We start from the raw sequence: 57,671 nt of genomic DNA, 5'->3' as shown, positions 1-57,671 counted from the left end.
TTGAGGCGGTGTCAGCAGTTTCTGGAACAGCTTCTTCGCGGGCATATCCTTCGTTACCTGACAGCTTTTCTGCTTCCATTCCGGCACCTGTCACAGTCTCTTCCCAAGATTTTTCTTCGCGCAAGAAAGATTCTTCCTGCTGCTTCATTTGTTCTGTTTCTTCTGACCGCATCTCGGCAGCTTTTGGAGCCATTTCGTCTCCAGCGTTTACTTTTTTGTCTGACAGCTCCTCTGCTGAGTGCTTTGCCATTGTTTCATTCGTACTTTTTAGGACGCCAGAAGGCTGTTCTTCGAATCGGTCATATGAAAAGAGAGGCTCCTTCTTCTGTTGCTGCGGCGGCCGGTCCGGCATTGGATAGCTGCGTTCGCGTTCGATTTCTTCTGAAAGCAGCGTGACCTTCTCTTCTACAGGTTCCGGCTTTTTTTGCACACCTTTTTTTTCCGCAGATTGTTTCGGCACGTCCTTTTTCACAGATGGTTTTTGATTAAATCCATATACAGGCGAAGGTATATTTGTCGGTTTAAAAGGTTTCTTGGCCGGCTCTGATTTTTCATATGTATGATGCTCTTTTTCATTATTTGTGCGGTCTCTGTGCTGAGCAGCGCTCGAACGAGGCTCCGCTTGCGGTTCCTCCGATGGCGGGCGGCGCCTTCTCAAATCATTTTTTTGGTATCCGTCAGGCACAACCGGAAAACGGAACTTGCCTTTAGGATATTCGTAATATATTTTAGGATCTTCCATTCGTTTTAATTGTCCTTCGGAGTGATGCGATTCTGGCTGTTTCGGAATTTGAGCAGGTTTTGTCTCCCGTTCAGCGTCCTCTTCACTCTCTCCTAAAAACAAATCAAAAAATTTATGAAGCCAACTCATAATTCATCTCTAACTCCCTTATAGTTTTCTGGGACGATTTTTAGTATACCACTGCTTGTCGGCCCAGAAAAGATTAAGCTTTCAGCAAAACAAAGCCGCTAAACAAGGGCTTAGCGGCTTTTTTTACATGATTCGATTTTTTCGGCGCGTTTATGGGAGTCTAAAACTGAAATGCGTCTCCAGCCTCATGGTCTCCTTCTAATACAAGGATTCCTTTTTCAGCCGGAGCGTCAGGCAATGCAAGCTCTTTTGCGGAGCAGATCATTCCGCTCGACGGTACGCCCCGAAGCTCAGCATCCTTAATGATGAGTCCGCTCGGCATCACAGCGCCGACTTTGGCAACGACAACTTTTTGACCTTGATCAACATTAGGCGCGCCGCAAACGATCTGAAGCGTTTCATCTCCTACGTTGACTTTACATACGCTTAATTTATCCGCATTCGGATGTTTTTCTTTTGATTCAACATATCCGACAACAAACTTTGGCGATAAATCAACGACTAATGTTTCTTCAATGCCGTTTCTGTTTAGCATTTCATTCACATCTTGAACGAATGTTTCTGAAAGGGCAACAGGGCCGTTTTCATCAATGGTTAAGTATGAAGACGCGTTAAAGATGTTAAAACCCGTCGTTTCATTTGTTTCGCTATTGAAAATTTTGACGACGTCGCCATGTTTTTCATAGCCTACTTGCTCGCGCGTTACGTCTTTTAGAGAGATCAGAAGTGTATCTCCCACACCTTCTTTATTATAAAAAGCGTTCATAAGTAAAAAATCCTTTCTAATCCTTTTTCGGACGGCTTTTTGCCAAGATAAACACCGGCTCCAGCTTTCCTTCATTGTACAGGAAAGAAAGCGCCGTAATCGGAACGGTGCCGCCTGCAAAGAAGCTCATCGACATTTGTCCTAAAATATCATACCCTGATTCATTCCGAATGTCAGCAAGTATCAGAACGTCCTGATGCGGAACAGAGATCGCGAGCTCACCTTTAGCATTTTGTTTATACTCATTTAAAATCGCTTCGTTCAGAATCCGGCTGGCGTCGTAACCGTCGTTTGCTCTGAAGAAGTAAAAGAGATTCCCGGCAACTGTATCCTCTTTGACAACCGCCGGCAGAGAGCGGAGGTTAAACGCAGCCGTTTCTCTGATCCGCTCCCTTGTCCAGTTTTCTTTCTCCAGCATGCGCTGATCAATTAAACGATAGGTTTTGCCCAGATCAAGCGCATAGTAAATTCTTGTTTCTGCGGTATGATCGTCATAAATAAGCGGAATCTCTTCGCTGGACTTGTCCGGAAAAGAGGTTGAGCGGATGACCGGATAAATGCGGCTTTCCTTCCCGGTTATTTCCTGCGACTTCCCTTCCATAGCTGTCATGGCTTCTGATACATAGTAAACGATCTCGTCAATGGCTTCGTCTTTTTTCAGTTCCCATTTTGCAATAATCGGCGGCAGGTCGAGCGTAATTCCTTTTTTAGTTGTTTCATCCTCAACACGGAGGGTGTCTTTTTCTCTGTCAAATAAAAAGGAGCGATTCTCGTGCTGAAGGCGCTGTTTCAATATGTCTGACAGCTTCCTTGAGGTCATTTTCAAACCGGATTTCCTCCTTTACGCTTTTGCGAGAGAGTCAGTTAAAAACTGTTCAATTTCTTCTTTTGTTTTGCGGTCTTTGCTCACAAAACGATTCACTTCTTTTCCTTCATTAAACACAACAAAGCTTGGAATGCCGTAAATCTCCCACTCTGCGCATGTATCAATAAATTTGTCGCGGTCTACATAGTAGTAAGTGAATTCAGGAAAGTCTGCTTCCAATTCCGGAAGAAAAGGCTCTACAAAACGGCAGTCCGGGCACCAGTCAGCAGAAAACATAAATACTGCCCAATCATCCTTTACCGCTTTTTCCAGCTCTTGCGTTGTTTCGATTTTTTTCATCAAATATCCCTCCAGTTGTTTATGTTCTTACATGTTAGTTTATCGATACTCGTCCATTTGGATCATACCAAACTGCTTGCGGCAAAACCACTTATATGCAACGAATGAATATGTAAGATAAGCTTTCCCATTATCATTATCATATTTTATTTGCATTATCAAGCACGTTTCGTTTAACATCTTTTACATGAGGGTAAAATTGACAAATGGTCATACATAAGGAGGGATCCAGTTTGGAGTTTATCGTCTATTTAGCCGGAGAAATCCACAGCAATTGGCGGGAGGAAATAAAGGAGAAAACGAAGTCACTGAAGCTGCCGATTACGTTTGTCGGCCCGATGGAGCACCACGACCGTTCAGACAATATCGGAGAAGAAATCATGGGCGCTCAGCCAAACGCAGTCTATAAGGACGACAAGGCTTCTGATATCAATAACTTCAGAACTGCCGTCTTGATGAATAAAGCCGACTTTGTAATCGCCTTGTTTGGCGAAAAGTATAAACAATGGAACACAGCAATGGATGCTTCCTATGCCATCGCAAAAGGCAAACCCCTGATCATCATTCGTCCTGAATCGCTCCACCACCCATTGAAAGAGCTTTCAAACAAAGCGAATATGACTGTTGAAACGGTGAACCAAGCCATTAAAGCACTTTCCTATGTATTTGAAATAAAATAAGAAAAAAGCTTGTCGACATGGCTTACAGCTTTGCTCAACAAGCTTTTTCTCCAGGTTTTACATATTTTCTTTAATTGCTTCAACTGTCTGCTTGTCACAGGCAGTTACGAGCTTTATCAGCATTTCTTTAGCCGCAGCGTAATCATCAATATGGATAATAGACGCATTTGTATGAATGTAGCGGGAGCAGATCCCGATAACTGCTGACGGAACGCCGCTGTTTGAAATATGCACTCTGCCTGCATCTGTTCCGCCGCCGGAAACAAAGTATTGATATGGAATCTGATGCGTTTCAGCCATATCCAGAATAAATTCTCTCATTCCGCGGTGCATAACGGTTGTTCTGTCAAGAATGCGGAGCAAAAAGCCCTTTCCAAGCTGCCCAAACTGCTGTTTATTGCCGCTCATGTCGTTTGCCGGACTGGCGTCAAGCGCGAAGAACAAATCCGGTTTGATCATATGAGACGCTGTCTGCGCGCCTCTTAAGCCGACTTCTTCCTGAACGGTTGCGCCAGCGTAAAGCGTATTCGGCAGTTCTTTTCCTTGCAATTCCTTCAGCAATTCAATGCTCAATCCGCAGCCATACCGGTTATCCCACGCTTTTGATAATATTTTCTTTTCATTCGCCATAATGGTAAACGGGCATACAGGGACAATTTGCTGGCCCGGTTTAATGCCGATTTTGATGGCGTCTTCCTTATCATCCGCTCCGATATCAATCATCATGTTTTTGATATCCATCGGACGGTTTCGCTGAGCATCTGTTAACAGATGCGGCGGTATGCTTGAAATAACCCCCGGAACCGGGCCGTTATCTGTTTGAATTTCCACTCTTTGCGCCAGCAGCACCTGACTCCACCAGCCCCCGAGCGTTTGGAACCTGAGTAATCCGTTATCTGTAATGGATGTCACCATAAATCCGACTTCATCCATATGTCCAGCCACCATGATTTTCGGCGCGTCCTCTCCGCCTTTTCTGACTCCGAAAACACTTCCCAGTCTGTCCTGAACGATATCATCGGCATATTTGGCAAGCTCCTGCTTCATAAACGCGCGGACCTGATGCTCATTGCCCGGCGCTCCGGGAAGCTGCGTCAGTGTTTGGAAAAGCGCTTTCGTTTCTTGATTCATGTTTTCCCCTCATTTCTATGTAGTTCTTTTATTTTATTAGAAAAAATTCTGTTTTCCAAGCACGCTGATTGAATCTGCTCAATGAGCCGCGTATCGCTTAACAGGATTTGGCGGTTTCTGTATAATGAAAGTACGATCAATCAGGAGGTGCTTTATTTTGAAATTGCGTCATCTTCTTTTAGGAGCAGGACTTGGAATTTGTACGGCTGTTGTTGTGAAGCAATATGTGATGAAGCCTTATATTTCTTCAGAAAGAGCGCTTCGTATCGTAAAATCCGCTTTTAAACAGCGGGGGCCGATTGATGGATCATGGATCTACACCCAGCCGGAGCCCTACAATGTGAATGGAGAAACCGTGCAGGTGTACAAGACCGGTGTTACACGGTCAGCTTTCGGAGAACTAGAGCAATATGAAGTGATGGTGGATGCGAAAACGGGGAGAATTGTAGATGTCATCGATACAATCGCGTCTTAACACCGGACAAGCGTAAAATAAGAGCCGCTGCCCATGCAGCGGCTCTTTTTTATATTATATCGCGCGAATTGGTTTGTATACCGGATACCACATCGCGTCCTGCACAGCCTGAATGATGTCCTCAGGCTCTTCAGTGGCCACGCCTTCCTTAATGGCGGTTTTAGCGACTTCAACTGCAACCGTTGCCGATACAGTCCGTAAATCCTCCACCTTCGGAAGCATCGGCGCGCCAGGCATGCCGACATTGACCATACTTGCGATCGCACGGGCACACGCTTCAAACATGCCATCGGTGATTAATTTTGATTTGGTGACAATTGTTCCAAGCCCAAGCCCTGGGAAGACTAGTGCGTTGTTGGCCTGTCCGATATGATATGTCACGCCGTTATATTCCACTGGCGGGAACGGGCTTCCTGTCGTGATAAGCGCACGGCCTTCCGTCCATTCAATTACATCTTGCGGTTTTGCTTCGGAAAGAGTCGTCGGATTCGACATCGGCAAAATCGCCGGACGTTTTACGTGTGACGCCATTTCTTTTACAATTTCTTCAGTAAAGGCACCGGAAACCGTAGATGTTCCGATCAGGATCGTCGGTTTCGCCTGCCGGACCACTTCAAGAAGATCAATGCCCCCGCCTTCTCCGTTACGCTGATAATCCTTCACTTCATCAGCCGAACGGGCATAAGGTTTTTGGAAGTCGAGAAGCTGATCCATATCACCAGTTAACAGCCCGTTTCGATCTATGCACCAGAATCGCTGGTATGATTCTTCCTCACTCAGCCCTTCGCGCACCAATGCTTCCCGCAGCTGTTCAGCAATTCCGATTCCGGCTGTCCCCGCTCCGAATATCACGACCCTGTGATCCCTCAGCGGCACTTTAGACGCTTTTGCACAGGATAAGACTGCCGCCAGTGAAACAGCGCCTGTACCTTGGATATCATCATTAAACGTACATACTTTATCTTTATAGCGTTTCAAGATGCTGCGCGCATTTTTCGCTCCGAAGTCCTCCCAGTGGAGCAATGCATTCGGGAATGTCTCTCTCGCAAGTGAGACATATTCATCAATAAATTGGTCATAGCGTTCACCGCGCACTCTGGAATGCTGGTTGCCGACATAAAGCGGGTCGTTCAAGAGGCTCTCTTGATTTGTGCCAGCATCCAAAACGACAGCCAGCACTCTGCTCGGATCAATTCCCGCAGCGGCCGTGTATACCGCAAGCTTGCCAATTGATATCGCGATACCGCCGACTCCCCAGTCTCCGATTCCTAAAATTCCTTCAGCATCGGTTGCGACAATTAAATCGATGGCATCACTTTTGTCTTTAAACTGTTTAAATGCCTCTCTCATGCCTTCCGGGTCATCGATGGACAGATAGAGCCCTCTCGGCTTCCTGTATTCATGGCTGTATCTCTGAATGGCCGTACCTACTGTCGGCGTGTATACAATCGGGAGCATTTCCCCTAAGTGGTCATTTAACAAACGGTAAAACAGCGTTTCATTTCGATCGTGCAGCGCTGTCAAATAAACGTTTTTACTTAAATCATCAGGCTGTGAGGAAAACTGTTCGTACGCTCTTTTTGCCTGTTCATCAATGGTCAATACCTTCGGCGGCAAAAAGCCATTCAATCCGAGCTCTTTTCTTTCCTCTTTTGTAAAAGCCACTCCTTTGTTCAAAAAAGGAACAGAGAGTACTTCAAGGCCTCTTAATGTTGTCTGAATGTCTCCTTCGTTCGTTACTTCAAATTGTTTCACCCTGCCTCTTCCTTTCTGAGCATAATTAGTACTAGGTTTGCTTTATTAGCCGGAAATCATGCAGGGTAAACATGAAAATATGCTATTGTTTCTTTCGTTTGAGTGATACTGTCATTCTTTCGTCCCCATCCCATTTCAGTGCGCGATATTCGGCATCATGATAAAAAATAAACCATGCGTCTTTTTCCGCTGCATACGCCTGCCACTTTTGCTTTTGCGGTATAGAGGTCATCGGATAATCATCATAAGCCAGCACCCATAATGGATTGCGGTGGGCGTGTGTCGGCATCAAATCCGCCATATGTACCGCGGTTTCACCCGCATCCTCACATACAAGAACACAGTGGCCGTCACTGTGGCCCCCGGTATGATGCATTGTAACCCCCTCTGTTATCGTGCAAGTGTCTTCAAAGGTCTTCACTTGGCCGGCAACCGCCTCCCAGTTTTCTTTCCAGTAGGTATTTTTCGATCTGATGTTCGGATGGCGCATTTCATTCCATTCGACAGATGAAGTATAAATAACGGCATTTGGAAAAACTGGCACCAGTTTATCTCCTTCGTATTCCGTCAATCCGCACGCATGGTCAAAGTGAAGGTGTGTCATGGCGATCACGTGGATATCTTCAACTGTTAACCCGAGCGCTGCTAATGATGTTTTCACATTGGATTCTTGGGTCACACCGTAGTTTCTTTTTTGTTTCTCAGTCAGCTTTCCGGACCCGATACCGGCATCGACAATCACGTTTTGACCGCCCTTTTGAATAAGAATCGGATCTGTCCTTAATTCAATCTGGTTTTTTTCATTGACTGGATATTTTTTTGACCATAACGGCTTTGGAACAACGCCGAACATGGCTCCTCCGTCCATATGAGTCACCCCTCCGTCAAGCCAAGTTAACGTCGTGTTTCCAATTTTCATCGTTTCCATTTTCATCCCCCCTGTCATCATCGTAGCAAACAGCGCATAAAAAAAACAGACTCCTGTGTCAGAGTCTGTTTTACGCTCTCCATTCAACTTCAGCCCGGTAGATTGGCTGGCCGAGTGCTGAGAATTTTTCTTCATATTCTGTCATGATGTTATCTTCCATATCGCTGTTATGCAAATCAAGACTGACATATGTCAGCAGCAGACCGTATTCCGAGAAGCTTTTCAGCGAGTACTCAAACAGGCCGCGGTTGTCTGTTTTAAAATGAATTGCTCCGCCTTTCCCCATCACTTCTTCATATTTCTTGAGAAAATGGGAATACGTCAGACGGCGTTTTTCGTGGCGGTTTTTCGGCCAAGGATCAGAAAAGTTCAAGTACACCCGTTTGACTTCACCCGGCTCAAACACGTCTGTCAGCGTGTCCGCGTCTATATTCAAAAGCTTTACATTCGGCACTTCGCTATCCTTTACTTTCTGAACAGCTGTCACAATTACGCTTTTAAATAACTCAATACCAATATAATTAATGTCAGGATTTTGTTTGGCCATCCCGGAAATAAATTGCCCTTTTCCTGTACCGACCTCGATATGGATCGGATTGCTGTTGCCAAACACTGTACTCCATTTTCCTTTATAATCTGCAGGATTGCTGATGGCAATATCTGCGTTTTCAGCCAAAAAGTCATCAGCCCAAGGCTTGTGGCGCATTCTCATATGATTGACACCTCTATCTATTATTTCGACTAACAACATACCATGAATTAAAAAGACCCGCAAGCTTGTTTTTGAAGGTGTGCCTTTTTAGAGCAGATCACATAAAAAAAGAGGGTCCCATCTGTCGGAACACTCGTGTCTCATGCATAAAACCATACTGTTTTGAACAATTTAACCCGTAAGATACTGAAGGGATGTGTACCGTTTTATGGGTTTAAATTACGAGAATCAAGTTGATCTATTGAAGGACATTTTGACTGACCATCAATTAGACTGCTGCGGAACCGTCGCAGAGTACGAACAGCTTGAACGTGTGATTAAATCGCTGATGGCAAACACCGAGCTCGATTCACACTTTAAAAACGTGCTGGAAGATGTGTACCGATACAGCCAATCAGGAATATCATCCAAATCCATCGACTCACACATACAAGAGCATCAGAGCAGCTTGTCTCAATGGGTAGAGGAAATGGATTCGTATTCCTGATTATTGAACAATCCGCTTCATCAGCATATGCAGTTCTTCCATTGCATCATGGAATTCTTTATCGTTTCCTTTGGATTTATGCCAGGCAATGAAAGTGATTGTTTCAGATAGCACATACCATGCCATTCTTAACCGAAGGCCGTCCGTTAACTCAATACCGTACATGCCCAGCCAGCTCTCCCAAGCTGGCTTTTCGACATAGTGGTACAGCAATGGCCCCAGATCCATCGCCGGATCAGCGATCATGGCGCCGTCCCAGTCAATTAAATACAGCTGGTTGTCTTCAGACAATAACCAGTTATTATGATTGACATCACAATGGCAAACGACTTTCTCACCGAAATGCACCTCATGCAGATGATCTTCTAAATACGTAATCCCTTCTTCAATCAGCGGCGAAGATTGCTGCACAGCAAATACAGCCTGTTTAAGCTGAGACAGCAGAGTCCCTGGATTCAGCGGTTCCTTTCCAAGTCTCTTCAGCATGTCCAGCAAGGCTTTTGATGTGTGTATTTTACGAAGCAATTCAGCAACGGGCCGTCCGCTCATGTCTTTCGGCTTCAGCTCTCTGCCGGTCATCCAGTGCTGGGCCGTTATGACGTCCCCATTCTCCATCCGTTTTGTCCAAACCAGCTTAGGAACAATGCCTTCGGCGGATAAAACAGCTAAAAAAGGTGAGCTATTACGTTTTAAAAAAAGCTGCTGCCCGTTATGTTTCGCATAATATGCATCTCCTGTAGCTCCTCCGGCGGGGAAGATCTCCCAATCGCTACCTAGTAATTGTCCCAACCAGTTCATATCAATGTTCAACCCATCATTTCTTAAAATATTTTAGAATAAAGGCCTATTCGTCTTCAGTCTATCCAGCGAATGCCTTTTTCGTACGAATCGTATGAAAAATAAAAAAGACAGCTATTGAGAGTCTCATATGCTAATCAATAGCCGTCTTTTAAATTTTAGCGCTATAGCACAAACTTCGTCAAGCAAAACTCGTAAGATCTCGTGCTAAATATAAGATAACCGTTCCAATGCCGTTTACAGCAACCGCTTTCTTGATTTCTCCAGGCTCAGCACGAAACCCGTCAGTATCACATAGAAGACGGTAAGCCTTATCTTTCGGCAGCTGCCATGTAACAGAATCGGGGCTGGCATGATGGATGACAATGATTTCTTCCCATTCATCGATTGCGCCGAGGTTAAACAGCCGGTATACAATAAGGTGCTCTTTGAGAGCCAGACATTCAAGGCAGCGCTGAATATCGGCTGATGACGTAAGCCGGAATGCCGGATGCGCTTTTCTGAGTGAAATCAGCCCGCGGACATAGTCAACATCCTGCTTGAATGTTTCACGCCGCGACCAGTCCAGCTGGTTGATGCTGTCACTGGATTGATAGCTGTTTTCCACCCCCTGTTTCGTCCGGAAAAATTCCTGTCCGCTGTGAATAAACGGCACTCCCTGGGCCAGCAGAATGATTGCAGACGCCAGCTTTTGCCTGCTTCTTTTTCGGCTCTCACTTTCTTGAGGAAGCGCGAGGCTCATTTTATCCCAAAATGTGTGGTTGTCATGCGACTCGACATAATTGATGGACTGGCTCGGCGCAGGCACAAGCGGGGCTGTCTCTTTCCATCCGGAAGATCCGGCAATCCCGTGCATGACTGTTTCCGTTTTTTCGCCGTTCCCAAGGGCAAAACCCGCCGCCGCGATATGAAAGGTATTCCCTTTAACAGCGTCACGAAACGAATCATTAAAAAAACCGATGCCCGGCATTTTCGATGCATTCGCCAATGTCGCTTTCTGTTCAGGCGGCAGCGGTGTTGCCAAATCCCAGCCTTCCCCAAAGAGAAGGATTCCGGGCTTTACCTCAGATGCTTTTTCTTTCATATGAAGAACCGTTTCAATATCTAAAATGCCGAGCAGATCAAAGCGGAAGCCGTCGACATCGTATTCCTTCAGCCAATACATGATGCAATCCGTAATGAATTTCCTTGCCATCCGCCTTTCTGAGGCGATGTCATTCCCTACGCCGGTGCCATTTGAAGGCATCCCGAATTGATCATGCCGGAAGAAATAACCGGGCACCGTTTTTTCAAAGGGCGAGTGCTCTCTTTGATATACATGGTTATAAACAACATCCAGAATGACACGCAGGCCATGCTGTTGCAGGGTGTGAATCATTTGTTTTACTTCTGTGTTTCTTGTCTGAGGGTCGTGAGGATTGGAGGCATAGCTTCCCTCCGGGGCGAAAAAATGAAGCGGATTATAGCCCCAATTGTAGGCGGTAAGCGGGTTTTCTTCATCAACTCCGGCATAATCGTTTAGCGGCAAAAGTTCTATATGTGTAACGCCCAGCTCTTTTAAATAAGAAAGTCCTGTAGAACTGCCATTTTTCGTTTTCGTGTCCGTTTCAGCAAGCGCCGCATATTTCCCCTTGTTCTTCATACCGCTGTTTTCATGAATGGAGAAATCTCGGATGTGCATCTCATAAATAATGGCATCAACGGGGGCTGAAAATGGTGTAAGCGAAGGAGCCGAATTTGCTTGATCAGGGCGCAGCACAACACCCTTCTCTCCGTTGACCGTCACAGCTTTTGCATACGGATCAACCGTTTCTGTCCATTCTAAATTGTTGCAAATCCGGTACACATACTCATAACCGTGCAGATCTCCAGCCACTGTAACGGCGTATACTCCATTTTCCATTCTTGTCATTTGGAACGTGTCCCCGCTTTTTTCGGGATGTGACAGCTTGACGGCAGCTGACGTCGCAGCAGGCGCCCATACCTTAAATTCAGTATAATCCGAAGCGTACACAGCTCCGAGCTCTCCGTCATAATAAAATGCAGCATCAAACGCATCCGTCCTGACAACCGCCCCGATTTGGAGATCCGTTTTTCCGCCGCCGGATGCTTTGACATGATGCGTTTTTCCGAAAGTCACCGGCTGTTCAGCTACACATACATACTTGTATTTCCCTTCTATTTGCCATTTCTGACTGACTGTCAGAGGAATTTCCGCTGTATCTGTCTCAAGCTGAAAAGGCGGCGTAAAGGTATCTTTTTGATCAGCAGGAATCAGAACCGTAATAATATTCATTTCATCGGCATACGCTTCAAAGCTGCGTTGGATACTGACCATCAGAATCTCTCTCCTCCAAAAACGTTTATGTTTTGATCCGTAAGGGTGAGGGACTCGATGCCAGACGGAATGGGGTTGTACCCATAATTTCTCCGTCAGCATGGAACGGAATTTTGTCCTTCGTGTAAAACGTAATGTCTTTCGCTTTAAACATCGTCACGCCGTCCATTTTGGTGTGTTTTCCAAATGTCATCAAGCATAAAAACCAATACTTTTTCAAAAACGGCAGATTCTCAACAATGATGATATCAAATGCCTGTTCGCGCGGATTCGCAAGCGGGGCCGCCTTCATGCCGCCTCCGTAAAACGGATGATTGGAGACGACCGCAAACCAGACATGATGAAATTCCTGTGTCTCTCCTTCAATTGTACAGGCCAACGAAAACGGCTTAAAGGTAGCCGACGCGTACAAATGGGAAAGCGGATAGACAAGAAAACGGAGGCGCAGAAAATGGATCGCCCGTTTTAATGGAAATTCCATCGCCTTCTTATTGACATATGCGTCAAAGCCGAGTCCGATATGATTCAAAAAATAAAGAACCTGCGATTTATCCTGAAGCAAATTAATGCTTCCTAAATGAAACGTTCGCGTTAACGGACGCTTCAGCTGTCTGATTTCCTGAATCAGATCTATTTTCTTAATGGAGAATCCTCTGGAAAAATCATTGTACGCGCCAGCCGGCACAAAACTCAGTTCGATATCGTCAACATCTTTCAGCCCGTTGACGACTTCGTGCATCGTTCCGTCTCCGCCGATAACGATCAGGCGTTTCAGCTTATGTTCCTGAATCGTTGAAATCTGCCGGGCGAGAACCTCGGCGTGTCCCGGATGTTCAGTTAAAAATGAGCGGTGCTCAATCTTTCGTTTCAGTAATTCCTTTTGTATCGACTTCCAAACACGCAGGCCTTTTCGATGCCCTGCTGCCGGATTAATAATAAAAAACCATTGGCTCATCTTTCTCACCTGCTTATGTTATGAGAAAACCGCTCAAATCGTTCTGCTTTACTCCAGCCACTCTTGTCTGCGATAGGAGTCTGACAGGCAATAAGACAACAAAGCCTTTGCAGCCTTTAATTGATGATGTTTTATCGGAGCAGTGTTTTTCTTCTGCCTCTCCATCCAATCCGCCAAGCCCCGTTTGTCCACTATTTCCAGACCGTACGGCGGCTCGGGGTAATCGATGTATGACGTTCTGCTCAGGAGTAATTTCGAGACTGGAATATCAGCGCCTTTTTCCTTTACGATCTTCGACACAACAGATCCCGTCCGAAACAGACTCAACGCCGGATTTAATACCGATTCAGTCTGAGAGCCTGTTTTCTTCTCCCAAAAACGATGTTTAGATCCTATGTACACACTGTCTTCCTCTGCCTCTATAAAAGAAACGCAAAAAATGTCAAGAGGTGAAATGATCACTATGCTTAATTCTACTGCCGCCTGCTGAATTTTAAGCACAGGCTTATACATCATAAAATAAGAATCAGGAAGCTGCTGGGCCAGAAAACGCAAAATGCGGTCCTGCTTCACCTGGTTTGACAGATTTGACATCTCGGAAAGAGTAGAGCTTGCCCATTTGAGCTGAAATTCATATAAATGTCTTTTATAAAAGGAAGCAAGCGCCATCCTGCTCTTCGGCAGCCTTACGTTCAGATCGTCTTCTTCCTCAAACCATTGGTGTCTCTCTTCTTGTATATCGGCTTCTATCTCTTCTTTTCTTCTTTTCAATGAAAATTTTTTTCGTTTCTGCACCGGTTCCGGCTGTTCAGCACTGGCTTGTCTTTCTTCATGCTGGCGCTCCGCTGCTTCTAATAGTGAAAGCCAGCGCTCTTTTTTCAGCCGTATAAACTGATTCATATAATGGTACGGATCAAGTTCATATCTCGATATATAATCATGTATTTTGATGATTTGTGCCATTTTGTTTCTCCACTCCGCATGAATTAAGTTAAATGAAATTTGTATTTTTCCTCATATTTTGGTGATTGATTTAAGTGTGTCTGAAAAAGTGAAAATCGTTCAATAGCCGTTGAAACCTCACCGCTTTTAAACGGGACATGCGCTGGAAATCCCTTTTGGCCTGTCCATTTTCTTGCCAGCGTCATATGGGGATGATACGCTCTCTTTTCCACTTTAAAGCCTGCTTGAAGAACAGCTTGTTTTGTATACTCCCGCAGTGTTTCGAGCGCCGTATTCTTCTTCGGCTCCAAATGTAACACGCGCGGCTGCCTAAGGTCTCCGAACACATCTATTTTGTCAAACTCAATTGTAAACGGATTGACATCTGCAGCTATCTCGGCAAGCGAGCCTTCAAGCTGCTTGATTTGCGCTTCATCCGCCGCACCGAGAAAAATTAACGTGATATGGTAGTCAAGCGGGTGCACCCATTTCTGAAACGCGAGCGCCGGCTCGCTTTTCGCAGCCTGGTAAATCGGATTTGCAATTTCCGGCGGAATGGGCACGCCGATGAAATAATGAGGCCGGATATCTGACATCCGTCTGACACTCCCTTCTTTAACTACTATTATTTTATCAATAAAGAGGCTGCGCGAATAGAGGAACCGCATATGAAAACACTCTCGCGCAAACGTTTATTATGTTAGGATATTATATGACACTTGTTTTATTCAGAAAGGAATGACAATGTTGAAAATCGTTGAAAACACTTCTGATCTTATAGGAGATACACCGCTTGTGAAATTGAATCGGCTTCAGCCGGAAAACGCAGCACAAGTCTATTTAAAACTTGAATTTTTCAATCCAAGCGGCAGTGTGAAAGACAGAGCCGCTTACAATATGATCATAGAAGCAGAACAAAACGGCTTACTCAAGCCTGGCTCAGTTATCATTGAGCCGACCAGCGGAAATACCGGAATCGGACTCGCCATGAATGCGGCGGCCCGCGGCTATAAAGCGATTTTAGTCATGCCGGATACAATGACGAAGGAGCGGATCAACCTCCTCAAAGCCTATGGTGCAGAGGTTGTGTTAACTCCCGGATCGGAAAGAATGCCCGGCAGCATTAAAAAAGCAAAAGAGCTAGCCGAACAAATTCCGAACAGCTTCATTCCGATGCAGTTTGATAATACCGCAAATCCTGACGCGCATCGAAAAACAACTGCTCTTGAAATTGCCCGGGCAATAAAAGAAATCGGAAAACCGCTAGGCGCTTTTGTAGCTTCTTCCGGTACTGGCGGGACCATTACAGGCACCGGTGAAGCGCTAAAAGAACTTTTCCCGGATATTTTGGTTCATGTTGTTGAGCCTGCAGGGTCTCCGGTATTATCAGGCGGAAAACCGGGTGCGCATAAGCTGGTTGGAACAAGCCCAGGCTTCATACCTCCAGTTTTAAATCAAGATGTATATGATGAAATTATCAAAATCACTGATGAGGATGCTTATACGACTACCAGACGCCTTGCTGCGGAGGAAGGAATTCTCGTCGGGCCTTCTTCAGGCGCTGCCTGCTTCGCGGCGATTGAAGCAGCCAAACGTCTCTCTCCTGATCAAGTCGTTGTCTGTATGACAGCTGATACCGGAGAACGCTATTTATCAACTGATTTATGGTCATTTGTGTAAAAAAAGGACTGGCTTCAGAAGAAGCCGGTCCTTTTATTTTGCAAGTTCGTAGATGGCCTGCGCATATAAAGCAGTCGCTCTGAGGAGATCATCAATTTCAATATACTCGTCCTTTTGGTGCGCACTGTCGGGACGTCCGGGGAACAGCGGACCGAATGCGACGCCGGCCTTCAAAGATCTTGCGTACGTTCCCCCGCCGATTGAAATTAAATCAGCTTTTTTGCCCAATTGGCCTTCATATACCTTTTGCAGTGTTTTGACTAGCGGATGGTCTGCTGATACATGATGCGGCTTGCTGTCTTTAAATTCTCCAAGCTCAAATTCAGCGGCGCTTTCAAACGCATCGCGGATCATTTTGCTTTCCGCCGTTACCGGATAGCGGATATTGATTCCGAGCTCGCCTCCTTGCCCTTCTGTATAGCGCAGTGTTCCGACATTTAATGTCAGCTCTCCGCTAATCTCATCCTCACAGTCAATATTCAGTTTCTTTCCTCTCGTATCATCTGAGAATTTGTCTGTCACGATTTGAACAAAACGCTGTCCGGCTTCATCCAGCCCAGTCTTGCGCAAAAATTCTGCCAGTTTGATGCCGGCATTCACTCCATTGTTCGGTTCCATCGCATGGCAGGAAAGTCCGTGCATGCGCAAGATCAGCTGCCCATTCTCAATCTCAGCTTCACCTTTTTGATCCGTTGCGCGGAGCATGTCTTTAAATGAGGCAAGAACCTCTTCTATATTTGATCCTTTGATAACGGCTTCCGCAGCGTCTGGCACCATGTTTAAGCGGAGGCCTGATGTAAACGAGGCAAGAACTGTTTCTGAAGCGGCTTCGTTTGCGCGGTGCGGGATGAGCAGTGAAGCATCAATAATCCCTTTTTCCGCGTTAATAATCGGGAAATCAGCATCTGGCGCAAAACCGAGAGTCGGCATTTCTTCGTGCTTGAAATAATGCTCCACACATCTCCAATCACTTTCTTCATCTGTTCCGATAATGATTCTGACACGCTTAGAAAGCGGCAGATTCATGTCTTTGACGATTTTCAGCGCGTAGAACGCCGCCATCGTCGGACCTTTGTCGTCAATGGCGCCCCTTGCATAAATCCGTCCGTTTCGGATGTCAGCTGAAAACGGATCACTTGTCCAGCCGTCTCCGGGCGGTACAACATCAACATGGCAAAGAACGCCGACAATGTCTTCACCCTCGCCCCATTCGATATGACCGGCGAACCCGTCAAGATTTTTCACGGAAAATCCTTCTTTTTCTCCAAGCTCAAGCAAAGAGGTCAAGCTGGCATTTACCCCTTCTCCGAATGGTTTGCCGGGCCCGGCTGTTGTTTCGTCCATTACACTGTTGATTCTCAAGAATTCCTGCGTATCGCGAATCAAATCATCTTTTTTTCTGATCACTTCGACTTCCCAGTTCATAATGATCCCCTTTCTGCAATAAATCACTTGCAAAAACTAAATAAAACGAATAATATTAATGGTGTTTTGTTAAAACGTTCGTAATTGGAGGTTACTATGTTTCATCTAAAAGAGCAGCAAACATCGATTAAACAAGAAATCATAGCTGGATTGACGACCTTTTTCACAATGGTCTATATTGTAGTGGTGAATCCGGTCATTTTAGCGAATGCCGGAGTTCCTTTTGACCAGGTCTTTACCGCAACGATTATCGCCTCCATTGTTGGAACGCTGTGGATGGCCCTGGCTGCAAATTATCCGATTGCCATTGCGCCCGGCATGGGCTTAAACGCTTACTTAGCCTATCACGTTGTAGGCGCAAGCGGCGGCGGCATCACGTACGCAACAGCTTTCAGCGCAGTATTCACAGCAGGGGTTCTCTTCATTATTCTATCGTTAACGCCTTTAAGAAAACAACTGATAGAAGCGATTCCAAACAATTTAAAATACGGGATCACCACAGGGATCGGGCTTTTTATTGCGTTTATCGGTTTACGGCAGGCGGGAATTATTACGGCTGATAAGTCAAATCTGGTCACACTCGGCAACCTTCATTCGCCAGCGGTTATCTTAACGCTGATCGGCTTATTGATCAGTGTGATCCTGATGGTGCTGAATGTAAGCGGAGCGTTATTTATCGGAATGGCAGCTACCGCTTTGATCGCGTTTTTTACCGGCCAGCTGCATTTCCCTAAAGGCTTTATGTCTTTTCCGCATTTGCCTGAGGGATTGATTATTTCAAATCCGTTCTCCGCTTTTGGCGATGTGATCCATCACGGCCTGTACGCTGTCGTCTTTTCATTTCTGCTGGTAACGATTTTTGATACGACCGGTACGATGATCGGTGTGGCCGAGCAAGCCGGATTGATGAAAAACAACAAGCTCCCGAACGCGCGAAAAGCACTGCTTGCTGATTCAACGGCGACCACAGTCGGTGCTGTTTTCGGAACAAGTCCGACAACCGCGTTTGTCGAGTCTTCAGCTGGCGTAGCAGCCGGGGGAAGAACAGGTCTTACGTCTTTAACTGTCGCGGTATTGTTTGCAGCTTCGATGTTTTTCAGTCCGCTTGTCAGCGCCTTATCCGGCATATCCGCCATCACTTCTCCGGCTTTGATTATTGTCGGCAGCCTGATGATGGGCTCGGTGTCGAATATTAACTGGAAGGAGATGGACGAGGCATTTCCGGCATTTCTCGTTGTTCTGACCATGCCTCTTACATCAAGCATTTCCACAGGAATTGCGCTTGGCTTTATTTCGTATCCGATTGTGAAAGCAGCACGGGGAAAATGGAGAGACATTCATCCTCTCGTCCTCGTATTTGCCGTTCTGTTTTTCATCCAGCTATTTATTCTATAACATACAGAAAACCCAAACGGCATCCGTTTGGGTTTTTATTTCACCAAAAAAGAGATAGCAGCCGCCAAAAAGCAGCAGGCAACACAAGCATAGTGCAGCGTGCTCACACAGCTTTTTCTGGCCCGGTAGTATTCATCACTTTCCTTATCAGCCCCAATTAAGATCGGCGCATCCATCACTTTATCAAAAATAAGCGAAAGCACATAACGACAAACACCTGTATAAACCAGCAGCGCAATCACCTTAAGAACGATCGGGGAAATGACTGTTAAAACCGTAAAAGCCGACAAAAGCATATACAGATGCCTCGCATACTCCCCATTCCTCAGCATGACTTTAAAAAACAATTCCTTATAAATTGTATACATTGTCCGTTCCTTAAATATCCTTTTTGAATTCCGGAATAATAGTGGTTTTCTCCTCATCCTGTCCTTTACTCTCGGCATTCTCACATCTTGGCTCGTCATCATTACAAGACCTGCAAGAGTGAGCCTGATTTTTTTCTCCTCAAGCACCTCTGCCTCAAAAGCCGAAAATGAAGCCGTCTTTTTCAAACTGCGTATGAAAGCAAAAATAAAAAACAAAACACCGGCAAGCGAGAGCAAGTGCCACTCGGTAAAGGTAATCATGAGAAAAGAACATGCCAAAAGTACAGCCTTGAGAAAAAAGTCTGCAATCTGTCTCCAAATAGATCTTGGTTTTCTGACCCTGTCCTGCTTCAAGGATAAAAAGAGCGTATGAAGACCGAATGCATAGATCAATAGAGCAGCGCTTTCTGGAATCGTGACGCGAACAGAATCAATGATAAAGGGAAGAAAAAGAAAAAAGAGCAACAGCCACTTGGCGAACGTGAACAATATAGAATACACCAATGCGTATTGTTTCATCTGGCGAATGATCGCTTTCTTTTGCAGCAAAAACACCTGGTCCGCTTCCAGTAAAAAAGTATGGATGGAGCCTGTGCAAACAATCAGTATACCGACAGCGTATAACCATCTCCATTCGACTCTCTCAGACCACTCGTAAAGAAGACCGCTTCCGTTTGACCACTCCACATACTGATAAATCACAAAAGCAAGCGCCGGCAGGACAATGTAGAGCGCAACCGTCCAATCAATGACAGCATGCAGCACCTTAAACTGATATCGGTAAAAATCCATCCACCTTCGAAAAAAGAGAGACCGCCCGTTCATGCCTTTTCTCCTTGAATCGCCGTATAAAAACAGTCAAGCAATGACTGCCCGTCTAACCCTGTCTGCTCTTGAATATCTTTTAACGTTCCCTGAAGAAACAAAGAACCTTTATCAATCATGTAAAACCGGTCGCAGATTTTTTCCGCTGTATCAAGTACGTGTGTGCACATGAGAATGCCGGCTCCTCTATCTTTCTCAGCCTTCAGCATGTCCACAAAGCGTTTTGTCGATATCGGGTCAAGGCCGATAAACGGTTCATCAATCACATACATATCAGGCTTAGAAAGAAAGGCCTGAATCAGCATCAGCTTTTGCTGCATACCCTTCGAAAACGTCACCGGCAGCTCATGCATGACATGATCAAGCGAAAATGTTTCAAGAAGACTTTGGGCCCGATATTCGAATTCACTCTGACCAATGCCGTGCAAAGTGCTGATCAGGTCGAGATGCTCCCACAGCGTTAATTCCTCATAAAAGGACGGGTGCTCCGGAATATAAGCAAACGAGCAATCATTCCAAGCGATAGTCCCTTTAAAGTCTTGCGAGAGGCCGAGTATCGCCTTGATGGCTGTACTTTTTCCAGCGCCATTCGCTCCAATCAACCCGACAAGCTCCCCTTCTCTGACTTCCAATAAAACATTGGTGAGCACTTTTTTTCGGTTTGTATACCCTGCTTGCTCTATTGATGCTTCCAACAACATTCTCAATCTCACTCACCCCCTTAATCACATACGAAACGGAATAAAAAAAGTTTCTTTATCCATAATAATATTGTGCTGAAATACATAGTAATCCAACAAGGATGGCGGCCAAACTCAAATTGGAAAAAATTTATCATACTTATTCCTAGATTCACTGCGGCGAAATCGTGTATAATGAAGGCGAATTATTTAAATATTACAGATGTCTGCCTTAGTTGCTATTTCGTACGCAGTTGATAGTCGTGAGTTGTGGTTAGTCAAGTCCATCCGATCTTATGATAGGGAGTGGTTTTTTGAAACCTTCAACAAACCGTATGCTAACTCGAATCAAATCAGTTTACATGTTTATTCAAGAGAAAGGCCTTGTGACAACACAGGAACTGGTTGACGAATTCGGCATTACACCTAGAACGATTCAAAGAGACTTAAATGTGTTAGCATATAATGATCTTGTTCATAGTCCAAGCCGTGGCAAATGGGAGACAACGAGAAAGAAAGTAAAGATTACCTCATAACATTAAAAATTACATAGGGCCGCCCTGTGAGCGGCCTGATAGATACAGGGCGAGGAAACGTTCTTAGCCTTGTTTTTGTGTGCTTATATATAATAAAAAAATCCCGCAGTGTGATGCGGGATTTTTTTCATGCTTGCGGCTCGTTCAGCCTTTCAAGTTCTTCTTCTGTAAGCTCACGGTATTCTCCCGGCTCCAGAGCAGGATCCAAGGATACGCGTCCCATTGAGAGCCGCTTCAGATAAATGACTTCATTGCCGACAGCATTTGCCATCTGTTTGACTTGATGATATTTCCCTTCTGTTATCGTCAGGTATATCACGGTATGCCCTTTATCGTTTGCCTTTATTTCTGCTTGTGCCGGCTTTGTTTTGTAGCCGCCTTCAATAAATACCCCAGTCTCTAAGCTGGTGATTTCTTCTGGCGAAATTTGCGACTTTAAGTGGACTTCATACGTTTTCGGAACATGCTTTTTCGGCGATAGCAGCCGGTGAGCGAGCTGACCGTCATTTGTCAGCAGCAGAAATCCTTCTGTATCCTTATCAAGCCGGCCGGCAGGAAACGGCTCGAATCTAAGTTCATCCGGCGTCAGCAAATCAACCACTGTCTTTTGCCGGCTGTCCTCAGTCGCTGACAGCACGCCCTGCGGTTTATTCATCATGATATAAATAAACTCGCGGTAATCAATCGGCTCGCCATAAACGGTCACCTCCTGCGCATCAGGGTCCACGTGCGCCTTGACATCTTTTGCCGGCTTTCCGTCGACCATGACGGCTCCCGCTTTCACAATCGATTTGACCTCTTTTCTCGAACCATACCCGCTGTTGGCAAGCAGCTTATCTAGTCTCATGCCAATCTCTCCTTCCTATAAAAGAAAGCCCGCATCAAGCGAGCCCTCTGTTTCAACATATTCTGTTAATCAGCGGCATGTCTGCCTTTCTTTAAGAACCCCGGTAAACGGCGGCCGAATATTTTCTGTAAAAACCCTAAACGATAAGCACAATACAGGTAGACAGCTCCGCCGACCACAGCAGCAATCAGCACGACGATCGCAGCATGCATCTGGCCATCCTCATAGGAGATGAAAAAGCTTAGCACCCACTGGACGATTTTAACGGCTATCGCCATCACAGCTGACAAGAGCAGCATCAGAACGCTCCGTTTCACTAATATTTTATACGAATAGCCGGCATGCCGTTTGATCATGATAAATCCGTATATAAGTGAAGCGGTATACCCGAGTGCCGTAGCTAAAATAGCGCCGTCAGCCTGCATCAGCTTAATCAGCGGGACATTCAGCACAAGTTTGATCACGACACCGATCACAAGACTGGCAACCGCAAATTTTTGCTTATTGATGCCCTGCAATATGGCGGCGTTGACAGTAAACAAAGAGAACAAGATCGCAACTGGCGAATACCAAAACAGGATGTCTTTCCCCAATTCAGGATGAAGGCTCTCTGATCCGTAAAAGAACGTATACACAGGGCCTGCTAATACCGATATACCGACAACAGCCGGAATAATTAAAAACAGGATCGTCTGCATCGACTGGTTGATCTGCTGATTTAACAGCTTGTAGTTTCTGCTTGTAAACGATTCTGTGATCGTCGGGATTAAGGTCAGTCCGAATGCCGTCGCAAGAGAAACCGGGATCATCACGAGCTTCTGCACGTAAAGTGTCAGAATGGCCATCATGTCCTGACTGATAGCTTGATGCCCCGCTTCAATCATGGCTTTGTTAAACGTATTTGTATCAATATAGTTATACAAAGGGATAGCTAGTCCGACAAACACGTAGGGAGCGGCATAGCTGAAGAGCTCGAAAAACATTTTCTTGTAGCTTAAATCTGCTGTCGGCCCCGTATTAGGCATCATCGCCAGCAGATTGCCTTTTCGTTTGTTCCAATAAATATACAATACGATCAGCCCGCCGAAGGCACCGATCAGCGCTGCAAAGGTTGCATAACCGACAGCGATCACTAGGCCGCCGTTTAAGACTTTCAAAATCAAGAAGGTCGCACTCAATAAAAAGATGATGCGGACAATCTGCTCAACAACTTGAGAGACAGCCGTCGGCCCCATCATTTGATGACCTTGGAAAAATCCGCGCACAAGACTCATAATCGGCACGACTAAAAGCGCTAAGCTGACCATGCGGATGACATATACGACATGATCAATCGTCAAACCGTTATTATCTTTGCCCCCAAGCGATATTTCCGCAAAAAACGGAGCAGATAAATATAGTATGAAAAAGGCAATCATTCCCGTTACAAGCATAACCGACATGCCCGCCTTCAGCATTTTTCTGCTTGTTTCATAATCCCCTTTGGAATTATATTTGGAAACAAATTTAGAAACGGCGGCTGGAAAGCCCATTGTGGCAATGTTCAAAAATAAAGTGTATTGATTGTATCCGTATTGAAATAACGCACCGCCTGTCGCTCCGACCATGATGCTGAAAGGAATTAAATAAACCATTCCCAGTATCCGTGAAATATATGTACCGAGCGTTAACACAAACGTGCCTCTTAACAGTTTGCTTGACATGTTTCTTCATCACCATTTTCTACGAAGATTCAACTTTTCTATTTTAACACAACTGGGCATATAGACGGTAATAAATACAAAAGCAATCTCAGGAACAATGCAAGTTTGCGGCAAAATACGTTTAAGCAGAACCTGTCTTTCGCTATAATAGTACTGCGGACAGCGTTCCGCACACGAAATGTAAAAAGAAAGTTGATGATAAAGATGAAGCAGTATGACGTAATTGTAATCGGCGGAGGCCCTTCAGGTCTGATGGCTGCCATTGCAGCCGGGGAACAGGGTGCTGATGTTTTGTTAATAGATAAAGGAAATAAGTTAGGCCGTAAACTTGCCATATCCGGAGGCGGCCGCTGCAATGTGACAAACCGCCTTCCTGTCGAAGAAATTATTAAGCACATCCCCGGCAACGGCCGTTTTTTATACAGTGCGTTTTCTGAATTTAATAACGAAGATATTATCAAGTTTTTTGAAAATCTCGGGATCAAATTGAAGGAAGAGGATCACGGCCGGATGTTTCCGGTGACAGACAAAGCGCAAAGTGTTGTCGACGCGCTGTTAAATAGGCTGAAACAGCTGCGTGTGACGATCAGAACGAACGAAAAAATCAAATCTGTTACATATGAAGATGGACATACAGCAGGCATTGTGACGAATAATGGCGAAGTGATTCATAGTCAGGCAGTCATTATCGCGGTTGGCGGAAAAAGCGTTCCCCATACCGGCAGCACGGGTGATGGCTATGAATGGGCCGAAGCCGCAGGCCACACTATAACAGAGCTATTCCCGACAGAGGTGCCCGTCACATCTGCCGAGCCGTTTATTAAGAAAAAAACACTGCAGGGTTTATCGCTCAGAGGTGTCGCCGTCAGTGTATTAAACAAAAAAGGCAAAGCCATTATCACACATAAGATGGACATGCTTTTTACTCATTTCGGCCTCTCAGGCCCCGCCATACTCAGGTGCAGCCAGTTTATCGTGAAAGAGCTGAAAAAACAGCCAGAAGTGCCCGTCAGAATTGATTTGTTTCCGGATATCAATGAAGAAACGCTATTCCAAAAGATGTACAAGGAGCTGAAAGATGCGCCGAAAAAAGCGTTAAAAAATGTGCTGAAGCCTTGGATGCAGGAGCGCTACCTTCTTTTCCTGCTCGAAAAAAACGGCATTTCACCGAACGTATCATTTTCTGAGCTGCCGAAGGAGCCTTTCAGACAATTTGTTAAAGACTGCAAGCAATTTACCGTTCTCGCAAACGGCACGCTGTCTCTAGACAAAGCGTTTGTCACAGGAGGCGGTGTATCGGTGAAGGAGATTGACCCGAAAAAGATGGCGTCTAAAAAAATGGACGGCCTGTATTTTTGCGGCGAAATCTTAGATATTCACGGTTATACAGGCGGATACAATATCACATCTGCGCTCGTCACAGGCAGACTCGCCGGACTGAATGCCGGACGCTTTTCCCGTACGTAAACATTAGACTTAACAAACTCTTACAGCATGCCGGGCATTTGAAAATTCCCCGCAAAAATGTTAGGCTGAGATTTGTTTTGTTTCACCTGATTGCGGGGTAATTTACAGGAAGGAATGATCTGCCATCGTACGACCATACTAAGCCTGCGAGGAAGATATAGGCGTACACAAAAAAGTCAGAGGGTGAGAATGTTTGAAGAATATATCTAGTGTATTTTGGATTGTGATTGTCATCACAGCCGCAGCCGTTTTGTGGGGCGTTATTTCTCCTGCCAGCCTGCAAAACGTATCTCAATCGGCACAATCGTTTATAACAGATTCATTTGGTTGGTATTATCTATTAGTTGTCTCTTTGTTTGTCGGGTTCTGTCTCTTTTTAATCGTCAGCCCGATCGGAAAAATTAAACTGGGAAAACCGGATGAAAAACCGGAATTCGGGTTATTATCTTGGTTTGCCATGCTGTTCAGTGCAGGCATGGGGATCGGCTTAGTATTCTATGGTGCGGCTGAACCGATCAGCCATTACGCAATTAGCTCTCCATCAGGTGAAACAGAAACCCCCCAAGCCTTCAGAGATGCACTCCGGTACACGTTTTTCCACTGGGGACTGCACGCTTGGGCCATATATGCCGTCGTGGCATTATGTATCGCATATTTTCAATTCCGCAAAGACGCGCCTGGATTAATCAGCAGCACACTGACTCCGATTCTCGGCGATAAAGTAAACGGCCCGATCGGTAAACTGATTGATTGTATTGCTGTTTTCGCTACAGTTGTCGGCGTTGCAACGAGTCTGGGGATCGGCGCAACTCAAATTAACGGCGGATTGAATTACCTATTCGGAATTCCGAATCATTTTATCGTTCAATTGATTTTAATTGTCATTGTAACAGTGCTCTTTTTACTATCGGCTTGGAGCGGACTCGGAAAAGGCATTAAATATTTAAGCAACACCAATATGGTGCTAGCCGGATTGCTGATGCTGTTTATGCTGGTTGTCGGACCTACCGTTTTGATCATGAACTCATTTACAGATTCAATTGGGCAGTATATTCAAAACATTGTTCAAATGAGCTTCAGACTGGCACCGAACGATCCAGGCAAACGTGAATGGATCAACGGCTGGACGATTTTCTATTGGGCATGGTGGATTTCCTGGTCTCCATTTGTCGGCATTTTCATCGCCCGTGTGTCCCGAGGCCGGACAATCCGTGAATTTTTGATCGGCGTCCTGGTGACACCGTGTATTTTGGCTTTCCTATGGTTCTCCATTTTCGGTGTTTCCGCAATGGACCTTCAGCAAAAAGGGATCTTTAATGTGGCGAAGCTGTCTTCCGAAACGATGCTGTTCGGAACACTGGATCACTATCCGCTGACGATGATCACGTCTATCCTGGCATTGATCCTGATCGCCGTGTTCTTTATTACATCAGCTGATTCAGCGACATTTGTCCTTGGTATGCAGACGACATACGGTTCATTAAACCCGGCTAACTCAGTCAAACTCAGCTGGGGTATCATTCAGTCTGCTATGGCAGCTGCGCTCTTGTATTCCGGCGGACTTGCCGCTTTGCAAAACACAGCGATTCTGGCGGCACTGCCATTTTCAATTGTTATCCTGCTCATGATTGCTGCTCTTTATAAAGCATTGGCAAGAGAACGAAGAGAAATCAGAGCAGCAGAGAAATTCCAGAAACCGAGAAGCCCAAGAGTGAAAAAGGCTTAACCATAAAAAAGATCTTTCCGCAGTCCGCGGGAAGATCTTTTTTTATTTTCGATATAGAATGAGTGCGGAAAAACAGTAGAGCTGCTCGCCTTCAGGGTCACACGCCGCTGAAACCGTATATTTGATATCAACCAGCTGCTCTTCCGATATTCCTTTTAAAAATGAATTGATCTCCGTTTGCAAATCTTTTTCATGCTCTTCATCAAACACTGCCACCTTCAGCATTTATCCGCTCTCCTTTCTCTATCAATCTATTCCGTTTGGAATCAATATATGATAGAGAAATGTTTACCTCGTCTCCGGATAAAAAGCTTCTGGTGTAGGATGTTTCTTTGCCGGTTCATGGTCCTGCTGCTCCAGCTTCACCAGGACGGCATAAGCGATCCTCATGTGGCAGTAGCTGATGAGACTGACGCTGAAAAAAGGGACAATTCCCGGCAGATAAGCCAGCAGGAAAAAGAGCGCGACCGTCAGCGCAAGCATGACGAGGGTATATTGTAAGTACGCCACACTCAGCAAGAGGGAAAACTTAAAATACAGGCGCTTTTTCCAATCAAAGTGGACGAGCAGCGGAAACACATAAAAAAGCATTGATACAAACAGAAAGCCAAATATCATAATAGCAAAGCGCAGGATATGCAATAAGAAGTGGCTCGGGTAAATAAAGGCCAAATCGATATAAATGATCAAACCGATTAACACCAGTACAGCACCGATCAGATTGGAACGGAGAAATTCAGCTTTGTATTCCCGCCAAAAGGTCGGCAGCACCGGAACGTGATCCTGACCCTGAATCCATTTTCGCATAACAGCGAATAAAGCGGCAGTCGCGGGCATGACACCGAACACTCCGAGACCGATGATCGTAAAAAGCAGCCAAAGCAAATTGGTATACGCAAACCTCATGATCCACTCGCAAAAACGCAGCACCCGTGCCATTGATCCGTCATGTTCCACGAAAGCCCCTCCTCTTCGCTTTTATACATTTTGCATATGAAAAAGCTGTTTAATATCAATTGGTTTTTTTTCAACAACGGAGCGCCATATTCCCTCACCGACCGCGATAGAATAGGCTCCGGCTTCGGCTCCGGCCAAAATGTCATACTGGCGCAGCGGATCTTTGCCTATAAATAGATCAGCAAGCAAAAGCGGATCACCTCCGCCGTGTCCTCCCTCGTTTTTGACGACTTGAATGGTCTGCTTCGATTCAAAAAGCGGATAATACTCAATCGTCTGCTCGGGAAAAGCAAACGGAATTCTGGAAGGCTCATGGAATTCATTTGATTCAATGCGTCCTTTTGTGCCGTTTATCGTAAGGCGGTAGCCTTCGTACGGAGCGGAAAATGTGATCGAGTAGCTTAAAAGCGCACCGCCGTCATATTTGACAGCCGCCACATACGTATCCTCAATGTCGATCTCCTCGTCAAAAATGCATGCGTCAGGGCGATATGCGGTATATAAGCTTGACTGGTCTGCATCCGCCTTAAGATGATCATCCTTTACTGAAGCTTTAGAGGCACGGGGGTGCCATCTCGCATAGTAATGGCATTTCTCTTTGACCCGGCATGTGCCGCAAAAACGCCCGTCTTCTTCCGGCAGCGGATTCCACTCACTGTCCGGCCCGTAGTAATTCAACTCGCCGTAAGCAAATACCTCCGCCGGGTTTTGGCCGAGCCACCAATTCACCAGATCGAAATGATGTGTGGATTTATGGACAGAAAGGCCGCCGGAAAATTGCCTGGATCGGTTCCAGCGTTTAAAATAGCTGGCGCCGTGATAGGTATCAATATACCAATTCAAATCAACAGACGTGACCCTTCCTATTTTTCCTTCTAAAATCATTTCTTTGATTTTCCGATGATACGGACTGTAGCGGTAATTAAACGCGACAGTAACCTTCCCTTTGCTTTTCGCTTCTGCCTCAAGCACCCGCTTTGCATCCTGCACCGTCGTCACCATCGGTTTTTCCGTTATGACATCCGTATCCCACTGAAGGCTTCTCAATATATAGGTGATATGGGTGTCATCCCTTCCCGTCACAATCACAATGTCTGGCTTCGAAACGCTCATCATATGGTCAAAATCTTCTTCTTTATACTCCGGTACTTGTGCAAGCTCCGGAAATGCCTCTTTGCAGACGGCGAATCGTTTCGGATCGGCATCCAGCAATCCCGTAATTTCATAAATGGATGAAAACTGTTTGAGCAGCGGTTTGATAAACATGCTGAGGGCTCTGCTGCTTAATCCGCAAATGACGATGCTTTTCAATGGTCCCCACCCCTATCGGACTTCTGTTAATTGGGAAATCAGCTGCAGCGCTTCCTCTGTTTTTTCGGAGTATACAGGGATAAACGCCGCCATATTTCGATTCAGCCGAAAAGAATAGCCGTTCAGCTGTTTTTCCCCTTTCTCAATCAGAACGGCATAGACTGTTTTTTCTCCCGTTTTTTGATTTACGGCTGTATAGGGCGATGAATGTTTCAGTGACAATCCGTCTAACGGCTGAAAATTTTCCGGATTATCGTATGCTGCAAACAAGTCTTCAGGCACGATAAAGACGTCACCCTCGTGAGCCGTAATTTCAGTCAGCAGCTTTTCCGGCAAAGCGGGAAAGATTTCTGCCCTGCCTGCCTTCTTTTCAGCGGCCTCTTTTATGTTATCCTGTACGCCTGTCTGCATATCTGAAAACAGGATGACATGAATGCCGTCCGGTCTGCTTGAGCACGAAGCCAAAAACAGCAACGAGACGATCACACATACAGCCGCACATAGAGATCTTTTCATTTTTCGTCTGACCCGAGAAGCGCTTCCAATTCTGTCATCGCCAAAATAAACGCTCCCGCCCCGTGAAGGTCGTTTGTGCTCCGTTCGCGGCTGACATAATAATCATAAAATCCTGCCGACGTTCCGACACATATGTCTTTGACGAGAAACGCACCGTCTTTTGTTGTTTCAGTTTTATGCTGAATCAGCCCTTGATACGCTTTTAACAAAGACGTTTTATAGGATCTGTCGAGATATCCTTTATTAATTCCTTTAGCGATGGCATACATATACAGGCACGATCCCGAGCTTTCCAGCCAGTTGTCAGATCTGTCGCCCTTGTCAACGATCTGATACCATAATCCTGTTTCCTTGTCTTGGCAGCGGCAGATGCTTTCGAGCATGTCCTGCAGTGTTTTTTTCCAGACATGACGGGTTGGGTGCTTCTCAGGCAGCTCTTCAATCATGTCTGCGAGTGACATGACGTACCAGCCGATCGAACGCGCCCAAAACTCCGGAGAGCAGCCTGTCTCTTGACTGGCCCAAGGCATTTTTTTCGCTTCATCCCACGCATGATAGAAGAGCCCGGTCTTTGGATCCTTCGTATGCTTTCTCATCAGGCCTTCCTGAAGCACAACCATGTCAAACAGCTCCGGCTCGTGCTTCAAATTGGCATATTTCAGTGCAAACGGCCCGCCCATATATAAACCGTCAAGCCACATTTGATATGGATAGCCGTCCTTATGCCAGAACCCCTGCTCAGATGTTCGGTTCAGCGTTCCGTATAAGCCCCGCAGCCTTGTTGCCGCTTTTACATAGCGTTCATCCTTCGTCTTGTCGTATAAAGGAAATAGAATAAGGCCCGCCTGGATCGCGTCTAGTTCGTCTCTTTTAAATAATAGATTGCCATAATCATCAATTAGGAGATCCGCATAAGCTTTCGCATAATCAAAGTACCGTTTCTGTCCGGTTGCTTCCCAAAGACGCAAAACCCCGCATAAGAAAACGCCCTGATGATAGTGCCAGCGGTTTGCAGGCGGCAGCTCTTCAACTGTATACGTGTTCATAATCGTTTCTGCCAATGCCTCCGCATACGTAAGAGGCGACTTTACAGCAATTGATTGATCCATTGATACCATCCCTTTCTTAATAGATTCCTTCCTCGCCAAATTTCTTCGCCAAACGATTCGCAAGCATGACCAAAATCAGCCCGACCGCCGCTTTAAATACGCCGACCGCTGTACTGTAGCTGAATTGGCCCTGTTTCAGCCCTGCAGTATAAACGTACGTATCAAAAATTTCCGCGACTTCCCTGTTTGTGGCGTTTAACAGCAAATATACATGCTCAAAGCCAAGCTCCAGCGTGTCCCCGATTTTTAAAATCAGCAAAACGACGATGACGCTTTTGATAGCCGGCAGCGTAATATGCCACATTTGCCGCAGCCGTCCCGCTCCGTCCATTTTCGCCGCTTCATAAAGCTGAGGATCAACCGCCGTCATTGCGGCCAGGTAGATGATCGTTGACCAGCCCGCTTCTCTCCAGATGACCTGCAAAATATACAGCGGACGGAACCATTCTTCATTCAGCAGAAAATTGATTTTTTCGCCGCCAAAAAACGTAATCAGTTCATTAATCAGGCCCCCGTCTACTGTCAAAAGCACAAATGACAGCGATACAACAATGACCCAGGACATAAAGTGCGGAATATAAATCAGTGTCTGAACTAATTTTTTAAAGAGTGCGATCCGCACTTCGTTTAGAAGAAGCGCTAATAAAATCGGTACCGGAAAAAAAATGGCCAGATTCAAGGCAAAGAGCACGAGCGTATTTTTTAACAGGACAAAAAATGTAGGCTCTGTAAACAGCCTGATAAAATGCTTCAGCCCGACCCACTCGCTGCCCCAAATGCCGAGAAACGGCTGATAATCCTGAAACGCAATCACGATTCCCCACATTGGAACATATTTAAAAAGCAAAAAATAAATACATCCCGGCAAAATCATAAAGTACAAAAACTTTTGCTGCAGCAGCTTATTTAGTAAGCGCTTTCTTTTTTCTTTTTTAAAAATGACTGCGTCTACAGCCGGCGCTTGCGCTTCTGCTGTTTTCATCTTTTTCAAAGCCTCCTTTCACGGGTTCTTGTTTTCACTGTAGCGCAGCGTGCAAAAGTCCGTCTACAATCATATGATCACATTCTGCCTGAGCCCTTTGTCATCAAGGGTTCCGTCTCTCTATCTGAAAAAAAGACACCAATATTAGAAAATGATTATTGACAATATCTATCAATCTTTGGATTAATTGTATTAAGGTGTTATGAAATGGGGGGTTTTATGAAAAGAAGCCAATACAAGTTTTATTACAAACTCATCACGTTTTTTTGTTTACTCAGCACCATTCCCGTCATTTTGGTCGGTTTGTTTTCGTACGAGCACTCTCAGAAAACGGCCATCTCCAACGTTTCGGAGGAAAAGCTCGACACACTCCAGCAGACCCAGCTAAGCATCGAGCACATCCTAAAAACCGTCGATCATTCTTTAACCCACTATGTGAGTTCGCCGCCTCTCCTCCGCACACTGTCCGAGCCTTTGCACTCTGACCAATTTCAAATCTATGACCAAGTGAACCAAGAGCTCAACTATTTGCAAAGCTTTGATACCGATTTGTCCAACATGACGCTTGTCAGCTATATGAAAAACTGGTACATGAACAATTCCGGTTTGTACCGCATGAATACGGACTCCCTTCATGAAGCAGCCGAGGCGTATTCGAAAAACAAAGCGAGCCGGTCGTATTGGACGCTGGAAAAAAACAACCGTTTGATCTCCACAAAGGAAGGCGCTTCAGAAAGCTGCCGGTATAATATCAATTTGATTAAGCAGCTCCCCCTGAACAGCACAAACACGAAGGGACTGTCAGCCGCAAGCATTCCAAGCTGTTCACTCGTTAAAAATATGCCTGATTATTCAAGCGCAAACAGCATGTTTATCATTGATGAAAAAGGCCGTATCATCCTTCACAACAACCTGTCTGATATAGGCGATTCTCTTCAGAACGACGATTTTGTCAAAAAAATGCTGGCGCAAAGCTCCAAAAGCGGCCAGTTTGAAACAGTCATTGACCGCATTCATTATAAAGTGACCTATCAAAAATCAGACTATAACACGTGGACTTATTTTTCTCTCGTTTCCCTGCCCGAACTAAAAAAAGAAGCCAAGTCGATCGGCTGGATCACCTTTGCGGTATGCTTCATTTTGTTAACGCTTTCATTATTATTCTCTTGGTTGGGCTCCCGTCATTTTTATAAGCCGATCCGGCTGCTTTATGAATCATTTGCGCGGCACGGAGCCTTTCCAGAAAAACAGCCTCATCAAAACGAGTTTGAATTAATCGAGCAAAGTTTCAAGCAGCTCAAAAACAGAAACGACGACCTTGAAGAAACAATGAGGCAGCAGGCCACTCATCTTCAGCAATATTTTATGGTCAGGCTTATGCTTGGAAAGCTGACGGATGAGGAGGTCAATAACCGCTTTGAAAGCCTCGGCTTAAAACAAAAGTGGCGGCATCTCGCCCTGCTGGTGCTCCAAATTGACACGCTGAATCAGACACCGTATGAGAAAAAAGATATGGATCTGCTGTTGTTTGCCGTCAACAGCCTGATTGAGCGGAACATCCCCGCGGAAAAACGCCTCGCACCAGCGGTAGTCGATAAACAGCAGGCAACCATATTGATGAATGAGAGCGGAACAAAAGAGGCATTTATGGCCGAGCTGAATGATACTGCCCGGATGATTCAGGATACAGTTGAAGCTGAGCTGCACCTGTCTGTCAGCATCGGCGTCAGCCAGCCGTTTGATGCATTAACAATGGCGAAAAACGCCTATGCGGAAGGCTTAGAAGCGTTAAAATACCGGCTGAAAGCAGAAAACAAATCGATTATCTTTTATGAAGACCTGGATCAGAAAAAAACGTTCAAAACCCATTTTCCGAAGCAGCTTCAGCATGAGCTGTTTGATGCTGTAAAAGCCGGTGACAAGGAGAAAGCAGACAAATGCCTGCACGCGATTTTACAGTCGTTTTTTACACACAACACCACCCCGTACCAATTTCAGATCGCAATCGCCCGTTTTCTGAATCATGTCATTGAACTGATGCATGTACTCGGAATTGAACTATTTGAGCTTGAAGAAAACAAAATGCTGTATGACCAAATTTTTGAGCTGAAAACATTCGAGGATACCGAAAACTGGCTGAAGCAAGAATTCATTGATCCGATGACAGACAAAGTAAATGCCCGGGCCGATGCACAGTATAAAAATATTTCCGACAACATAATCCATATCATCCACCATGAGTTTGAATCCGATTTAACGCTGGACGAAATTGCCCGCAGGCTGCATTACAACCCGAACTACTTAAGCAGTATTTTCAAAAAAGAAATGGGCATTTCATTCAGCGAGTATGTCTCAAATTACCGCCACCATATGGCAAAAAGCTGGCTGGCTGAATCCGACATGGCGGTGAAAGACATAGCTGAAAAGCTCAAATACAAAAACTCTCAAAACTTTATCAGGTCCTTTAAAAAGCTGGAAGGCATCACACCGGGCAACTACCGCCAGCAAAAAAGAAGCATATAAAAACCCAAAACCGCTTGCGCGTTTTGGGTTTTTTCAATATTACTTTGTTTTTTTAAACGCTTCTTCGTATTCCTGAATAATCTGCTTTCCTCCGCTTGTTTCCCATTTTTCAACTTCTTTATCAAACTGGCTTTCTGTAATTTCTCCGATCATATATTTATAGGTGGCATCGTCTATCATTTTTTTCAGTTCATCTCCGCGTTCAGACTCCGCGGCGGAATACAAGCTCTCTGCCGGATTGGAGACGATGATGTTTTCATTGTCTTCCGTCAGCTCCTCGTACGCTGTCCGCAGCGGATCACCGGTGTTTTTTAAGTAGGCTTTATCGATGGCGATTAAGGCGGACAGCGGCTGAATATCAGTCTGCCAATCTTTTACCTGGCTTTCTTTTCTTGTGAATGTTTTGCCTTTTCCTTTATTGTAATGGACCCCGTCAATGCCGTATGTCATCAGGCTGTAGACGTCCTCTTCGGCTATTCGGTCAAAGAACGCCAAGATCCGTTTCAGCTCGGCTTCTGATTTCACACTCGTTTTCGGAAAAGCAAATACACCGTTATGCCCTCCTGACGCCCATACACGCTCTTTTCCGTCAGGACCTTTTATGCGGTTGATGATCTCCAGCTCCATTGATTTATCGGAAGCATTGTCACGCAAATTGACAGCGTCCACCATATTCCCGATATAGATGCCGGCTTTTCCTTGAGAAAACAGCTCCTGCTGCTGGGTTTTGCTTGTGACCGGAAAGTCTTTATTCATGTAGCCGTTATCACGCAGTTTTTTCATGTAATCCATCGTGTCTTTGTATTCTTTCGTCATAAAATCAGGCGTAAATGTGCCGTTTGATTCCTTCCAGTCTGTCGGCATGCCTTCATAAGAGCCAAGCGTCTTAAAAGCGCCGTAAATCAGATCATTTCGGTCAGTCAATCCGAATGTATCATCTTTTCCATCCTTGTCCGGATCGTTCTCTGTAAACGCTTTGGCAACTTCATAAAGATCATCCAGCGTTTCCGGCGTTTTCAAATTCAAATTGTCCAGCCAGTCCTTCCGAATGACGATGCCTTGTCTTGAGAGAGGACGCTCTCTGTATATCCCGTAAAGCTTGCCATCGATTGTGACATTTTTATTAATGAGTTTATTCATCTTGTTTAAATTCGGATAATCTTTGATATAATCGCCGATTTCCCAGAACATTCCCGATCTGAAGGCGTTCATCACAGACGAATTTTTAATGTCTTGAATCGTCACGATTTGCGGGAGATTGCCGGCTGCAAGCGCTGCATTCAGTCTGTCTTCTTTTACCGCATCAGGAACCCATGTGATGTCCAGTTCTGTATTTGTCAGCTTCTCAATTTTTTTGATCGCCCTGTCTTTCGGCGGCTGCTGGTGATACAAAATCGCCATCATAGACAGCTTTACCTTTGAATCCGAGTCCTCCTTGCCTGATAATTGATCAGCCCCTTTACAGCCCGCCAGCACTCCGCCGAGAGCAAATACAAGCACAATCAGAAGCACCCTCCATTTGTTTCCCATCATATCCCTCCGTTTCATATTCTTTATCCTTTGACAGACCCCAGCAAAGCCCCTTTTGCAAAATGCTTTTGAATAAATGGATAGACCAGCAGAACCGGAATGGTCGCTACGACTATTACTGCCATTTTGATCGTTTGCTCAGGCGGCGGGCTGCCCGAGCCCATTTCCGCCATATCCCCTTGTACCCCGCTTGATACAATAACGATTTGGCGCAAAAGCACCTGAATCGGCCACTTAGCTGAATCATTTAAGTACAAGATCGCCGTCATATACGTATTCCAGTACGTCACCGCATAAAACAGTGAAATCGTTGCGATTGCTGGAAGAGACAGCGGCAGCACAATTTTGAAGAAAATCCCCAAATCATTGCAGCCGTCAATTTTTGCGGACTCTTCCAGGCTCGCCGGGATGTTTTGAAAGAAGTTTTTCAGAATGATCAAGTTAAAGGCATTAATCGCTGTCGGCAAAATAAGGGCCCAGTAAGAATCGAGCAATCCAAGCGATTTGACCACCAGGAAAGTCGGAATCATTCCGCCGCTGAAGAGCATCGTAAATACGACGAGAAACATGAGCGGCTGCCGTCCAATTAAGTCGCGGCGGGATAAACCGTAAGCCATCAATGAAGAAAGAAACATGCTGACCGCCGTGCCTACAACTGTCACAAACACAGAAACGAGCAAGCTTTTATAAATGATATCTGTCGAAAAAATGTAACGATAGGCATCGAGCGAAAAAGTGGTTGGTATTAAGATGAATTTTTTCGAAACCACTTCCTCTACTGTGGCAAAGGATGCCGCAATGACATGAATAAACGGAAGTACGCATATTAAAGCGAACATCAGCAAAAATCCGTAAATCAACATATCAAACAGGCGATTTTTCAGTGAATGTGCGATCGTTCCCACCTCCTTTTGTAAGCGTTATCATTTTTTGATAAACGAGCTGCAGCTTGTGACGATATCGTGTCTAAAATGTAGCAAATGTGCGATTGCCGTGTCTATAATCATTTGAACACTGTCCCTTGCCCGACGGCATCGGAACTGGCTTGAAACCGATCATAAAAGAAAAAGAGCATAATCTTAGAAAATGATTATGCTCTGTTATTGCTGTTCTCTTCCTCTTTCAGAAGCTCAGCGGTATTCATTTGAGGCGCAAACCCAAGCTCCTGAACCGCGGATTCTATCGACCACGGCTTGCCGGGATTGTCAGAGACGGCGTAATAAGTGCCATAACGGATATTCGTTTCAATGGCTGCTTTAAAAATCGACAGCAAGTCCGGGTGGGAAAGAAGCGTTTTTTTCGTCCGGTCGTTCTCTTGCAGTGTATCCATTTCATCTGTGACAACCGTTCCGATTCGAAGGTTGATGACAGAGAGCTTATTTTCCAGATAAAACAGGTGGCCGATATGTTCCGAGGTCAGCTTTAGGACGCCGTATAGATTTTTTGACAGCGGATAATCGTCGGTTGTGATTTCCCGCCCTAAGAGCGAACGCCCGTCTTTTTCGTACACATCTGTCACATGATTGCTGCTGGCGAAAACAACCTTTGGGATGCCGAGCTCTGCTGCCGTGCGGCACAAATAGTAGCTTGCTCTATAAAAAATATCCGTCATTTTTTCAAATTCAGCTGTGTCCATGACATCGTATTTGATTTTGACAGCGAGTAAGTTCACGATCACGTCTGTATCTCTCGGAATCTTTTTCAATAGATCCTCATAGTTTGACGCGTCTGCCTGAATAGCGGGTGCTAAGCCTTCGTAGCGGTCTTTATCCAGCACCGTCACCTCGTACTCAGACATAAGCCCTTTAGCCAATATCCTCCCAATCACACCATTTCCGCCGGCGATCAGCACTTTTCTCATATGTTCACTCCCCTTTTTTATAGATTGCCCATTTTTGCCGGGGATGACACGTTTTCAGCATTCACATGGCTTCCTTTAGCCTTGATTAAAAAATAACCGGCAGCTCCATAAGCGTTCTAAAACCAATTAGCTTCCGGTATCGCACTTCAGAAACAGCGAGCTGCAGGCCTGGCATGCGCTGCAGAAGAGTGTTGATTGCAATTTGTGCTTCTAGCCTTGCCAGCGAGGAACCTATACAAATATGGTGGCCCTGTCCGAATGAAAGATGGGGATTAGGGCTTCTGGTGATATCGAACTCATTGGCATGCGCGAATACTTTTGGGTCTCGATTGGCAGCCCCCAGCAGAATATAGACATGCTCCCCTTGTCGAATCGTTACGCCATTCATTTCAATATCTTCTGACGCAACACGGGCTGTCATTTGTGTGGGGCTTTCATAACGTAAACATTCCTCAACTGCGGTATGAATCAGAGCTGGGTTTTCTTTGAGCTGCAAAAGCTGTTCTCGATGCTGCAGCAGACAAAGAATTGAGTTGCTGATGAGATTCACTGTTGTTTCATGTCCGGCGATCGCCAGCAATATACACGTTGATGCCACTTCCTCTTCCGTCAGCTTATCAGCCTGTCCTTCCTTCAGCAGCATGCTGATCACGTCATGCTGCGGTTTTTGTTTTCGTTTTTGAATAAGCTCTCTAAAATACTCCCTCATCACTACAGTGATCTGATTGCCATCTGTTAACACCTTTCTTGATCGGGTAAAATCAATCGTTTGAACAAGGTTTGACGACCACTCTTTAAATTGATCCCTTCCTTCTGCCGGCACACCTATGATCTTAGCTATAATGCTGCTTGCCAAAGGAAAAGCAAAGTCAGAAATCAGCTCCATCTTTTTTTTACCTTGCACTTGATCAAGCAGATGATTGACAGTTTCATCTATAAATGGGCGATAGCCCTCTGTCATTCTCGGAGTAAATACCCCGCTGACCGGCATACGCAGGCGCCTATGATCAGGCTGATTCTGAAACAGCATCATCTGCTTCTGGACATGATTCAAATCCTTATATTTTATGGAGGTCTCAGGCAGCGGGACACGTGTTCTGAATCTGGTATCTTTCAGAATTGCTGCCGCTTCCTCATATCCCGTGACATACCAGCCTGGATACTTCAAAACATTCCCTTTACATAAAGGGTGTGCAGAACGTAATGTATCGTAAAAAGGATAAGGGTTTTTAAAAAACGCAGAAGGTGTAAGTGAAATTGGAATTGTCATATGCTCCCTCTCATGATTCTGACATCATCATTTTGACTCCATAAAAATAAAAGCAATCGACATGACACCGATTGCTTCTATTCTTGCTTTCAGCTATTTGCACTTAAACTGGCTTTCATTTCTTCGACCGATTCTACTTCAAATCCTAAATCACTCAGCATTTTATGATCCTCCGTCTCCTCCTGTCCGGAAGTCGTTAAATAATCTCCGACAAAGATGGAGTTGGCGGCGTACAGCCCCAATGGCTGCAATGAACGGAGATTGACCTCTCTTCCACCAGAAATGCGGATTTCTTTTGACGGATTGATATAACGGAACAGCGCCAGCACTTTTAAGCAATACAGCGGGTTTAATTCATTTACGCCTTCTAATGGTGTGCCGTCAATCGCATGCAAAAAATTCACCGGAATGGAATCAGCGTCAAGGGCCTTCAAGCTTTGTGCGATATCGATGACATCCTGTTTCGTTTCCTTCATCCCGATAATGGCGCCTGAACATGGAGACATGCCGGAGGTTTTTGCAATCTCAACCGTATTGACCCTGTCCTCATACGTATGTGACGTGGTAATATTTGAATGATTTCTCTGTGATGTATTGACATTATGATTATAGCGGTCTACGCCGGCTTCTTTCAGCCGTTTCGCCTGCTCCGGCTTTAACAATCCGAGACACGCACAAACTTTCAGTCCATACGTATCTTTTATTTCCTGTACCGCTTCTACGACCCGATCCACTTCTCTGTTGGACGGCCCCCTGCCGCTTGCCACGATACAATATGTACCTATGTTCAAATCATGCGCCCGCTTTGCGCCTTCCAGAAGGGTTTCCTTATTCACCATCCGGTAACTCTCAATCGGCGCTTTTGAAATGGCAGACTGGGAACAATAGCCGCAATTTTCCGGACAGAGCCCTGATTTTGCATTCATAATCATATTGAGCTTTACTTTTTTTCCATAAAACCGTTTTCTGATGTGAAAAGCTCCATGCATCAAAAGCAAGATGTCTTCATCTGGACAGTTTAATATCGAAAGCGCCTCTTCGTTGGTCACCTCTGCTCCGCCCAGCACCCGGTCTGCAAGTTCCATCCATTGATTCATTTTCATGCCCCCACTCGATTGATCAGTAATGATAAATCTATATGGTCCTTCACCATATTCTGAATCGTTTCTTTTGTTGTGTTTATCAGCTTTGGCGTCACTCCTAATAGCGGCACACCGCATAAGCTCTCAATCATTTCAGGATTGGTTTTTTCATCATGATCAGGAGAATCACTGATTCCATTGACGACGATTCCGGCGATTGGAAGACCCATGCTTTTGGCATATTGAACAGTTAAAAAGGTGTGATTAATCGTTCCAAGATGAGGGCGTGCCACAATAATCACTGGAAGCTGTAACGCTTTTATGACATGACTGACTAAAAAATCCTCTCCCAATGGCACAGAAATCCCGCCCGCACCTTCTACGATGAAGCATTCATGTTTTTCTCTTATCCGCTCCCAATGGCGTAAGACCTCTTCCATTTTGACAGCCTTTCCCTCCAGCTTTCCTGCAACGTATGGAGCTAGCGGCTCTTTGAATGCAAAAGGCGTAATCTCTTCATGTGAAAGACTCGTTTGCGATATCTCTTTCAGCAGGCTTGTGTCGCTCTCTGGATGATGAGGGGAGATCCCGCTTAGAAATGGTTTAAATACTCCGACATCCATCTTATTTTCCCGCAATAAGGCTGCAAGACCGCTGGATATCACCGTTTTCCCCACTTCTGTATCTGTTCCGGTTACAAAAAAACCTCTCATGGAATGATGTTCAGCTCCTTTCCGATTGAACGAAATGCTTCCAGCAAATGATCAATATCCCTCATACTGTGCCCAGCAGTGATGGTTAATCGGATACGGCTTTCTCCTGGCGCAACGGTCGGCGGACGAATGGCAGGGGCATAGATTCCTTTGTCCTGCAGTTTTTCAGCAAACGTGACCGTTTTTCGGGTATCGCCGATGACCACCGGAATAATCGGTGTATGATGCCCCTTCACCACATAGCCCATGTACTTCAGATTCGTTTTGATCATCTGGATATAAGAATATAAAAGCTGTCGTTTTTCCTTGCTGGCCTCCATGATGTCTAACGCCTCATGGGCAGCTGCACAGCTTGCCGGCGGAATAGCGGTTTGAAAGATAAACGTTCTGGCATGGTTCAGCAGAAAGTCGATGAATACCGCTGAACCTGCAGCGAACCCCCCTTCCGCTCCGGCAGCTTTGCTTAACGTGCCGATGACAATGTCAGGACAAACACCGAAATGTTCACTCGTCCCTCCTCCTGATTCGCCCAAAACACCTGTTGCATGCGCATCATCAACGATCACGTAAGCATTGCAGCGTTTAGCAAGGGAGATGATCTGATCAAGAGGGGCAATCGTGCCATCCATGCTGAATACCCCGTCTGTTACGATAAAACGGCGCTGGTACCGCTGTGTTTCTTTCAGTTTTTCTTCAAGATCAGCCATTTCGATATGGCGATAAATGACCGTATCAGCCTTAGACAGGCGGCAGCCATCAATGATACTTGCATGATTTAATTGATCACTTAAAATGACGTCCCCTTTTTCAGGTAACGAAGAAAGGACACCGACATTGGCTAAATAGCCGCTTGAAAACAGTAAAGCCGCTTCTGTCCGTTTAAAGCCGGCAATCTTTTTTTCGAGTTTTTCATGCCAGATCGAATTGCCCGTCGTTAAACGCGAGCCGGTGCTTCCTGCTCCAAATTGCTGCAGTGCTTCTTGAGCTGCAGAGATCAAGCGGTTATGGTTTGCGAGACCTAAATAATTGTTTGACGACCAGACCGTTTGATTTTTGCCATCAATCGTCACCTCCGGAATTGGAGGCCCATTCATTGTTCGCAGTGTACGGTATACGCCGGCTCCCTTCGCTTTGTCTAACCGGCGGCTTAACCAGCTGTCAATGCTCAAGGCTGGTTACCTCTTGGATCGCTTCTTTCATAATAGACACCATTGCTTCGAGCTCTTCAGCTGTGCTGGCAAGCGGAGGCAGAAATGCAATTACATCGCCGAGCGGTCTCGTCAGCATCCCGAGCTCTCTCATTTTCAAAGAAACTTTGTACCCTACCCGCCGATCAGCAGGATAAGGCCGTTTGGTTTCCTTTGACTGAACAAGTTCTGCGCCGCACATAAAGCCGAGCTGCCGAATATCCCCAACGTGAGGATGAGCATGCAGGTCTTGAAGAAGTAAATGGAGCTTTTTACTTTTTTGAGCGACTTGTTCAACGATGTTTTCAGATTCAAATAATCTCAGGTTTTCAAGAGCAACCGCACAGCCAAGCTGATTTCCTGTATAGGAGTGACCGTGGAAAAAGGTTTTTTGTTCTTTGTAATCATCGTAGAATGCATGGTAGATGTCTTCGGTGGCAAAAGTGACGGCTATCGGCAAATAGCCTCCTGTAATGCCTTTGCCGGCAGCCATTAGATCAGGCTGAACATTTTCGTGCTCACATGCAAACATTTTCCCCGTACGCCCAAAACCAGTGGCAACTTCATCAACAATCATTAAGACATCGTAAGCTGTACAAAGCGCGCGCACACCTGCCAAGTATCCTTCCGGCATCACAATCATGCCGGATGCTCCTTGAACCATTGATTCAATCGAAAGTGCTGCAATTTCGTGATGGTGTTCCTTCAGCAGCTGTTCAAGCGCATAGAGACACTCATCACGGCTCTGCACAGGATCGCCGCTTTCAGAGCGGTATACATAAGGGATCGGAGCTTTATAACTATCAAACATTAACGGGCCATAGACGTGGTGGAACAGTTCAATTGAACCGACACTGACGGCACCGATCGTATCGCCGTGATACCCATTTTTCATTGCAATAAATTTTTGTTTCTCAGGCTTTCCGATGTTCTTCCAATATTGAAACGCCATTTTTAGAGCAATTTCCATCGCTTCTGCACCGCTGTCTGAATAAAAAACACGCGTCAGCTTCTCCGGACTGATCTCGGTTAATGTCTCGGCAAGTTCAGTCGCCGGAACGTTGGTCATGCCCAACAATGTGGAGTGAGCAATTTTTCCAAGCTGTTTTATGATGGCCTCATCTAATTCCTTTTTGCGGTGCCCGTGCACATTAAGCCAAACGGAGGAAAAACCGTCATAATATTCCTTGCCGTTTATGTCTTTTACTTTGATTCCGTTGCCGCTTTCGATAATCAAGGGATGTTCATCATAGTCTTTCATTTGAGTAAAAGGCAGCCAAAGATGTTTTTTACTTTTTTCTATCAAATTTTGAGTCATCATCTTCCTCCCACTCTATTAAAATAGGCTGCTTCTCGAGATCATTTATGTATGTGTTTACATTTACAGAGCCGTCAGCAAAAAAAATTCGGCAGCCCTCTTCAGTCCCGTATTCTTTCATTGCTGTAATACGCTGATAGCCCAATTTTTCACCCGCGACGTAGCCTGTTATGTAATCAGGGTCATCTGACCAGCATAATTCTGCAACGGTTGCCGGATGCTCACTCACCTTTGAAGCAAGTGCAAGGGCCTCTTTTATTCTTGGGTTTGATGGTGCGCGATAACGTTGTGCCCATTGTCCAAAATTGAGGTCGGGCCAATCCATTCTGGACACCCGCACACCTTTATCGTGTGTTTGATCAATTCGTTCGCCAGTGTGAATATCAAACACCACCGCTCCCCTGATACCTGACCATTCAGGAATTTGTTGATATGCATTTTCAATCACTTTTCTTGGAACACCCGCTTTCTCCAATAAGAATCGGGCAAGACTTTGTCCCTCTTCCGGGGATTCTACTTCATTTGTCTTCATTAATAATGGATGAATCTTCTTAACCGGCTCATGAACCTCTTCAAATTGAATTTGCATAAAATCCGGTTTTCCTCTTGAGTGGGATAAGCCTTTTTCTAGTAAAGCATTCACCGTATGTTTCATATTATCGAACGTGATAAGCCGTTCTCCGCCGGATATATGCTTTCCTCCATCTTCGTGAGACCCATTCATAGAAGCTCTCATTCTGACACTGTAAAATGTTTCTTCTTGCATACCTTCTCGCCCTTTCAGCTTTGATTACAGAAGAAAGCAGACTATTTGTTAACCATTTATAAATTAAGGTTAACAAATAGAATACTATTATGTATACACAATTCTGTCAATATCAGAACGACATTTCCTCATAAACCAAATCTATTTATCATGTATATTCCTGATAACTGTATTTCCCCTAGAAAAAGAAGAGACGGTCAGATGCTCGCCTCCTTACCTGTTTAGAACCATTTCAGAAAAACACGTAAAGCCTGCCCCTTTTCACTGTCACAGCCACTTTTTCAAAAACCGCAGAGCTTCATGCCTCATCATAGCTGTCTCAAAATGCCCTGAAGCGGAGCGCACCATACGGTAACAATCAGAAGCCCCTTTTTCAGCGTACAAAGCTGTTAATTCTTTTTCGATTTTGTTCACTCCCTCAGCGGGTGTTAGCCGATCATGTATGCCGGCAAGACTAAGGTGCGGGCGCGGTGCGATCAGGCTTTGGATATCTGATGCAGAAAAATGCTTGGCAAGCGACGGAACGTAATAATAAAAGCCATGCCGGTCAAGGTTCTGTGTTTCAATCAGTACATGATGGTCAACCTGACTGCATAAATCCACACATGCCTTAATCCGTTCATCAAGCGCCGCTGTCCACCAAGCCATCAAGCCCCCCATAGACATGCCGATCGTTCCGATTCTGTCAGGCTGAATATCAGGGCGGCTCTGCACATAATCAATGGCTCTTATACTGTCGTACATCATCATGCCCCACATCACCCTGCCCGTCAGAAGCATCTCTTTAAAAATCTCGCTTTCTGATTTTCCCCGTCTGTCTCCAAATCCCCAATGGTCGATTGCCAATACGCCATATCCGAGAGAAATCAGCTCCCGAGCAAAAGAAGGCGCTTTCAAATAATCCGCTCCCTCAAGCAGTTCACTTTTTCCCCGTTCATACTGCCCGCCATGCGAATGCTGAAATAATATAACCGGACACCGTCCTTTTGCGGCTTTCGGCTTCACAAAATATGCAGGCACCTTTTCAAGCCCATTTATATCAAGCAGCAGCGTTTCAATTATATATCCCTCTTTTTCCTCAATACGCAGCGTTTCCGCCCCCGTATGCTTCCGATCAGGCAAATCACCAAGCAATCGAAACAGCAGCTCTCTTTTTTCGTTACTCATCCCATCACCCTTCCTTCTTCGCTTATCTTCAATGTACGAGACGGATTTGTTATTCCCTTTATTTTTCACACAGCATATAGAAACAAAAATCGTAGTTTACTAAACGTTTACTAAATATAACAAAGTATTCTGAAATTCATTATTGTAACCGCTTACTTTCATATGTTAGTATCAATTTATCAAAAACGTATGAGTAAAATATTTCTTTTGTTTTAGTAAATCTCATTCAAATGAAAAGGAGTAACCATGGTTCGTATAAAAGATATCGCCTTAAAAGCGAACGTTTCAAATGCTACTGTTTCGAGAATTTTAAATGAAGATCATTCGCTTTCTGTTGCGGGTGAAACGAGGCAAAGAGTGATCAGTATCGCTGAAGAGCTAGGCTATCAAACTGTCGCTAAACGCCGAAAAGCCCGCGGACAAAAACAGCGCGCCCAGCCGCTTATCGGGGTGCTGAGCTGCTTATCTCCCGATGAAGAACGGCAGGATCCTTATTTTTCTTCTATTCGCAAAGGAATTGAAAAAGAATGCTTTGAACAGGAAATTTTCATTACAAACTCCATCCATCTCGGTTCCTTCCAAGAGCATATTTTTCGGGAACTAGACGGTATTATTGTTATCGGCCGTGTCCATGACGAAGCCGTTCAACATATCAGCGGCCGATTGGAGCATGCCGTATTTATCAATCATTCTCCCGATCCGCAGATATACGACTCGATTGGGATTGATTTTGAAGCCGCCGCACGCCAGGCAATTGATCACCTTTTCGATTTAGGTTACAAACGATTAGGCTATATCGGCGGGCAGGAGAAGGAGCATACACTGAGGGACGGTCAAAGCATTCGCAGAACAATTGAGGACAAACGCCAGACTGCCTTTTTGCAGTCCGCCCATCCTCAGCCTGAACACGTCCTGGTCGGCGATTACAGCATGCGCGAGGGCTATCGGCTGATGAAAAAAGCCATCACTCAAGGCAAGCTGCCGGAAGCCTTTTTTATCGCAAGTGATTCTATGGCCATCGGCGCATTGAAAGCACTTCAGGAAGCCGATCTGCATGTGCCGCGGGATACAGCCATTGTCAGCTTTAACGGCATTGAAGAGGCCGAGTTTGCCAGCACACCTTTAACCACCGTGAAAGTGCATACAGAGGAAATGGGCCGCACAGGCGTAAAACAGCTTCTCGACCGCTTTAACGGCCGAACAATTCCTCATCAAGTCACCCTGCCGACAACACTGATCATCAGGCAAAGCTGCGGATACACAACTAAGGAGGTGACGCAAGACAAACGTTCATCAAGATCATAAGGAGGAAAAGATGAAACACATATTTGTTTTATTTCTCTCTCTTATTCTGCTGATTCTGCCGGGCTGCTCATCTGAAGAAAGCGCTGCAGATACGGGCAAAAAGACGTTAACCATTTATTCTACGATGTCAACGGACAGTGAAAGAAACACATTCAGAAAACTAGCCGCAGCGTTCGAAAAGGAAAGCGGCATTCGCGTCAGCATTCATTTCCCAGGCAATGACTATGAAAATATGATGCGTGTCAGAATGGCCGCCAATGATCTGCCTGATCTCTTTGATACTCATGGCTGGGGGAAAATCAGGTACGGGGAGTATACAGCCGATCTCCGGGATATGGACTGGACTCAGAATCTTGATCCAAATTTAAACAGCATCCTTAAAAACAAGAGCGGAAAGGTATACGCATATCCGATCAACCAGGCAAAGGACGGCCTGGCATACAACCGCAATATGTTAGACCGTTTCGGCATTGATCCGCCGGAAACGATGGATGACTTTATAAAAGCACTGAGAACGATTAAAGAAAAAAGCAATGGAGAAATCGTTCCTTTCTGGTTCGCTGGATATGATAAAAGCTCTTTCGCCCAATATTATGACCAATTCGCAACACCTCTTCTCATCACAGATCCTGCCCATAATGAAAAGAAACAGCTCATTGACGGCACCTTCAATTGGAGCAAATTTACTTATCTTTCAGATACCCTTAAACAAATGCAGAAAGAAAAACTCATCAATATCGATGCCGTAACAGCAAAAAAATCACAGCTCATTGAGTTAATGGCTCAAAACAAAATTGCTTTTACCATGCAGGGCGGCACCCTCGGCCAAGACGTCGCCCAAATTAACCCGAATGTAAAGGTTGGGATTATCCCGACACCAGCTATTCACTCCGGTGATGACCCGATATGGATTGGAGGCGAGCGCTATACCCTGGCAGCATGGAAAGACTCGCCTCATTTAAAGGAAGCAAAGCAATTTATCGCCTTTATGGCTCGTCCCGCCCATGCGAAAGAAATGGCTGAAGCCACATCGCTTCCTTCAGGGCTGACCAATGTAAAAGCTGACATTTTCTATGCCAAAGACTATCAGCATTATCAGAATATAAAAGTCGAGCCCTATTTCGACCGATTGTACCTGCCGAACGGGATGTGGGATGTGATGGGAACGGTCGGCCAGGAGCTTGCGGCAGACATTTTGACACCTAACGAGATTTCCAAAAAGCTGGGAAGAGAATATAAACGACTCCGGGAGCAATCTGGGACACAGGGAGCTGAAAACAATGAGTGAGATCGCAAAAGATGTTCATGTGAAACAGGTCAAGCCGAAAAAACAATCCTCACTTTGGTGGATGTATATTCCGGCTCTGCTCTCCGTTTTGATCTTCATGATTTATCCGTTTGTAAAAGGCACTTTTATCACCTTCACAAACTGGAACGGATTTTCTCAGGTTTATCAGTGGGTCGGTTTCGCTCAGTATGAAAGGCTGTTTGCTGATCCCGACACATGGCATATCTTAAAAAACACGCTGCTATACGGACTCGGCAGCACCTTTTTTCAAAACGTCATTGGGCTTCTGTACGCCCTGCTATTAAATCAAAGCATAAAAATGAAAGCGATAACAAGAACCATTGTGTATTTGCCGGTTATGATCAGTCCGCTCATTATGGGCTACATTTGGTACTTTTTCTTTTCTTATGACGGAGGCGCACTTAATGACCTGCTTGGCGTTTTCGGCATCACCCCGATCAACGCGCTCGCCAGTCCGTCTTCGAACCCATGGGTCATCGTCATGATTAACACGTACCAATATGTCGGCATCGCCATGATTGTCTATTTGGCAGGCCTGCAAAGCATTCCGAAAGATTACTATGAAGCAGCTGAAATGGATGGCGCGACACGGAGCCAGCAGTTTTTCGGCATCACCCTTCCGCTGTTAATGCCTTCGATCACGATCAATATGGTCATCAACATTATCGGAGGCTTAAAGCTGTTTGACGTGATCATCGCGCTCACTGCAGGCGGACCCGGAAACGCGTCGCAATCGATGTCAACGTTTATGTATGACCTGTATTTTAAACGGCAGGATGCCGGATATGCTGCGACACAAGGCATATTTATGGCATTTGTCATTTTGATCATCAGCTTTTGCGCGCTTGCGTACTTTAAAAGAAAGGAGACGGAAATGTCATGAGAGCCGCCCGCTCAAACAAACTGCGGTTGATTACACTTCTCGCTGCCATTGTAGCCTGTGCGCATTTCATTCCTTTTTACATTCTGCTGACCACTTCATTGAAAGCAAAAGGAGATTACAGTTCCAAATGGCTGTTTCCAGCTGATATTTCCTTTCAAAATTTTTCTGAGGCATGGGAGCGCGCTTCACTTGGCAACTCGTTTATCAACACAATCATCATCACAGGTGTTTCGGCATTGTTATTAATCATATTCGGCTCACTGGCCGCCTACCCTCTTGCCCGGCGGGAAACCAAGCTGAATAAAGCCGTTTTCGCGCTGCTGATTTCAATTATGATCATCCCTCCGTTAACGTCCATGGTGCCTTTGTACAGAATGGTTGTGGACGCCGGCATGGTCAATACACACGCAGTCGCCATTTTGATCAATACAGCGGCGTATATGCCATTAACCGTGTTTTTGTATTCCGGGTTTATCCGTTCAACCATTCCAAAAGAGCTTGAAGAAGCGGCAAGAATGGATGGAGCGGGAATGCTGAAAATCTTTTTTACGATTGTATTTCCTTTGCTGAAGCCGATCACTGCCACCATCTGTATTATTTCCTGTGTCTTTATATGGAATGACTATCAATTTGCGATTTTCTTTTTACAGGATCAGAAGGTGCAGACACTTACGGTCGCAATGGCCGGGTTTTTCGGAGAAAACGCCAACAATCTGCATTTGGTCGCCGCGGCTGCCATCATGGCAATGCTGCCGATGGTCATTCTGTTTCTGGCGCTGCAAAAATACTTTATTGCCGGGCTGTCATCAGGCGCGGTAAAAGGATAATGAATTAAAGGAGGAACCGACATGAAAAAAATCACATTTATCGGTGCAGGGAGCACAATTTTCGCAAAAAATGTTTTAGGAGACTGCTTGTTAACGGAGGCGTTAAATGGATTTGAATTTGCGCTTTACGACATTGACCCAAAACGTTTGCAGGAATCTCAGCTTATGCTCGAAAATTTGAGAGACCGCTATAATCCGAGCGTGGTTATCAACAGCTATGACGACAGAAAACTGGCTTTGCAGCAAGCGGGCTATGTGATTAATGCCATTCAGGTCGGAGGCTACAAACCAAGCACAGTCATCGATTTTGAGATTCCTAAACGATACGGATTGCGGCAGACGATTGCCGACACGGTGGGCATCGGCGGGATATTCAGATCACTCAGGACAATCCCTGTGTTATTTGATATCGCAAGAGATATTGAGGACATGTGTCCCGACGCTTGGTTTTTAAACTATACAAACCCAATGGCCTCCCTGACTGGCGCTATGCTTCGCTATACGGATGTGAAAACGATCGGGCTGTGCCACAGCGTCCAAGTGTGCACAAGAGATTTATTTAGATCTCTCGGTATGGAGCATGACGGGATTGAAGAACGAATCGCAGGCATCAATCATATGGCATGGCTGTTGGAAGTGAAAAAGGACGGCGCTGATTTATATCCCGAAATCAAAAAGAGAGCGAGAGAAAAGCAAAAAACAAAGCATCATGACATGGTGCGATTTGAATTGATGGATAAGTTCGGTTATTACGTCACGGAATCTTCAGAGCACAACGCAGAATACCATCCTTATTTTATTAAGCGGAATTATCCTGAATTGATCAACGAGCTGCAGATCCCGCTGGACGAATATCCAAGAAGATGCGTGAAACAGATAGAAGATTGGGAGAAAATGAGGGATGACATTGTTAACAATAAAAACCTCACCCATAAACGCTCAAAGGAATATGGCTCAAGAATAATAGAAGCAATGGAAACGAATCAGCCGTTCACCTTCGGAGGAAACGTCTTAAATACCGGACTCATCACAAACCTTCCTTCCAAAGCGGTAGTCGAAGTGACATGCGTCGCCGACAGAAAAAAAATAACCCCGTGCTTTGCCGGAGAACTTCCTGAGCAGCTCGCAGCGTTAAACAGAACGAATATCAACACACAGCTGATGACCATTGAAGCTGCTGTTACACGAAAAAAAGAAGCTGTCTACCAGGCAGCCATGCTTGACCCGCATACAAGTGCGGAGCTCTCCATCAATGACATTATTTCTATGTGTGACGATTTATTTGATGCGCACGGCGATTGGCTTCCAGCATACAAATAAAAAAAACTAGGGGTGATCTCTCCCCTAGTTTTTCGGTTTCGTTTCGCCTTCCCAGGCCATCATGCCGCCTTCTACGTTGACTGTTTTAAAGCCTTGCTCATCCAAATACCTGCAGACATTCATGCTGCGCATCCCTGATCGGCAGATAAAAGTGTACTCTTTGTCTTTATCGAGGGTGTCCATTTTTTCAGGAATATCCCCCATGCGAATATGAACCGCTTGCGGAATCATGCCTTCCGCAACCTCTTCATCTTCTCTGACATCAATCAAATACAATTCTTCATCCGCCTCGATTTTTTCTTTCAAAGCAGCTGTGCTGATTTCTTTTATTTCCAAAGAAAACACTCCTATTCACCAATAATCATGTTCAGTATATCAAAGTCAGCTGGACGATTGCTATTTTGAGACTGATGAAAAAATCCCCTTTTTGACAAAGGGGATTTTTCCAGGATTAGTTTGCCACAATATTGACAAGCTTACCAGGCACCGCGATGATTTTACGAATGGTTTTGCCTTCAAGCTGCTCTTTGACCTTTTCATCTGCTTGAGCAAGCTGTTCGAGCTGTTCCTTCGTCGCATCTGCAGGAACCTGTAGTTTCGCTTTCACTTTTCCGTTCAGCTGAACAACGATTTCAACTTCGTCGTCAACAAGTTTTGCTTCATCATATACAGGCCAAGCCTCATATGCAATCGTACCGCTATGGCCCAATTTCTCCCACAGCTCTTCCGCGAGGTGAGGCGCGATAGGAGAAAGAAGCTTCACAAAGCCTTCCATATATTCCTTCGGCAGCTCTGACGCTTTATAGGCTTCGTTGATAAAGACCATCAGCTGAGAAATACCTGTGTTAAAACGCAGGCCCTCATAGTGGTCTGTCACTTTCATGACTGTTTCATGGTAGACGCGCTCCAATGTTTCACCGGCGCCTTCAACGATTTTGCCATTAAGCTCACCGCTGTCTTCAACAAACAGGCGCCATACGCGGTCAAGGAAGCGGCGTGCGCCGTCTAAGCCTGATTCAGACCAGGCAATTGAAGCATCAAGCGGTCCCATGAACATTTCGTACAATCTCAGCGTATCAGCGCCATGAGAGGCAACGATTTCATCAGGGTTGACAACGTTCCCTTTTGACTTACTCATTTTCTCGTTGTTTTCACCGAGAATCATTCCTTGGTTATACAGCTTTTGGAACGGTTCTTTCGTCGGCACTACACCGATATCATAAAGGAACTTGTGCCAGAAACGGGCATACAGAAGGTGAAGCACAGCATGCTCCGCGCCGCCGATATACATATCAACCGGAAGCCATTTTTCCATTTTCTCAGGTGATGCCAGCTGATCCGGATTGTGCGGATCAATGTAGCGCAAGAAATACCAGCAGCTTCCCGCCCATTGCGGCATTGTATTCGTTTCTCTTCTTCCTTTTTTCCCTGTTTCAGGGTCTGTGACTTCAACCCACTCTTTAATGTTCGCAAGCGGTGATTCGCCGGTGCCGCTCGGTTTGATTTCGTTTGTTTTCGGCAGAATCAGCGGCAGTTCTTCCTCCGGCACAGCTGTTGACGTTCCATCCTCCCAATGAATGATCGGAATCGGCTCGCCCCAGTAGCGCTGGCGGCTGAAGAGCCAGTCGCGCAGACGGTAAGTGACTTTCTTTTCGCCGTTTTTCGTTTCTTCCAGCCAAGCGATCATTTTTTCAATTGCTTCCTGTTTATTAAGTCCGTTCAGGAAGTCAGAGTTAACGTGCTCTCCGTCGCCTGTGTACGCTTCTTCTTCCACGTTTCCGCCTTTCACGACTTCCTTGACTGGAAGGCCGAATGTGTTGGCGAATTCAAAATCACGCTCATCGTGACCGGGAACAGCCATGACTGCACCTGTTCCGTATGAAGCAAGCACGTAATCTGCGATCCAGATCGGCAGTTTTTCACCGTTTACAGGATTGATCGCATAAGCTCCTGTGAAGACGCCTGTCTTTGTTTTCGCGAGATCCGTGCGCTCAAGGTCACTCTTTGATTGAATTTCTTTGATATAAGCTTCGACAGCTTCTTTTTGCTCAGCAGCTGTGATTTTTTCTACCAATGCATGCTCCGGAGCAAGTACAGTGTATGTAGCGCCAAACAATGTATCAGGTCTTGTTGTAAACACCGTAAATGATTCATCATGTCCGTCTATGCCAAAATGAACGTGCGCACCTTCAGAACGGCCGATCCAGTTACGCTGCATGTCTTTAATGCTTTCCGGCCAATCAAGCTCTTCCAAGTCATCAAGAAGCCTGTCCGCATAAGCTGTGATTTTCAGCATCCACTGCTTCATCGGGCGTCTTTCGACCGGATGGCCGCCGCGTTCACTCTTTCCGTCGATGACTTCTTCGTTGGCAAGAACCGTACCGAGTGCAGGGCACCAGTTTACCGGTACCTCATCAACATAAGCAAGGCCCTTTTCATAAAGCTTTAAGAAAATCCATTGTGTCCATTTATAGTATTCAGGATCTGTCGTGTTGATTTCACGATCCCAATCATATGAAAAACCGAGCGCCTGAATTTGGCGGCGGAAATTATCAATATTCTGCTTCGTAAACACTGCCGGGTCATTCCCGGTGTCGAGAGCGTATTGCTCAGCCGGCAGACCGAATGCGTCCCAGCCCATCGGATGAAGAACGTCATACCCCTGCATGCGCTTCATGCGGGAGAGGATATCCGTCGCTGTATAGCCTTCAGGGTGTCCGACGTGCAGACCCGCTCCAGACGGATAAGGAAACATGTCCAGCGCGTAAAATTTTTGTTTCTCATTATGATCAAGAGTGGCAAATGTTTTGTTTTCCAGCCAATAATTTTGCCATTTCTTTTCTATCTCTTTGTGCTGAAAACTCAAAGTAAAAACCTCCTTCTGATTGAATACGGCGTTTTATGGTTCAAGTATTGACGGGAAAGGGACAATTATATTCAGAATATTCCCAAACTAAAAAAAACTCCCTCATCCCTAAAAGGGACGAGAGACTTTCGTTTTCCCGCGGTACCACCCTCGTTAGCGCGGCAGACGCCGCACTCACTTGATACTTTTAACGCAGTTATGCGTCAGCGGCTTTTCACCGCTGCAACTCTGAGGTGAGTTCGGAAACAAACTTGATTGACTTTCACCAGCCGTCAACTCTCTGAAACAATATCTGCTTCTTACTGCTCCTCTTCATTGTTCTTATCGCAACCGTAATCTTAACTGTATTTTATAGAATTCTGTTCATAAGTGCAAGCAGGTTTGTATACAATGGGAATGTACCCTGAACGGGCGAAGATTGAGGACAATTATTCTGGTGGAGTTTTGGTTTGACGTTTCGACTCGGCCGGTTCGCCGCCGCTGTTCATTTCTCTTACAAAATCAAAGCTTCTGAGAACAGCTTCACCGCCGTAGCCTGAGATAATGGATAAGATGACAAGTTGAATTCCTGAATCGGGGTCAGCGGATAGTACAAGTAAAATGGAAGCCGTCATGCCGATAAACCAATCTTCCAAAAATCCAAGATAGATAAACCGCTTCGTCATCCTAGGTTTCTCCAGTCTGCCTCTCTTTTTCACATGACCGAGAATCCCCATGATTCCTCCAATTACACAAGCAATTAATACCTGATGCAGCATCTTCATCATCACCTTCCTAAAGCCCTTATTTCGTAAAGCGACTTCAGGCCATCCAGCCCCCTTAAACGATTCCGATGATTTTCGATATCTACATACTGGCAAATCTGAAAAAAGCTTGTTTCTTCCATTATATGTGAACACATGATCGGTAAGCTTGATGCATTGGATTCATTTTTCACCCAGTGACATTGACCTAGTCACCTATTTAGCATGTAGAAACCTTTCCGTTCATATGTTCAAACTCTGTTCTTATTTTTAGTGTATACGAGGACAAGCCCTAATGACAAACAACAAACTGCGCTTGCTTGAATCAGAACATGTGTTGTGCTACGGTTACTGTAGAATTCATTAAAAAAAGGGGAATATCAGGCTTTCGCATAGCAAGCTGGCAGCCTAAGGGGGAATTATATGGCTAGTTTTCAATCATTCGGAATAAAAGGACAGCTGGACATCATCAAAAAAGCGCTTGATCACGCGCGAGTCGGTGTAGTGATTACAGATCCTTCACTTGAAGATAATCCGATTGTCTACGTAAACCAAGGCTTTGTTCAAATGACCGGCTATGAGGCCGAGGAAATTTTAGGGAAGAACTGCCGCTTCTTACAGGGGAAAGATACAGACGCTGGTGAAGTGGACAACATCAGAGCCGGTTTACAAAATAAAGAACCGGTTACAGTTCAGATTCAAAACTACAAAAAAGACGGAACGATGTTCTGGAATGAGTTAAATATTGATCCGCTGGAAATAGAAGACAAAACCTATTTTGTCGGAATTCAAAAAGACATCACCAAGCAAAAAGAGTATGAAAAGCTTCTCGAGGATTCCCTCACAGAAATTACTGCACTTTCAACTCCTATTGTGCCGATTCGCAACGGCATTTCGGCTCTTCCGCTAGTCGGCAACCTGACAGAGGAGCGGTTTAATTCCATCGTCAGCACATTGACGAATATCTTATCAACATCCAAAGATGATTATTTGATCATTGATTTATCAGGATTGGCCCAAGTAAATGAACAAACCGCCGACCAGATTTTCAAGCTGAGCCATTTGCTGAAATTGACCGGAACCGAATTAATCATTACCGGCATTAAACCCGAATTGGCTATGAAAATGAATAAACTGGATGCCAATTTCTCATCGCTGAAAACATATTCTAATGTAAAGGATGCTGTGAACGTGCTTCCGATTATGTAAAAAGATCCCGCTCATCCGGCGGGATCTTTCTTATGAAGAAACTGAAGCTTGCTTATTCGCTTTATCAGCTGATTTTAACCGTTTGTCGTATAAAATCGTCGTGGCTATGCTGATCATAAGCAAAACCAAAAGTGATAAAACAAGAGCGTGAATGCCGGAATGATCGACGAGCACTCCTCCGAACAAAGGCCCAATCATTCTGCCGCCTGTCGCAGCGCTGTTCACAAACCCTTGATAAAACCCTTCTTTCCCTTTAGGCGCAAGCTGGTTGGCAATCGTCGGCACGGCAGGCCAAACAAGCATTTCCCCGATGGTCAAGATCACCATGGCAGCCAGAAACATTGGGAATTGCTTCGCAGTCAGCAGCATGCTGTAAGACACAATAAAAATGACAAAACCAATGATCATTTGCGCTTTCAGCGACTCAGCCCACTTTTTCACAAAAAAGCTGACAAGCGGCTGTCCAACCACAATTAAAATTCCGTTAATCGTCCACAGCACACTATATAAAGAAAGAGACATTCCGATGCTTTGCGTGTACGATGCAATGGTGGTAGACCATTGAGAATATGCCAGCCATCCGAGCACATACCCGCTGCTCAATATGACCAGAGCCGTAAATTTCGCTTTGCTGCTTACAGCGTCATAATCAAGCACAGACGTTTGAGACACATCCTTCGTCTGAATGTTTCGAAATCCGAAATATACGATAAAGAAAAAGACCACATACAGCGCGGCATTCGCCAAAAATACGTATGAAAACGAGAAAGACGCCACCACGCCGCCAAGCGCAGAACCGACGGCAACACCTGCGTTTTGCGCGACATAAATCGCATTAAATGCCCTTCTTCCCCCTTCTGGCCACACTGATCCAGCCATTGCGTAACTGGCCGGAAAAACAACACCCGAACCAAACCCGACAATCGTAAGCAGCACGATATAAAACGGCCAATCATGAAAAAAGACGAGACCCACCAGACTTGCTAACGTAATCGCAATTCCGAGCATGATGGATTTGAACCCGCCGATTTTATCAAACAAAAACCCGCCGCATAAATTCCCTGCCACACTGGCGCCGGAATTCAGCATAAGGACAATCCCCGCGACCGTTAACGACTTTCCTAAATGATTATGAATATAGATCGTGTTAAGCGGCCATAAAAAGGATGCCCCTGTCACATTAATAAACATCCCTATCACTAAAATTTTCAATGCGCGCGGCATACTGATCCCCCTTTCTTATCTATAAAAGCTCATGAAAAAACGGAAACCTCAACAGGCTCCGTACGAATCCAGTTATCATAGCACATTCATTCTATCTGTCTATCTCATATTTTTCAACAGATGAGTGTGAAAAAATCTAACAAATATTGCTCGAAAATTGTAAAATAAATAGAAAAAGGGGTAATTTTTATGGAAATGGCATTCGCATTCCTCGGTTTTTTTGTATTTCTCTTTTCGCTTGGCTATGGAGTGTACCATCTCGTCAGATATGTGCTGAAAAAAGAAAAACGATTCTCTAAAAAACTTTTTTGGCCGCTTTTTATCGGAGGTCTCATTCTGCTCTTCACCGGAGCAGCTTTGTCAGAACCTGACGCTGCCGCAGCAAATGCCGATAAAAAATATTCAGCACTAAACACTGAATATAAAAGTCTTAAACAAGAGCATGAAGCACTTGAGAAAGAGTATGAAGCCATCAGCTCTGAAGCAAAGAAACTGAAAGACGACACAAAAGATCAAGACAAGCTCAAGCAGCTGGAGAAAGAAAATAGTGAACTAAAAAAGACTCAGAAATCATTAAAAGCAGAAAATAAAGAACTTCAAGAAAAACAAAAACAGCTCAAAGATGATACCAAAACAGCAAAGGCTGAAAATGAAACCCTTCAACAAGATAAAACAAAACTTGAAAAGCAATTAAAAGAGGCACAAAACCGAACAGCCAGCACAAAAGAAAACAGCGAACATTCTTCAACCAGCACAAATAAAAGCAACGAAACCAGCTCAGCTGATACAGCAGAAGGCTGTCTTATCAAAGGCAGCAAAAACGGCATCTATCATACACCGGGCAGTACATACTATGACCGGACGACAGACCCTGCTGAAATGTTTTGTTCAGTTGAAGAGGCTGAGGCAGCCGGGTATCGGGCACCGAAACGATAAACAGTATAAGCTCCAGTTTCTCTGGAGCTTATACTGTTTTACAATGCCGACTTAATCACCTTTTTATAATAAAGAACCGACAGAATACCGAAAATAGAATAG

General features: G+C 45.2%; 56 protein-coding genes and 1 other annotated feature (2 of these 57 only partly in view). Of the genes, 16 read left to right on the top strand and 40 right to left on the bottom strand.

The genetic code is table 11. The annotated features are described in order from the left end of the window. The 5 genes from UJ203_RS00665 to UJ203_RS00645 all read right to left on the bottom strand — a co-directional run. Positions 1-871: the 5' portion of a DNA translocase FtsK gene (locus UJ203_RS00665; RefSeq protein WP_322008402.1), read on the bottom strand. Its footprint begins 2,027 nt before the window's first position; only the first 871 of its 2,898 coding nucleotides appear in the window; it begins with the start codon at positions 869-871; its stop codon lies off the left edge, out of view. 160 nt (positions 872-1,031) lie between these two features. Further along, complete coding sequence (gene ytpR, locus UJ203_RS00660) at positions 1,032-1,637, bottom strand: YtpR family tRNA-binding protein (protein ID WP_322008401.1); 606 nt, start codon at positions 1,635-1,637, stop codon at positions 1,032-1,034. Between the two features lie 16 nt (positions 1,638-1,653). After that, on the bottom strand, positions 1,654-2,463 hold the full coding sequence (locus UJ203_RS00655) for a DUF1444 domain-containing protein (protein ID WP_202852612.1): 810 nt from the start codon (positions 2,461-2,463) through the stop codon (positions 1,654-1,656). 15 nt (positions 2,464-2,478) lie between these two features. Beyond that, positions 2,479-2,802 (bottom strand): thioredoxin family protein, encoded by a 324-nt coding sequence (locus UJ203_RS00650; RefSeq protein ID WP_010331513.1) that lies wholly within the window; start codon positions 2,800-2,802, stop codon positions 2,479-2,481. A 39-nt stretch (positions 2,803-2,841) separates the two neighbouring features. Then, positions 2,842-2,958 carry a hypothetical protein gene (locus UJ203_RS00645; RefSeq protein ID WP_125825412.1) on the bottom strand — a complete coding sequence of 39 codons (117 nt, stop codon included), beginning with the start codon at positions 2,956-2,958 and terminating at the stop codon, positions 2,842-2,844. Between the two features lie 77 nt (positions 2,959-3,035). Between UJ203_RS00645 and UJ203_RS00640 the strand changes: the two genes are divergently transcribed. Further along, on the top strand, positions 3,036-3,482 hold the full coding sequence (locus tag UJ203_RS00640) for a YtoQ family protein (protein WP_227598060.1): 447 nt from the start codon (positions 3,036-3,038) through the stop codon (positions 3,480-3,482). A 57-nt stretch (positions 3,483-3,539) separates the two neighbouring features. Here the strand turns inward: UJ203_RS00640 and UJ203_RS00635 are convergent, their stop codons facing one another. Beyond that, a complete protein-coding gene (locus UJ203_RS00635) occupies positions 3,540-4,613 on the bottom strand; it encodes a M42 family metallopeptidase (protein ID WP_322008400.1) in 1,074 nt (357 codons plus the stop codon). Between the two features lie 157 nt (positions 4,614-4,770). Between UJ203_RS00635 and UJ203_RS00630 the strand changes: the two genes are divergently transcribed. Next, complete coding sequence (locus tag UJ203_RS00630) at positions 4,771-5,088, top strand: PepSY domain-containing protein (RefSeq protein WP_010331516.1); 318 nt, start codon at positions 4,771-4,773, stop codon at positions 5,086-5,088. Positions 5,089-5,142: 54 nt separating this feature from the next. Here the strand turns inward: UJ203_RS00630 and UJ203_RS00625 are convergent, their stop codons facing one another. From UJ203_RS00625 to trmB, 3 genes are all read right to left on the bottom strand, one after another. Continuing rightward, on the bottom strand, positions 5,143-6,843 hold the full coding sequence (locus tag UJ203_RS00625) for an NAD-dependent malic enzyme (RefSeq protein WP_322008399.1): 1,701 nt from the start codon (positions 6,841-6,843) through the stop codon (positions 5,143-5,145). A gap of 82 nt (positions 6,844-6,925) precedes the next feature. Then, positions 6,926-7,771: a YtnP family quorum-quenching lactonase gene (locus UJ203_RS00620; RefSeq protein WP_322008398.1), complete on the bottom strand. Its 846-nt coding sequence runs from the start codon at positions 7,769-7,771 to the stop codon at positions 6,926-6,928. 70 nt (positions 7,772-7,841) lie between these two features. After that, positions 7,842-8,483, bottom strand: a complete 642-nt coding sequence (trmB, locus tag UJ203_RS00615; protein ID WP_322008397.1) for a tRNA (guanosine(46)-N7)-methyltransferase TrmB — start codon at positions 8,481-8,483, stop codon at positions 7,842-7,844. Between the two features lie 208 nt (positions 8,484-8,691). On the opposite strand from trmB, the gene UJ203_RS00610 reads away from it, so the two are divergent. Continuing rightward, on the top strand, positions 8,692-8,970 hold the full coding sequence (locus tag UJ203_RS00610; RefSeq protein WP_322008396.1) for a YtzH-like family protein: 279 nt from the start codon (positions 8,692-8,694) through the stop codon (positions 8,968-8,970). On the opposite strand, the gene UJ203_RS00605 is transcribed toward UJ203_RS00610, so the two are convergent. From UJ203_RS00605 to thpR, 5 genes are all read right to left on the bottom strand, one after another. Continuing rightward, on the bottom strand, positions 8,971-9,768 hold the full coding sequence (locus UJ203_RS00605; RefSeq protein ID WP_322008395.1) for a phosphotransferase family protein: 798 nt from the start codon (positions 9,766-9,768) through the stop codon (positions 8,971-8,973). A gap of 181 nt (positions 9,769-9,949) precedes the next feature. Further along, entirely contained in the window at positions 9,950-12,106 is a 2,157-nt protein-coding gene (gene pulA, locus UJ203_RS00600) for a type I pullulanase (protein WP_322008394.1), read from the bottom strand. A gap of 25 nt (positions 12,107-12,131) precedes the next feature. Further along, complete coding sequence (locus UJ203_RS00595; protein WP_322008393.1) at positions 12,132-13,061, bottom strand: YegS/Rv2252/BmrU family lipid kinase; 930 nt, start codon at positions 13,059-13,061, stop codon at positions 12,132-12,134. 48 nt (positions 13,062-13,109) lie between these two features. Next, positions 13,110-14,024 carry a hypothetical protein gene (locus tag UJ203_RS00590; RefSeq protein WP_322008392.1) on the bottom strand — a complete coding sequence of 305 codons (915 nt, stop codon included), beginning with the start codon at positions 14,022-14,024 and terminating at the stop codon, positions 13,110-13,112. 23 nt (positions 14,025-14,047) lie between these two features. After that, a complete protein-coding gene (thpR, locus tag UJ203_RS00585) occupies positions 14,048-14,599 on the bottom strand; it encodes an RNA 2',3'-cyclic phosphodiesterase (RefSeq protein WP_322008391.1) in 552 nt (183 codons plus the stop codon). Positions 14,600-14,747: 148 nt separating this feature from the next. On the opposite strand from thpR, the gene cysK reads away from it, so the two are divergent. Beyond that, positions 14,748-15,683, top strand: coding sequence for a cysteine synthase A (gene cysK, locus UJ203_RS00580; protein ID WP_322008390.1), 936 nt, complete (start codon positions 14,748-14,750; stop codon positions 15,681-15,683). Positions 15,684-15,716: 33 nt separating this feature from the next. Here cysK and pepV read toward each other — a convergent pair whose 3' ends face one another. Beyond that, on the bottom strand, positions 15,717-17,108 hold the full coding sequence (gene pepV / locus UJ203_RS00575) for a dipeptidase PepV (RefSeq protein ID WP_322008389.1): 1,392 nt from the start codon (positions 17,106-17,108) through the stop codon (positions 15,717-15,719). A 96-nt stretch (positions 17,109-17,204) separates the two neighbouring features. Between pepV and pbuO the strand changes: the two genes are divergently transcribed. Further along, positions 17,205-18,503, top strand: coding sequence for a hypoxanthine/guanine permease PbuO (gene pbuO / locus UJ203_RS00570; RefSeq protein ID WP_095714540.1), 1,299 nt, complete (start codon positions 17,205-17,207; stop codon positions 18,501-18,503). Positions 18,504-18,538: 35 nt separating this feature from the next. Here pbuO and UJ203_RS00565 read toward each other — a convergent pair whose 3' ends face one another. After that, positions 18,539-19,696, bottom strand: a complete 1,158-nt coding sequence (locus UJ203_RS00565; RefSeq protein ID WP_322008388.1) for an ABC transporter permease — start codon at positions 19,694-19,696, stop codon at positions 18,539-18,541. Continuing rightward, complete coding sequence (locus UJ203_RS00560; RefSeq protein WP_322008387.1) at positions 19,693-20,403, bottom strand: ABC transporter ATP-binding protein; 711 nt, start codon at positions 20,401-20,403, stop codon at positions 19,693-19,695. Before UJ203_RS00560 ends, UJ203_RS00565 begins: the two co-directional genes overlap by 4 nt. Before the next feature lie 287 nt (positions 20,404-20,690). Between UJ203_RS00560 and UJ203_RS00555 the strand changes: the two genes are divergently transcribed. Next, positions 20,691-20,912: a DeoR family transcriptional regulator gene (locus tag UJ203_RS00555; protein ID WP_003152337.1), complete on the top strand. Its 222-nt coding sequence runs from the start codon at positions 20,691-20,693 to the stop codon at positions 20,910-20,912. Between the two features lie 127 nt (positions 20,913-21,039). On the opposite strand, the gene UJ203_RS00550 is transcribed toward UJ203_RS00555, so the two are convergent. Together UJ203_RS00550 and murJ are read right to left on the bottom strand one after the other, a co-directional pair. After that, positions 21,040-21,759 carry a pseudouridine synthase gene (locus UJ203_RS00550; protein ID WP_322008386.1) on the bottom strand — a complete coding sequence of 240 codons (720 nt, stop codon included), beginning with the start codon at positions 21,757-21,759 and terminating at the stop codon, positions 21,040-21,042. Positions 21,760-21,824: 65 nt separating this feature from the next. After that, positions 21,825-23,462 (bottom strand): lipid II flippase MurJ, encoded by a 1,638-nt coding sequence (gene murJ / locus UJ203_RS00545; protein ID WP_305935055.1) that lies wholly within the window; start codon positions 23,460-23,462, stop codon positions 21,825-21,827. Between the two features lie 204 nt (positions 23,463-23,666). Here murJ and UJ203_RS00540 point away from each other — a divergent pair, with 204 nt between their 5' ends. Beyond that, positions 23,667-24,929, top strand: coding sequence for an NAD(P)/FAD-dependent oxidoreductase (locus UJ203_RS00540; RefSeq protein ID WP_105990443.1), 1,263 nt, complete (start codon positions 23,667-23,669; stop codon positions 24,927-24,929). A gap of 193 nt (positions 24,930-25,122) precedes the next feature. Next, complete coding sequence (opuD, locus tag UJ203_RS00535) at positions 25,123-26,655, top strand: glycine betaine transporter OpuD (protein WP_322008385.1); 1,533 nt, start codon at positions 25,123-25,125, stop codon at positions 26,653-26,655. A 42-nt stretch (positions 26,656-26,697) separates the two neighbouring features. On the opposite strand, the gene UJ203_RS00530 is transcribed toward opuD, so the two are convergent. The 6 genes from UJ203_RS00530 to rmgP form a co-directional block, all read right to left on the bottom strand. Continuing rightward, entirely contained in the window at positions 26,698-26,880 is a 183-nt protein-coding gene (locus tag UJ203_RS00530; protein WP_003325003.1) for a sporulation protein Cse60, read from the bottom strand. Positions 26,881-26,943: 63 nt separating this feature from the next. Then, positions 26,944-27,612 carry a YesL family protein gene (locus UJ203_RS00525; RefSeq protein WP_322008384.1) on the bottom strand — a complete coding sequence of 223 codons (669 nt, stop codon included), beginning with the start codon at positions 27,610-27,612 and terminating at the stop codon, positions 26,944-26,946. A 21-nt stretch (positions 27,613-27,633) separates the two neighbouring features. Beyond that, on the bottom strand, positions 27,634-28,923 hold the full coding sequence (locus UJ203_RS00520) for a Gfo/Idh/MocA family protein (protein WP_322008383.1): 1,290 nt from the start codon (positions 28,921-28,923) through the stop codon (positions 27,634-27,636). Between the two features lie 12 nt (positions 28,924-28,935). Next, positions 28,936-29,439 (bottom strand): lipoprotein YteS, encoded by a 504-nt coding sequence (locus UJ203_RS00515; RefSeq protein ID WP_322008382.1) that lies wholly within the window; start codon positions 29,437-29,439, stop codon positions 28,936-28,938. After that, positions 29,436-30,557 carry a glycoside hydrolase family 88 protein gene (locus tag UJ203_RS00510; protein WP_227598118.1) on the bottom strand — a complete coding sequence of 374 codons (1,122 nt, stop codon included), beginning with the start codon at positions 30,555-30,557 and terminating at the stop codon, positions 29,436-29,438. Before UJ203_RS00510 ends, UJ203_RS00515 begins: the two co-directional genes overlap by 4 nt. Positions 30,558-30,564: 7 nt before the next feature. Continuing rightward, entirely contained in the window at positions 30,565-31,530 is a 966-nt protein-coding gene (gene rmgP / locus UJ203_RS00505; protein WP_322008381.1) for a polygalacturonan/rhamnogalacturonan ABC transporter permease, read from the bottom strand. Positions 31,531-31,737: 207 nt separating this feature from the next. Here rmgP and UJ203_RS00500 point away from each other — a divergent pair, with 207 nt between their 5' ends. Then, positions 31,738-34,053, top strand: coding sequence for a helix-turn-helix domain-containing protein (locus UJ203_RS00500; RefSeq protein ID WP_322008380.1), 2,316 nt, complete (start codon positions 31,738-31,740; stop codon positions 34,051-34,053). A gap of 39 nt (positions 34,054-34,092) precedes the next feature. Here UJ203_RS00500 and UJ203_RS00495 read toward each other — a convergent pair whose 3' ends face one another. The 10 genes from UJ203_RS00495 to UJ203_RS00450 form a co-directional block, all read right to left on the bottom strand. Next, positions 34,093-35,583: an extracellular solute-binding protein gene (locus UJ203_RS00495; RefSeq protein ID WP_322008379.1), complete on the bottom strand. Its 1,491-nt coding sequence runs from the start codon at positions 35,581-35,583 to the stop codon at positions 34,093-34,095. Positions 35,584-35,606: 23 nt separating this feature from the next. Continuing rightward, positions 35,607-36,467, bottom strand: coding sequence for a carbohydrate ABC transporter permease (locus UJ203_RS00490; protein ID WP_322009432.1), 861 nt, complete (start codon positions 36,465-36,467; stop codon positions 35,607-35,609). A 206-nt stretch (positions 36,468-36,673) separates the two neighbouring features. Further along, on the bottom strand, positions 36,674-37,444 hold the full coding sequence (locus tag UJ203_RS00485) for an NAD(P)-dependent oxidoreductase (RefSeq protein WP_322008378.1): 771 nt from the start codon (positions 37,442-37,444) through the stop codon (positions 36,674-36,676). A gap of 85 nt (positions 37,445-37,529) precedes the next feature. Further along, complete coding sequence (locus UJ203_RS00480) at positions 37,530-38,714, bottom strand: cytochrome P450 (protein WP_322008377.1); 1,185 nt, start codon at positions 38,712-38,714, stop codon at positions 37,530-37,532. A gap of 89 nt (positions 38,715-38,803) precedes the next feature. Further along, positions 38,804-39,811: a biotin synthase BioB gene (gene bioB / locus UJ203_RS00475; protein ID WP_105990185.1), complete on the bottom strand. Its 1,008-nt coding sequence runs from the start codon at positions 39,809-39,811 to the stop codon at positions 38,804-38,806. A gap of 2 nt (positions 39,812-39,813) precedes the next feature. Further along, positions 39,814-40,509 carry a dethiobiotin synthase gene (bioD, locus tag UJ203_RS00470; RefSeq protein WP_322008376.1) on the bottom strand — a complete coding sequence of 232 codons (696 nt, stop codon included), beginning with the start codon at positions 40,507-40,509 and terminating at the stop codon, positions 39,814-39,816. Further along, positions 40,506-41,678: an 8-amino-7-oxononanoate synthase gene (bioF, locus tag UJ203_RS00465; RefSeq protein WP_322008375.1), complete on the bottom strand. Its 1,173-nt coding sequence runs from the start codon at positions 41,676-41,678 to the stop codon at positions 40,506-40,508. The genes bioD and bioF overlap by 4 nt, the downstream gene beginning before the upstream one ends. After that, entirely contained in the window at positions 41,668-43,014 is a 1,347-nt protein-coding gene (gene bioA / locus UJ203_RS00460; RefSeq protein ID WP_322008374.1) for an adenosylmethionine--8-amino-7-oxononanoate transaminase, read from the bottom strand. Before bioA ends, bioF begins: the two co-directional genes overlap by 11 nt. Continuing rightward, positions 42,986-43,780 (bottom strand): 6-carboxyhexanoate--CoA ligase, encoded by a 795-nt coding sequence (bioW, locus tag UJ203_RS00455; protein WP_322008373.1) that lies wholly within the window; start codon positions 43,778-43,780, stop codon positions 42,986-42,988. Before bioW ends, bioA begins: the two co-directional genes overlap by 29 nt. A gap of 267 nt (positions 43,781-44,047) precedes the next feature. Continuing rightward, positions 44,048-44,947, bottom strand: a complete 900-nt coding sequence (locus UJ203_RS00450; RefSeq protein WP_322008372.1) for a dienelactone hydrolase family protein — start codon at positions 44,945-44,947, stop codon at positions 44,048-44,050. Positions 44,948-45,193: 246 nt separating this feature from the next. Here UJ203_RS00450 and UJ203_RS00445 point away from each other — a divergent pair, with 246 nt between their 5' ends. The 5 genes from UJ203_RS00445 to melA are packed head-to-tail and all read left to right on the top strand — an operon-like array spanning position 45,194 to position 50,591. Further along, positions 45,194-46,252, top strand: coding sequence for a LacI family DNA-binding transcriptional regulator (locus UJ203_RS00445; protein WP_322008371.1), 1,059 nt, complete (start codon positions 45,194-45,196; stop codon positions 46,250-46,252). 10 nt (positions 46,253-46,262) lie between these two features. After that, entirely contained in the window at positions 46,263-47,540 is a 1,278-nt protein-coding gene (locus UJ203_RS00440; RefSeq protein ID WP_322008370.1) for an ABC transporter substrate-binding protein, read from the top strand. Next, positions 47,533-48,444, top strand: coding sequence for a sugar ABC transporter permease (locus UJ203_RS00435; RefSeq protein ID WP_322008369.1), 912 nt, complete (start codon positions 47,533-47,535; stop codon positions 48,442-48,444). Before UJ203_RS00440 ends, UJ203_RS00435 begins: the two co-directional genes overlap by 8 nt. Beyond that, entirely contained in the window at positions 48,441-49,271 is an 831-nt protein-coding gene (locus tag UJ203_RS00430) for a carbohydrate ABC transporter permease (RefSeq protein WP_322008368.1), read from the top strand. Before UJ203_RS00435 ends, UJ203_RS00430 begins: the two co-directional genes overlap by 4 nt. Before the next feature lie 21 nt (positions 49,272-49,292). Beyond that, positions 49,293-50,591, top strand: a complete 1,299-nt coding sequence (gene melA / locus UJ203_RS00425) for an alpha-galactosidase MelA (protein ID WP_322008367.1) — start codon at positions 49,293-49,295, stop codon at positions 50,589-50,591. Between the two features lie 24 nt (positions 50,592-50,615). Here the strand turns inward: melA and UJ203_RS00420 are convergent, their stop codons facing one another. The 3 genes from UJ203_RS00420 to UJ203_RS00410 all read right to left on the bottom strand — a co-directional run bounded on the left by UJ203_RS00420 (position 50,616) and on the right by UJ203_RS00410 (position 54,221). Continuing rightward, positions 50,616-50,927 (bottom strand): rhodanese-like domain-containing protein, encoded by a 312-nt coding sequence (locus UJ203_RS00420; protein ID WP_044153745.1) that lies wholly within the window; start codon positions 50,925-50,927, stop codon positions 50,616-50,618. Between the two features lie 115 nt (positions 50,928-51,042). Then, on the bottom strand, positions 51,043-53,457 hold the full coding sequence (leuS, locus tag UJ203_RS00415) for a leucine--tRNA ligase (protein ID WP_095714558.1): 2,415 nt from the start codon (positions 53,455-53,457) through the stop codon (positions 51,043-51,045). Between the two features lie 110 nt (positions 53,458-53,567). Further along, positions 53,568-53,782 (bottom strand) — a binding site (T-box leader). A gap of 103 nt (positions 53,783-53,885) precedes the next feature. Beyond that, positions 53,886-54,221, bottom strand: a complete 336-nt coding sequence (locus tag UJ203_RS00410; protein WP_003223352.1) for a DUF4257 domain-containing protein — start codon at positions 54,219-54,221, stop codon at positions 53,886-53,888. Positions 54,222-54,623: 402 nt separating this feature from the next. Between UJ203_RS00410 and UJ203_RS00405 the strand changes: the two genes are divergently transcribed. Further along, the gene (locus tag UJ203_RS00405; protein ID WP_105990175.1) at positions 54,624-55,409 is read left to right on the top strand and encodes a blue-light photoreceptor; all 786 of its coding nucleotides are present in this window, start codon (positions 54,624-54,626) and stop codon (positions 55,407-55,409) included. A gap of 30 nt (positions 55,410-55,439) precedes the next feature. On the opposite strand, the gene UJ203_RS00400 is transcribed toward UJ203_RS00405, so the two are convergent. Beyond that, entirely contained in the window at positions 55,440-56,633 is a 1,194-nt protein-coding gene (locus UJ203_RS00400) for an MDR family MFS transporter (RefSeq protein ID WP_044153739.1), read from the bottom strand. A 189-nt stretch (positions 56,634-56,822) separates the two neighbouring features. Here UJ203_RS00400 and UJ203_RS00395 point away from each other — a divergent pair, with 189 nt between their 5' ends. Further along, positions 56,823-57,569, top strand: coding sequence for an LMBR1 domain-containing protein (locus UJ203_RS00395; protein ID WP_227598083.1), 747 nt, complete (start codon positions 56,823-56,825; stop codon positions 57,567-57,569). Between the two features lie 38 nt (positions 57,570-57,607). Here UJ203_RS00395 and UJ203_RS00390 read toward each other — a convergent pair whose 3' ends face one another. Beyond that, positions 57,608-57,671, bottom strand: partial view of an FtsX-like permease family protein gene (locus tag UJ203_RS00390; protein ID WP_322008365.1) — the final stretch only. Its footprint extends 1,877 nt past the window's final position; only the last 64 of its 1,941 coding nucleotides appear in the window; the start codon falls outside the window, past its right edge; it ends in the stop codon at positions 57,608-57,610.

Origin of the sequence: Bacillus sp. V26, assembly GCF_034296245.1 — a bacterium.
Taxonomy (GTDB): domain Bacteria; phylum Bacillota; class Bacilli; order Bacillales; family Bacillaceae; genus Bacillus; species Bacillus halotolerans.
The sequence above is the reverse complement of the archived record's forward strand: the minus strand, read 5'-3'. Positions and strand labels throughout refer to the sequence as shown.

Bases quoted from the DNA above. Each gene is read 5' to 3' on its own strand.
- UJ203_RS00410 (WP_003223352.1), bottom strand. From the start codon at position 54,221: ATGAAGATGCTGCATCAGGTATTAATTGCTTGTGTAATTGGAGGAATC.
- UJ203_RS00595 (WP_322008393.1), bottom strand. From the start codon at position 13,061: ATGAGCCAATGGTTTTTTATTATTAATCCGGCAGCAGGGCATCGAAAA.
- UJ203_RS00620 (WP_322008398.1), bottom strand. From the start codon at position 7,771: ATGGAAACGATGAAAATTGGAAACACGACGTTAACTTGGCTTGACGGA.
- UJ203_RS00650 (WP_010331513.1), bottom strand. From the start codon at position 2,802: ATGAAAAAAATCGAAACAACGCAAGAGCTGGAAAAAGCGGTAAAGGAT.
- murJ (WP_305935055.1), bottom strand. From the start codon at position 23,462: ATGTCAAGCAAACTGTTAAGAGGCACGTTTGTGTTAACGCTCGGTACA.
- bioA (WP_322008374.1), bottom strand. From the start codon at position 43,014: ATGACTCAAAATTTGATAGAAAAAAGTAAAAAACATCTTTGGCTGCCT.
- pbuO (WP_095714540.1), top strand. From the start codon at position 17,205: ATGTTTCATCTAAAAGAGCAGCAAACATCGATTAAACAAGAAATCATA.
- cysK (WP_322008390.1), top strand. From the start codon at position 14,748: ATGTTGAAAATCGTTGAAAACACTTCTGATCTTATAGGAGATACACCG.
- UJ203_RS00480 (WP_322008377.1), bottom strand. From the start codon at position 38,714: ATGACAATTCCAATTTCACTTACACCTTCTGCGTTTTTTAAAAACCCT.
- rmgP (WP_322008381.1), bottom strand. From the start codon at position 31,530: ATGAAAACAGCAGAAGCGCAAGCGCCGGCTGTAGACGCAGTCATTTTT.
- thpR (WP_322008391.1), bottom strand. From the start codon at position 14,599: ATGTCAGATATCCGGCCTCATTATTTCATCGGCGTGCCCATTCCGCCG.
- UJ203_RS00435 (WP_322008369.1), top strand. From the start codon at position 47,533: ATGAGTGAGATCGCAAAAGATGTTCATGTGAAACAGGTCAAGCCGAAA.
- UJ203_RS00610 (WP_322008396.1), top strand. From the start codon at position 8,692: ATGGGTTTAAATTACGAGAATCAAGTTGATCTATTGAAGGACATTTTG.
- UJ203_RS00510 (WP_227598118.1), bottom strand. From the start codon at position 30,557: ATGGTATCAATGGATCAATCAATTGCTGTAAAGTCGCCTCTTACGTAT.
- UJ203_RS00540 (WP_105990443.1), top strand. From the start codon at position 23,667: ATGAAGCAGTATGACGTAATTGTAATCGGCGGAGGCCCTTCAGGTCTG.
- ytpR (WP_322008401.1), bottom strand. From the start codon at position 1,637: ATGAACGCTTTTTATAATAAAGAAGGTGTGGGAGATACACTTCTGATC.
- UJ203_RS00645 (WP_125825412.1), bottom strand. From the start codon at position 2,958: ATGCAAATAAAATATGATAATGATAATGGGAAAGCTTATCTTACATAT.
- UJ203_RS00550 (WP_322008386.1), bottom strand. From the start codon at position 21,759: ATGAGACTAGATAAGCTGCTTGCCAACAGCGGGTATGGTTCGAGAAAA.
- bioB (WP_105990185.1), bottom strand. From the start codon at position 39,811: ATGAATCAATGGATGGAACTTGCAGACCGGGTGCTGGGCGGAGCAGAG.
- bioD (WP_322008376.1), bottom strand. From the start codon at position 40,509: ATGAGAGGTTTTTTTGTAACCGGAACAGATACAGAAGTGGGGAAAACG.
- UJ203_RS00400 (WP_044153739.1), bottom strand. From the start codon at position 56,633: ATGCCGCGCGCATTGAAAATTTTAGTGATAGGGATGTTTATTAATGTG.
- pepV (WP_322008389.1), bottom strand. From the start codon at position 17,108: ATGAACTGGGAAGTCGAAGTGATCAGAAAAAAAGATGATTTGATTCGC.
- UJ203_RS00605 (WP_322008395.1), bottom strand. From the start codon at position 9,768: ATGAACTGGTTGGGACAATTACTAGGTAGCGATTGGGAGATCTTCCCC.
- UJ203_RS00500 (WP_322008380.1), top strand. From the start codon at position 31,738: ATGGGGGGTTTTATGAAAAGAAGCCAATACAAGTTTTATTACAAACTC.
- melA (WP_322008367.1), top strand. From the start codon at position 49,293: ATGAAAAAAATCACATTTATCGGTGCAGGGAGCACAATTTTCGCAAAA.
- UJ203_RS00565 (WP_322008388.1), bottom strand. From the start codon at position 19,696: ATGAACGGGCGGTCTCTCTTTTTTCGAAGGTGGATGGATTTTTACCGA.
- UJ203_RS00440 (WP_322008370.1), top strand. From the start codon at position 46,263: ATGAAACACATATTTGTTTTATTTCTCTCTCTTATTCTGCTGATTCTG.
- UJ203_RS00635 (WP_322008400.1), bottom strand. From the start codon at position 4,613: ATGAATCAAGAAACGAAAGCGCTTTTCCAAACACTGACGCAGCTTCCC.
- UJ203_RS00485 (WP_322008378.1), bottom strand. From the start codon at position 37,444: ATGAGAAAAGTGCTGATCGCCGGCGGAAATGGTGTGATTGGGAGGATA.
- UJ203_RS00515 (WP_322008382.1), bottom strand. From the start codon at position 29,439: ATGAAAAGATCTCTATGTGCGGCTGTATGTGTGATCGTCTCGTTGCTG.
- bioW (WP_322008373.1), bottom strand. From the start codon at position 43,780: ATGCAAGAAGAAACATTTTACAGTGTCAGAATGAGAGCTTCTATGAAT.
- UJ203_RS00445 (WP_322008371.1), top strand. From the start codon at position 45,194: ATGGTTCGTATAAAAGATATCGCCTTAAAAGCGAACGTTTCAAATGCT.
- trmB (WP_322008397.1), bottom strand. From the start codon at position 8,483: ATGAGAATGCGCCACAAGCCTTGGGCTGATGACTTTTTGGCTGAAAAC.
- UJ203_RS00395 (WP_227598083.1), top strand. From the start codon at position 56,823: ATGGAAATGGCATTCGCATTCCTCGGTTTTTTTGTATTTCTCTTTTCG.
- UJ203_RS00495 (WP_322008379.1), bottom strand. From the start codon at position 35,583: ATGGGAAACAAATGGAGGGTGCTTCTGATTGTGCTTGTATTTGCTCTC.
- UJ203_RS00405 (WP_105990175.1), top strand. From the start codon at position 54,624: ATGGCTAGTTTTCAATCATTCGGAATAAAAGGACAGCTGGACATCATC.
- UJ203_RS00430 (WP_322008368.1), top strand. From the start codon at position 48,441: ATGAGAGCCGCCCGCTCAAACAAACTGCGGTTGATTACACTTCTCGCT.
- UJ203_RS00590 (WP_322008392.1), bottom strand. From the start codon at position 14,024: ATGGCACAAATCATCAAAATACATGATTATATATCGAGATATGAACTT.
- pulA (WP_322008394.1), bottom strand. From the start codon at position 12,106: ATGGTCAGTATCCAACGCAGCTTTGAAGCGTATGCCGATGAAATGAAT.
- UJ203_RS00530 (WP_003325003.1), bottom strand. From the start codon at position 26,880: ATGCTGAAGGTGGCAGTGTTTGATGAAGAGCATGAAAAAGATTTGCAA.
- UJ203_RS00450 (WP_322008372.1), bottom strand. From the start codon at position 44,947: ATGAGTAACGAAAAAAGAGAGCTGCTGTTTCGATTGCTTGGTGATTTG.